This is a genomic window from Streptomyces sp. NPDC058284 (assembly GCF_042881135.1).
In the GTDB taxonomy this organism is placed as follows: Bacteria; Actinomycetota; Actinomycetes; order Streptomycetales; family Streptomycetaceae; genus Streptomyces.
This window is the reverse complement of the sequence record NZ_JBHVYE010000029.1, coordinates 1-55535: the sequence shown is the minus strand read 5'-3', so window position 1 is coordinate 55535 and position 55535 is coordinate 1. Positions and strand designations below refer to the sequence as shown.

General features: G+C 71.7%; 52 protein-coding genes and 2 pseudogenes. 26 read left to right on the top strand and 28 right to left on the bottom strand.

The window, feature by feature from the left end; genetic code table 11:
* Positions 1-108 precede the first annotated feature (108 nt).
* A complete protein-coding gene (locus tag ACFVYR_RS31005; protein WP_384259006.1) occupies positions 109-906 on the bottom strand; it encodes an SDR family oxidoreductase in 798 nt (265 codons plus the stop codon).
* 415 nt (positions 907-1321) lie between these two features.
* Between ACFVYR_RS31005 and ACFVYR_RS31000 the strand changes: the two genes are divergently transcribed.
* Positions 1322-2056, top strand: a complete 735-nt coding sequence (locus ACFVYR_RS31000; protein ID WP_384259009.1) for a S1 family peptidase — start codon at positions 1322-1324, stop codon at positions 2054-2056.
* A gap of 82 nt (positions 2057-2138) precedes the next feature.
* Here the strand turns inward: ACFVYR_RS31000 and ACFVYR_RS30995 are convergent, their stop codons facing one another.
* Positions 2139-2537, bottom strand: a complete 399-nt coding sequence (locus tag ACFVYR_RS30995; RefSeq protein WP_384259011.1) for a winged helix-turn-helix transcriptional regulator — start codon at positions 2535-2537, stop codon at positions 2139-2141.
* A 90-nt stretch (positions 2538-2627) separates the two neighbouring features.
* On the opposite strand from ACFVYR_RS30995, the gene ACFVYR_RS30990 reads away from it, so the two are divergent.
* From ACFVYR_RS30990 to ACFVYR_RS30970, 5 genes are all read left to right on the top strand, one after another.
* On the top strand, positions 2628-3557 hold the full coding sequence (locus ACFVYR_RS30990) for an NADP-dependent oxidoreductase (protein ID WP_384259014.1): 930 nt from the start codon (positions 2628-2630) through the stop codon (positions 3555-3557).
* Between the two features lie 83 nt (positions 3558-3640).
* The gene (locus ACFVYR_RS30985) at positions 3641-4603 is read left to right on the top strand and encodes a phosphotransferase family protein (protein WP_384259016.1); all 963 of its coding nucleotides are present in this window, start codon (positions 3641-3643) and stop codon (positions 4601-4603) included.
* A 246-nt stretch (positions 4604-4849) separates the two neighbouring features.
* Positions 4850-5275: a DUF6643 family protein gene (locus tag ACFVYR_RS30980; protein ID WP_384259018.1), complete on the top strand. Its 426-nt coding sequence runs from the start codon at positions 4850-4852 to the stop codon at positions 5273-5275.
* 357 nt (positions 5276-5632) lie between these two features.
* Positions 5633-6238 (top strand): hypothetical protein, encoded by a 606-nt coding sequence (locus tag ACFVYR_RS30975; RefSeq protein WP_384259020.1) that lies wholly within the window; start codon positions 5633-5635, stop codon positions 6236-6238.
* 181 nt (positions 6239-6419) lie between these two features.
* A complete protein-coding gene (locus tag ACFVYR_RS30970; RefSeq protein ID WP_384259022.1) occupies positions 6420-8828 on the top strand; it encodes a right-handed parallel beta-helix repeat-containing protein in 2409 nt (802 codons plus the stop codon).
* On the opposite strand, the gene ACFVYR_RS30965 is transcribed toward ACFVYR_RS30970, so the two are convergent.
* The gene (locus ACFVYR_RS30965) at positions 8788-11052 is read right to left on the bottom strand and encodes a hypothetical protein (RefSeq protein WP_384259059.1); all 2265 of its coding nucleotides are present in this window, start codon (positions 11050-11052) and stop codon (positions 8788-8790) included. The genes ACFVYR_RS30970 and ACFVYR_RS30965 overlap by 41 nt on opposite strands.
* A gap of 289 nt (positions 11053-11341) precedes the next feature.
* On the opposite strand from ACFVYR_RS30965, the gene ACFVYR_RS30960 reads away from it, so the two are divergent.
* Positions 11342-12262, top strand: coding sequence for a DeoR/GlpR family DNA-binding transcription regulator (locus ACFVYR_RS30960; RefSeq protein WP_384259025.1), 921 nt, complete (start codon positions 11342-11344; stop codon positions 12260-12262).
* 63 nt (positions 12263-12325) lie between these two features.
* Entirely contained in the window at positions 12326-12805 is a 480-nt protein-coding gene (locus tag ACFVYR_RS30955; protein WP_384259027.1) for an SRPBCC family protein, read from the top strand.
* A 30-nt stretch (positions 12806-12835) separates the two neighbouring features.
* Here the strand turns inward: ACFVYR_RS30955 and ACFVYR_RS30950 are convergent, their stop codons facing one another.
* Positions 12836-13933 carry a PLP-dependent cysteine synthase family protein gene (locus ACFVYR_RS30950; protein WP_384259061.1) on the bottom strand — a complete coding sequence of 366 codons (1098 nt, stop codon included), beginning with the start codon at positions 13931-13933 and terminating at the stop codon, positions 12836-12838.
* A 329-nt stretch (positions 13934-14262) separates the two neighbouring features.
* On the opposite strand from ACFVYR_RS30950, the gene ACFVYR_RS30945 reads away from it, so the two are divergent.
* A complete protein-coding gene (locus ACFVYR_RS30945; protein ID WP_384259029.1) occupies positions 14263-14595 on the top strand; it encodes a hypothetical protein in 333 nt (110 codons plus the stop codon).
* 192 nt (positions 14596-14787) lie between these two features.
* Positions 14788-15255, top strand: a complete 468-nt coding sequence (locus tag ACFVYR_RS30940; RefSeq protein ID WP_384259032.1) for an ATP-binding protein — start codon at positions 14788-14790, stop codon at positions 15253-15255.
* Between the two features lie 77 nt (positions 15256-15332).
* On the opposite strand, the gene ACFVYR_RS30935 is transcribed toward ACFVYR_RS30940, so the two are convergent.
* The 3 genes and pseudogenes from ACFVYR_RS30935 to ACFVYR_RS30925 form a co-directional block, all read right to left on the bottom strand.
* A complete protein-coding gene (locus tag ACFVYR_RS30935) occupies positions 15333-17894 on the bottom strand; it encodes an ABC transporter permease (protein ID WP_384259063.1) in 2562 nt (853 codons plus the stop codon).
* Between the two features lie 155 nt (positions 17895-18049).
* A pseudogene (locus ACFVYR_RS30930) lies at positions 18050-18805 on the bottom strand (ABC transporter ATP-binding protein); the annotation flags it as partial.
* Entirely contained in the window at positions 18802-19104 is a 303-nt protein-coding gene (locus tag ACFVYR_RS30925; RefSeq protein ID WP_384259035.1) for an SHOCT domain-containing protein, read from the bottom strand. The gene ACFVYR_RS30925 and the pseudogene ACFVYR_RS30930, both read right to left, overlap by 4 nt.
* 216 nt (positions 19105-19320) lie before the next feature.
* Here ACFVYR_RS30925 and ACFVYR_RS30920 point away from each other — a divergent pair, with 216 nt between their 5' ends.
* From ACFVYR_RS30920 to ACFVYR_RS30910, 3 genes are read left to right on the top strand one after another with little or no spacing between them, the layout of a single operon-like run.
* Entirely contained in the window at positions 19321-19908 is a 588-nt protein-coding gene (locus tag ACFVYR_RS30920; protein WP_384259037.1) for a TetR/AcrR family transcriptional regulator, read from the top strand.
* A 45-nt stretch (positions 19909-19953) separates the two neighbouring features.
* Positions 19954-20538: a DUF4865 family protein gene (locus ACFVYR_RS30915; RefSeq protein ID WP_384259039.1), complete on the top strand. Its 585-nt coding sequence runs from the start codon at positions 19954-19956 to the stop codon at positions 20536-20538.
* Positions 20535-21485: a phosphotriesterase gene (locus ACFVYR_RS30910; RefSeq protein WP_384259041.1), complete on the top strand. Its 951-nt coding sequence runs from the start codon at positions 20535-20537 to the stop codon at positions 21483-21485. The genes ACFVYR_RS30915 and ACFVYR_RS30910 overlap by 4 nt, the downstream gene beginning before the upstream one ends.
* A 7-nt stretch (positions 21486-21492) precedes the next feature.
* Here ACFVYR_RS30910 and ACFVYR_RS30905 read toward each other — a convergent pair whose 3' ends face one another.
* Both ACFVYR_RS30905 and ACFVYR_RS30900 read right to left on the bottom strand, forming a co-directional pair.
* Entirely contained in the window at positions 21493-23886 is a 2394-nt protein-coding gene (locus tag ACFVYR_RS30905) for a GMC oxidoreductase (protein ID WP_384259043.1), read from the bottom strand.
* Positions 23887-23888: 2 nt separating this feature from the next.
* Complete coding sequence (locus ACFVYR_RS30900; RefSeq protein WP_384259045.1) at positions 23889-24947, bottom strand: alpha/beta fold hydrolase; 1059 nt, start codon at positions 24945-24947, stop codon at positions 23889-23891.
* Between the two features lie 386 nt (positions 24948-25333).
* On the opposite strand from ACFVYR_RS30900, the gene ACFVYR_RS30895 reads away from it, so the two are divergent.
* Positions 25334-29023 carry a hypothetical protein gene (locus ACFVYR_RS30895; protein ID WP_384259048.1) on the top strand — a complete coding sequence of 1230 codons (3690 nt, stop codon included), beginning with the start codon at positions 25334-25336 and terminating at the stop codon, positions 29021-29023.
* A gap of 84 nt (positions 29024-29107) precedes the next feature.
* On the opposite strand, the gene ACFVYR_RS30890 is transcribed toward ACFVYR_RS30895, so the two are convergent.
* The gene (locus ACFVYR_RS30890) at positions 29108-29656 is read right to left on the bottom strand and encodes a DinB family protein (protein WP_384259050.1); all 549 of its coding nucleotides are present in this window, start codon (positions 29654-29656) and stop codon (positions 29108-29110) included.
* A gap of 113 nt (positions 29657-29769) precedes the next feature.
* Here ACFVYR_RS30890 and ACFVYR_RS30885 point away from each other — a divergent pair, with 113 nt between their 5' ends.
* Both ACFVYR_RS30885 and ACFVYR_RS30880 read left to right on the top strand, forming a co-directional pair.
* On the top strand, positions 29770-30369 hold the full coding sequence (locus tag ACFVYR_RS30885; protein WP_384259052.1) for a TetR/AcrR family transcriptional regulator: 600 nt from the start codon (positions 29770-29772) through the stop codon (positions 30367-30369).
* Positions 30370-30520: 151 nt separating this feature from the next.
* The gene (locus ACFVYR_RS30880; RefSeq protein WP_384259054.1) at positions 30521-31747 is read left to right on the top strand and encodes an MFS transporter; all 1227 of its coding nucleotides are present in this window, start codon (positions 30521-30523) and stop codon (positions 31745-31747) included.
* 48 nt (positions 31748-31795) lie between these two features.
* On the opposite strand, the gene ACFVYR_RS30875 is transcribed toward ACFVYR_RS30880, so the two are convergent.
* The gene (locus tag ACFVYR_RS30875) at positions 31796-33028 is read right to left on the bottom strand and encodes an ROK family protein (RefSeq protein WP_384263101.1); all 1233 of its coding nucleotides are present in this window, start codon (positions 33026-33028) and stop codon (positions 31796-31798) included.
* A gap of 156 nt (positions 33029-33184) precedes the next feature.
* On the opposite strand from ACFVYR_RS30875, the gene ACFVYR_RS30870 reads away from it, so the two are divergent.
* Both ACFVYR_RS30870 and ACFVYR_RS30865 read left to right on the top strand, forming a co-directional pair.
* Positions 33185-34513: an MFS transporter gene (locus tag ACFVYR_RS30870; protein ID WP_384263103.1), complete on the top strand. Its 1329-nt coding sequence runs from the start codon at positions 33185-33187 to the stop codon at positions 34511-34513.
* A gap of 52 nt (positions 34514-34565) precedes the next feature.
* Positions 34566-35309: a maleylpyruvate isomerase family mycothiol-dependent enzyme gene (locus ACFVYR_RS30865; RefSeq protein WP_384263105.1), complete on the top strand. Its 744-nt coding sequence runs from the start codon at positions 34566-34568 to the stop codon at positions 35307-35309.
* A 40-nt stretch (positions 35310-35349) separates the two neighbouring features.
* Here the strand turns inward: ACFVYR_RS30865 and ACFVYR_RS30860 are convergent, their stop codons facing one another.
* The 11 genes and pseudogenes from ACFVYR_RS30860 to ACFVYR_RS30810 all read right to left on the bottom strand — a co-directional run bounded on the left by ACFVYR_RS30860 (position 35350) and on the right by ACFVYR_RS30810 (position 42433).
* The gene (locus ACFVYR_RS30860) at positions 35350-35751 is read right to left on the bottom strand and encodes a MarR family winged helix-turn-helix transcriptional regulator (RefSeq protein WP_384263108.1); all 402 of its coding nucleotides are present in this window, start codon (positions 35749-35751) and stop codon (positions 35350-35352) included.
* A gap of 96 nt (positions 35752-35847) precedes the next feature.
* A pseudogene (locus ACFVYR_RS30855) lies at positions 35848-35967 on the bottom strand (DNA-binding response regulator); the annotation flags it as partial.
* 119 nt (positions 35968-36086) lie between these two features.
* A complete protein-coding gene (locus tag ACFVYR_RS30850; protein WP_384263112.1) occupies positions 36087-36287 on the bottom strand; it encodes a hypothetical protein in 201 nt (66 codons plus the stop codon).
* Positions 36288-36291: 4 nt separating this feature from the next.
* The gene (locus ACFVYR_RS30845; protein ID WP_384263114.1) at positions 36292-36603 is read right to left on the bottom strand and encodes a hypothetical protein; all 312 of its coding nucleotides are present in this window, start codon (positions 36601-36603) and stop codon (positions 36292-36294) included.
* Positions 36600-36839 (bottom strand): hypothetical protein, encoded by a 240-nt coding sequence (locus ACFVYR_RS30840; RefSeq protein WP_384263117.1) that lies wholly within the window; start codon positions 36837-36839, stop codon positions 36600-36602. Before ACFVYR_RS30840 ends, ACFVYR_RS30845 begins: the two co-directional genes overlap by 4 nt.
* 157 nt (positions 36840-36996) lie before the next feature.
* Complete coding sequence (locus ACFVYR_RS30835; RefSeq protein ID WP_384263120.1) at positions 36997-37350, bottom strand: hypothetical protein; 354 nt, start codon at positions 37348-37350, stop codon at positions 36997-36999.
* A 196-nt stretch (positions 37351-37546) separates the two neighbouring features.
* Positions 37547-38785, bottom strand: a complete 1239-nt coding sequence (locus ACFVYR_RS30830; RefSeq protein ID WP_384263122.1) for a multiprotein-bridging factor 1 family protein — start codon at positions 38783-38785, stop codon at positions 37547-37549.
* A gap of 220 nt (positions 38786-39005) precedes the next feature.
* Positions 39006-39443, bottom strand: a complete 438-nt coding sequence (locus tag ACFVYR_RS30825) for a recombinase family protein (protein WP_384263125.1) — start codon at positions 39441-39443, stop codon at positions 39006-39008.
* Positions 39444-39551: 108 nt separating this feature from the next.
* Complete coding sequence (locus ACFVYR_RS30820; RefSeq protein WP_384263127.1) at positions 39552-40217, bottom strand: response regulator; 666 nt, start codon at positions 40215-40217, stop codon at positions 39552-39554.
* Entirely contained in the window at positions 40214-41515 is a 1302-nt protein-coding gene (locus ACFVYR_RS30815) for a sensor histidine kinase (RefSeq protein ID WP_384263130.1), read from the bottom strand. The genes ACFVYR_RS30820 and ACFVYR_RS30815 overlap by 4 nt, the downstream gene beginning before the upstream one ends.
* Positions 41516-41725: 210 nt before the next feature.
* Entirely contained in the window at positions 41726-42433 is a 708-nt protein-coding gene (locus ACFVYR_RS30810; RefSeq protein WP_384263133.1) for a TetR/AcrR family transcriptional regulator, read from the bottom strand.
* 197 nt (positions 42434-42630) lie between these two features.
* On the opposite strand from ACFVYR_RS30810, the gene ACFVYR_RS30805 reads away from it, so the two are divergent.
* Positions 42631-43128, top strand: coding sequence for a nitroreductase family deazaflavin-dependent oxidoreductase (locus ACFVYR_RS30805; protein ID WP_384263136.1), 498 nt, complete (start codon positions 42631-42633; stop codon positions 43126-43128).
* A gap of 111 nt (positions 43129-43239) precedes the next feature.
* Here ACFVYR_RS30805 and ACFVYR_RS30800 read toward each other — a convergent pair whose 3' ends face one another.
* A complete protein-coding gene (locus ACFVYR_RS30800; protein WP_384263169.1) occupies positions 43240-43800 on the bottom strand; it encodes a TetR/AcrR family transcriptional regulator C-terminal domain-containing protein in 561 nt (186 codons plus the stop codon).
* Positions 43801-43906: 106 nt separating this feature from the next.
* On the opposite strand from ACFVYR_RS30800, the gene ACFVYR_RS30795 reads away from it, so the two are divergent.
* Positions 43907-45127, top strand: coding sequence for an FAD-dependent monooxygenase (locus tag ACFVYR_RS30795; RefSeq protein ID WP_384263139.1), 1221 nt, complete (start codon positions 43907-43909; stop codon positions 45125-45127).
* A 10-nt stretch (positions 45128-45137) separates the two neighbouring features.
* A complete protein-coding gene (locus ACFVYR_RS30790; RefSeq protein ID WP_384263142.1) occupies positions 45138-45686 on the top strand; it encodes a GNAT family N-acetyltransferase in 549 nt (182 codons plus the stop codon).
* 52 nt (positions 45687-45738) lie between these two features.
* On the opposite strand, the gene ACFVYR_RS30785 is transcribed toward ACFVYR_RS30790, so the two are convergent.
* Together ACFVYR_RS30785 and ACFVYR_RS30780 are read right to left on the bottom strand one after the other, a co-directional pair.
* Positions 45739-46266 (bottom strand): hypothetical protein, encoded by a 528-nt coding sequence (locus ACFVYR_RS30785; protein WP_384263145.1) that lies wholly within the window; start codon positions 46264-46266, stop codon positions 45739-45741.
* 76 nt (positions 46267-46342) lie between these two features.
* The gene (locus ACFVYR_RS30780; protein ID WP_384263148.1) at positions 46343-47545 is read right to left on the bottom strand and encodes a geranylgeranyl reductase family protein; all 1203 of its coding nucleotides are present in this window, start codon (positions 47543-47545) and stop codon (positions 46343-46345) included.
* A 135-nt stretch (positions 47546-47680) separates the two neighbouring features.
* Here ACFVYR_RS30780 and ACFVYR_RS30775 point away from each other — a divergent pair, with 135 nt between their 5' ends.
* On the top strand, positions 47681-49036 hold the full coding sequence (locus ACFVYR_RS30775) for a dipeptidase (protein WP_384263151.1): 1356 nt from the start codon (positions 47681-47683) through the stop codon (positions 49034-49036).
* Positions 49037-49138: 102 nt separating this feature from the next.
* Here ACFVYR_RS30775 and ACFVYR_RS30770 read toward each other — a convergent pair whose 3' ends face one another.
* Both ACFVYR_RS30770 and ACFVYR_RS30765 read right to left on the bottom strand, forming a co-directional pair.
* The gene (locus tag ACFVYR_RS30770; RefSeq protein WP_384263154.1) at positions 49139-49519 is read right to left on the bottom strand and encodes a winged helix-turn-helix transcriptional regulator; all 381 of its coding nucleotides are present in this window, start codon (positions 49517-49519) and stop codon (positions 49139-49141) included.
* A 108-nt stretch (positions 49520-49627) separates the two neighbouring features.
* Complete coding sequence (locus tag ACFVYR_RS30765; protein WP_384263157.1) at positions 49628-50671, bottom strand: NUDIX domain-containing protein; 1044 nt, start codon at positions 50669-50671, stop codon at positions 49628-49630.
* 336 nt (positions 50672-51007) lie between these two features.
* Between ACFVYR_RS30765 and ACFVYR_RS30760 the strand changes: the two genes are divergently transcribed.
* The 3 genes from ACFVYR_RS30760 (at position 51008) to ACFVYR_RS30750 (ending at position 53100) form a co-directional block, all read left to right on the top strand.
* Positions 51008-51439, top strand: coding sequence for an anti-sigma factor antagonist (locus tag ACFVYR_RS30760; protein ID WP_384263160.1), 432 nt, complete (start codon positions 51008-51010; stop codon positions 51437-51439).
* A gap of 207 nt (positions 51440-51646) precedes the next feature.
* A complete protein-coding gene (locus ACFVYR_RS30755; RefSeq protein ID WP_384263172.1) occupies positions 51647-52870 on the top strand; it encodes a low temperature requirement protein A in 1224 nt (407 codons plus the stop codon).
* A 146-nt stretch (positions 52871-53016) separates the two neighbouring features.
* Positions 53017-53100: a hypothetical protein gene (locus ACFVYR_RS30750; RefSeq protein WP_384263175.1), complete on the top strand. Its 84-nt coding sequence runs from the start codon at positions 53017-53019 to the stop codon at positions 53098-53100.
* Positions 53101-53191: 91 nt separating this feature from the next.
* Here the strand turns inward: ACFVYR_RS30750 and ACFVYR_RS30745 are convergent, their stop codons facing one another.
* A complete protein-coding gene (locus ACFVYR_RS30745; RefSeq protein ID WP_384263163.1) occupies positions 53192-54160 on the bottom strand; it encodes an ROK family protein in 969 nt (322 codons plus the stop codon).
* 139 nt (positions 54161-54299) lie between these two features.
* Between ACFVYR_RS30745 and ACFVYR_RS30740 the strand changes: the two genes are divergently transcribed.
* Positions 54300-55400: a LacI family DNA-binding transcriptional regulator gene (locus ACFVYR_RS30740; protein WP_384263166.1), complete on the top strand. Its 1101-nt coding sequence runs from the start codon at positions 54300-54302 to the stop codon at positions 55398-55400.
* Positions 55401-55535: the final 135 nt, after the last annotated feature.

The window sequence follows — 55535 nt, the reverse complement described above, 5'->3', positions numbered from 1 at the left end:
CAAGTAGCCGCGTCCGGCGGGGCCGCCGTTTCCGTTCATGACCAACCTATTACCCGGCGGCCTGCGGCCGGGTCCACGACCACCACGGGCCATGTCCCACGCGCCCGACTACCCGAGGCCACCATCGCTCTGGAGCAGTTGGCCGTTGATCCACCCTCCCGCTGCCGAGCACAGGAACGAGACGAGGTTCGCGCAGTCCTGCGGCACGCCGAGGCGCCCCAGAGGCGTGCTGCGGACCATCTCCGCCTTCTGCTCCTCAGTCATCCACCCGGTGTCGGTCGGTCCGGGATTGACCGAGTTGCAGGTCACTCCCAGATGGGCGAGTTCACGGGTGGCGGCCGACGTGATCCGGTCCATCGCTCCCTTGCTCGCCCCATAAGGGAGGTTGCCCGCGGTGTGGTCGCTGGTCAGGCTGACGATGCGGCCGCTGCCGTGCTGCCCGCGAAACCGCAGCCCGTACTCCCGGATCAGCAGCCAGGTCGCCCGCGCGTTGACCGCGAAGTGCCGGTCGAAGCTCTCCACCGTGGTGTCCAGCAGGCCGGAGTTGACCGACTCGCAATGGCAGAGCACCAGCGCGGTGACGTTCCCCAACTCACGCTCGATGCCGTCGAAGAGCCGAGCGGGCACGGCCGGGTCGCTCAGATCTGCCTCGACCGCGAGTGTTCTGGCCCCGTCGGACGCCACCTTCTTCCGCAACGCTTCGGCCGCGCCGGGCTCCGTCCCCCACTGCATGCGCGCGTCGTACGGAGTCCAGTAAGTGAAGGCCACGTCCCACCCGCCCCGAGCGAGATCCAGCACCACCGACGCCCCGATCCCTGCCGAACGCCCCACCCCCGTGACCAAGGCAAGCGGACGCCCCGCCTCTCCCCCGCCCCGCCGACTCCCCACGAGCGCCTCACCAGTCATGAGTCTCATCCTGACGAGCCACCCATCACCTGGCACCCGATTTTCCCGGGCCCCCGCCAGGTTCCGCACCGCCGCGCGCGACGGCGGTTGGTGTGGATCAGCCACTCACTGACGCAACGACTTCGAGGATGAGGTGCCCCAGGCCGCAGGGAGCGAACCGCTCCGGCTCTCGGCGGATCCGGGCTAGATGGCCCAAGTCCACATCACGGGCCCAGTCATGCGTGGTGTTGATCCAGTCAGCTCTTGATCCATCCATTCCGCGAGTATCCGGTCTCTCGTTCCGCTCAGGGCGGCTCCCCTGGGCGGGAGGCCGGAAACCCGGCCCTTCTTCCTGCGGTTCGCGCGGAACGCAATTGCTCGGTCAGGTCTCTCACTAGCCGTACGGCTGTACCCCCTCTGAGAGGAGTTGTTCTGCATGATGCGTCGCGTTCGTGTCCTGCTGCTGACCGCCCTGGCGCTGGTCGCGGCCTCGGTGGTGTCGTCCGCTCCGGCCTCCGCCGTCATCGGCGGGTCCAAGAGCACCTACGGCCCGTGGGCCGTCCGCATGCTCGTCGACGGCAAACCGGCCTGCACCGGGACGGCGGTCGCCCGCCAGTGGATCCTCACCGCCTCGCACTGCTTCTACGAGCAGGCGCAGCCGGTCGCCGACAAGCGGATCTCCTTCCGCGTGGGCAATCTCGACATGCGCAGGGGCACCAAGGTCCGCCCCATCCCCCACAAGCGCGTCGGCAGCGCGCACTCCGACATGATGCTCGTCAAGGTCCCGCCGATGAACGTCCGCACGGCGCGCCTGTCCACGGTCGGCGTCCGCGTCGGCCAGGCCGTGCGTCAGTACGGGTGGGGCGCTACCTGCACGACGGACGAGAGCGCCTGCCAGTCGCCCGTCCTCAAGCAGTCGGACCTGAAGGTCGTACGGCCGGACGACCCCCGCTGCGCGAACCACACCATTCCGGGCGGCCCCGACTTCTGCATGAAGAAGGTGAAGGGGATTCCCGCCGGGGGTGACTCCGGCGGCCCGGTGATGACCGTCGGCCCGCGCGGCACCGAAACCCTCATCGGCGTCTTCAACGGCTCCGACCGCGAGAAGAGCGCCGAGGCCGGAGAGGTCTCCCAGCAGCTCTCCTGGATCCGCTCCGTCATCCGGCGATAGCGCCGACGCGCGGCTGAGGCAGGCACTCCGGTGGACCCTGGGCGAGCGTGGACCTTCCGCCTCAAGTGCCCCGGCGTGAGCCTCAGTCGCCACAGGCGACCGGCTCAGGACCGGCGTCGGTCGCGTCGGTCGCGTCGGTCGCGTCGAGCACAGCGTCACCGTTCGCCCTCGCCCACTCGGTCAACATGTGGATCGGGTCGATCAACGTCGCCCCGAGCGGGGTGAGCTCGTACTCGACACGGGGCGGCGCCTCGGCGTAGGCGTGGCGGCGGACGAGTCCGTGCGCCTGGAGCCGTCGGAGCGTCTGGGTGAGCATCTTGCGGGAGATGCCGCCGATCAACTCGATCAACTCGCCATGGCGCACCGGGCCCTTGCTCAGGCCGTAGAGCACGACCACCGTCCACTTGTCGGCGATCAGCTCGACCGCCAGACGCGCCGGGCAGTCGGCGAGAAAGGGATCACCGGGGCCGAAACCGCTCATGGGGCCCAAGCTACCTGCGCCGAAGGCACTTGCTGGTTCCTGTCGGAAACCTAGCGTTGGTTCTCCTCTTCCCTACCTACCAGGAGAGCCATGCGAGCCATCACCCAGCAGACGTTCGGCGGCCCCGAGGTGCTCACCATCGTGGACGCGCCGGAGCCCCGGCCCCTGCCGACCGAGGTCCTCGTCCGCGTCAGGGCGATCGGGCTCAACCCGCTGGAGGCGCGCCTGCGCGCCGGAGAGTTCCCGCTGATCGGCCGACCGCCGTTCGTCCTCGGCTGGGACATCAGCGGCGTGGTCGTGGGGACGCCGCAGACGTGGCGGTTCAGGCCCGGCGACGAGGTGTTCGGGATGCCGCTGTTCCCACGGGCCGCGAACGCGTACGCCGAGGTCGTGGCGTCTCCCGCCTTGCACCTGGCGCGAAAGCCGGCGGCGCTCTCGCACGTCGAGGCGTCGGCGCTGCCGATCGTCGGGCTGACGGCGTGGCAGGGCCTCGTCGACCTCGCCGGCGTGAAGGAGGGCGACCGCGTCCTGGTCCACGGCGGTGGCGGCGGGGTCGGTCACGTCGCGGTCCAGATCGCGAAAGCGCTCGGCGCGCACGTGATCACGACCGTCGGCCGGAGCAAGCGGGAGTTCGTCGAGGGGCTCGGCGCCGACGAGGTGATCGACTACACGGCGGTCGACTTCACCGAGAAGATCCGCGACATCGACGTCGTGCTCGACACGATCGGCGGCGACACCGTCGAGCGCTCGCTCGACGTGCTCCGCCCGGGCGGCCACCTCGTGACGGCGGTCGCCGAGCAGGACGCGAGGCTCGCCGCCAGGTACGAGGCGGCCGGCGTGCACTTCAGCGGCATAGCGGTCGACCCCGATCCGCTCGCCCTGCGAGCTCTCGTCGAACTCGTCGAACACGGCAGGCTCCGGGTGCATGTACAGCGGACGTTCCCTTTCGAACGCGTCGCCGACGCACACCGACTGCTCGACGAAGGCCACCTCTTGGGCAAGCTCGTCCTCACCGTCTGATGCCGTCTGATGCCGTTCGGCGCGGGCCGGCGCCTCCGACAAAGCCTTTGCGCGGGCCGCCGCCCGAATGATGAGGTGGAGCGGTGACGGACCATGAGGTGGAGGCGACGGTACGACCGCGGACGCTGGCTTGGGTGAAGCGGCATCTGGATGACGGTGAACGGGTCGTCGAGGCCGTGGCGCTGCACGGCGGCATCACGGCCGACATGCGAAGGCTCACCATCCGCACGCGGAGCGGAGGCACCCGGGGCCTGGTTCTGCGAAACTTCGTCGACCCGTACTACGTGCGGCAGGCCGTGGACTTGCTGGGCCGCGAGAGCGACGCCCTGCGACTGCTCACGGCGACCGGTGTCCCGGCACCCGAGCTGGTCGCGGTCGATCCGGCCGCAGCGCACTGCGAGTACCCGTCGCTCCTGATGACCCACCTGGAGGGCCGGCCGGCCCTCCACGACGAGGGGTTGGAGACACGTGTTCCGCTGCTGGCACGTCAGCTCGTGGCGATTCACGCGGTACGCCCCGGCCGGCCGCCCCGGAAGTACGTGGCGCTGACGACCGCCGAGAGCGTCGTAGTGCCGAAGGGCGCCGACGCGACGGTATGGGCCGCGGCGATCGACGTGATCCGCAAGCCTGCGCCGCCCCATGAAGAGCGCTTCCTGCACCGGGACTTCCAGCCCGGGAACGTGCTGTTCGACGAGGCGCCCGCGCAGTCGGCCGGTGCCCTGATCACCGGCGTCGTCGACTGGGCGGCGACCTCCAGCGGCCCGGCGGATCTCGACGTGGCGCACTGCTCGGCCAGTCTCGCGCTGCTGCACGGCCCGGCGTGGGGGCTGCGGTTCACCGAGGCGTACGAGGAGGCCGGCGGGGTGCTGGCCGCCGCCGCGAGCGAGCGGCTGTACTGGCAGGTGCGGGACGCGCTGGCGAGCTCGGAGGAGGTGCGGGAATTGGCCGAGCTGTGGCGGGAGGCAGGAAGGGCGGAGCTGACGACGCGCGTCGTGGAGGAACGGCTGGACGCCTACGTCACCGCCCTGATGGACGCACAGAGCTGAGCGCACCCCCGAAGCGAAGGGGCGGCCCCTTTCCGCCACCGGTCCCCGCGAACTGTGCCGAAGCCCGTGCCGGTGCCACTCCGATGCCGACGCCACTGCGGACTCTCCCGCCTCAGGCGGTGGACGCCGCCGATACCCCCACCGCACCGGTATGTCGACCTGTCAATCGGGCAAAATTGGCGCAAAAAGGATGACCCCAAGATTGGGACTCCCCAACCAGCACATCAAGGGCTTAACTTATGGAGCATGACCTCCCCCCGCTCCACCTATGGCGGCGGTTACTACTCCGCGCCGTCCTTCCCGGACACCCCTATCTACGACTCCCTCGTCGCCGAGCGGGGCACTCCGCAGATCGCCCCGATCCGGGTTCCCTCCGCGTACGACTCGGGCAGTCACCTGCCCGCGCTTCCGGCCGCGCTGCCCGCCCTGCCGGCCGCGCCGTCCCACCCCAACCCCGCGTACGGCTACGCGCAGGCCCAGCAGCCCGCACCGCTGCAGCAGGCGCCGTCGCAGTACATCCCACAACAGGCCGGTGGCCCGCGCGGCTACCCGGGCGCCCAGCCCCAGCGTCCCGCCCAGGGCACGGGGTACGAGGCGATGCGCCCCGCGGCCCCTCGTCCCGCCCCGGCGACGTACGAGGATCCGTACAACCGCCCCTACCGCGGGTACTGACCGCGCGCGGCCATCCCTGTCAGTGACCGCCGACAGGATGGCCGCATGCCGCGTCCGGGCCTCGTCTTCGACACGGGCCCCGGCTCCCTCATCACTTCGGGCGGAACCTGCGGCTCGAATCCACCGGAATCATCCGCATCGGTGACCCTCTGCCGGTCCTCGAATGATCCGGGCCCGGACGGGGAACGGGATGATGACGGGGAACTGGGTGACGGGTCACGGTCGTTGGGCATCGTGGATGTGAAGGGTTACGCGAAGGGGGCGTCCTCGGAGGGTGATTCCGCTCTCCGCTCCCGCCTCCCGCGCGTAGGCCGTGCCGTTTCTGGTCAAGACGGACGCGGAAGGGGGTGCAGGGCAGTGCGGGCAATCGCCGGCCTCTGGCGGTGGCGGCACAATCCACTGCGCCGCGGCACCGACCTCGTGGAGGCCTGGGTGGCTCTGGTCGCCCTGGTGTTGATCGTCGTCGCGGTCCCTGTCGTCGGTGTGCTCACGGCGAGCCAGTCGCGGGACGCGCTCCTCGGCTCGGTGCGCCAGCAGCAAGAGCACCGCCACCGGATCACCGGCACCGTCCTGCGCAAGGTCGACTCTCCCCCGCTCGACCCCGACCCCGAGACGTCTTCCGCCCGTGACGCGCACAGCCGCGTACTCGCGCGCTGGACGGCTCCGGACGACACCGACCGCTTCGGCGTGGTCCTCTCCGACCTCAAGTCCCCGCACACCGGCGACCACTTCAGGATGTGGACCGACGAGCGCGGCCGGGTCGTGGGCCGCCCGCTGGACGACGCGACCGCGACCACGCACGCCGTCCTCGCCGGCCTCGGCGCGGCCACGGTGGCCGCCGGACTCGTGGAGGGCGCCCGCAGGCTGATCCTCTGGCGCATCGTGCGAGGACGCCATGCCCGCCTCGACCAGGCGTGGGCCAAGGCGGGACCGGACTGGGGCCGGACCGGCACCGGTTCCTGACCCCGCCCGGCACCCTCGAACACGCCTGCCCGAGGCCGCGCAGGTGAGAGCCTGGCCATCGGGTCAACTCCGCATGCTCGCGCGCGCTACGGTGGACCGGCCGAACTCTTCGGCTCCCTGCGCAGTGACGGCACGACGACGCAGGGTCCCGCGTACGACGAGGTGGGGGCAGAGCAACTCCATGGCACAAGGCACGGTCCAGGTGACGCACACCGGCACGTCGCGGTGGCGGCGCCGCGCCGGCGAGTACGCCTCGCTCGCCGCTGCCTTGGAGGCCGCGAGCGACGGGGACATACTGACCGTCGCCGCCGGTACGTACCGCGAGAACCTCGTCGTCCAGCGCGCGGTGACGCTGCGCGGCCCCGAGAGCTCTCCCGGCTCGGTGCGCATCGCGCCGTCCGACGGTGTACCGCTGACCATCCGCTCCTCCGCGGTCGTACAGGATCTGCACATCGAGGGCCAGGACTCGGCCGCGCCCGCGCTGCTCGTCGAGGACGGCGCCCCGGAGCTCATCGGCATCCGAGTGGTGACGCGTTCGGCGGCCGGGATCGAGGTGCGCGGCGGGGCGCGGCCGACCGTGCGCCGCTGCACCGTCGACAATCCCGGCGGCGTCGGCATCGCCGTGCTCGACGGAGGTGGTGGTGTCTTCGAGGAGTGCGAGATCGTCGCGGCGGGCCAGTCCGGCGTCGCGGTACGCGGCGGTGCCCATCCCCGCCTGGAGCGCTGCCGGGTGCACCACGCCTCGGGCGCGGGCCTCTCGGTGACCGGGGAGCACAGCGGGCTCGAGGCCATCGGCTGCGAGGTGTACGAGGTCAAGGGGTCCGGTGTGCAGGTCACCGGGCGGGCCGCGGCGCACCTGACCGACTGCGACGTGCACCGCACCACGTCCGACGGCATCACGCTCGACACGGACGCCGTGCTCACGCTCGCCGACTGCCGTATCCACGACATCCCGGAGAACGCGGTCGACCTGCGCTCGCGATCCGTGCTCACGCTGACCCGGTCCACGGTGAGCCGGTTCGGGCGCAACGGCCTCTCGGTCTGGGACCCGGGCACGCGCGTGGACGCCAATCAGTGCGAGATCCATGACAGTACGGGCGACTACCCGGCGGTCTGGGTCAGCGACGGCGCCACCGCCGTCCTGGAGTCGTGCCGCGTGCACGACGTGCCGGACGCACTGTTCGTGCTCGACCGCGGTTCGCGCGCCGACGTCGTCGACAGCGACCTCTCCCAGGTGCGCAACACCGCCGTGTCGGTGAGCGACGGTGCGACCGCGCAGCTCGACGACTGCCGCATCCGCGAGGCCGCCACGGGCGCGTGGTTCCGCGACCACGGCAGTGGCGGCACCCTCGCCAACTGCACGGTCGACGCCGTCCAGACGGGCGTGATCGTCACCAAGGGCGCCGACCCCACCATCGAGCGCTGCACCGTCACCTCGCCCGCCGAGGCCGGTTTCTACGTCTCCGCGGGAGGCCGCGGCAGCTTTCACGGCTGCCGGGTGAGCGGCAGCGGCGGCTACGGCTTCCACGTCATAGACGGCTGCCGTACGACGCTGAAGAAGTGCCGTACGGAGCGGTGTGCCCGCGGTGGCTTCGAGTTCGCCGAGGAGGGGCCGACCGTCGAGGAGTGCGCGAGCGACGAGAGCGGCGGCCTGCGTACTCCCTCGGCGGCGTCGGCGGCGCCCGCCGTCCAGACGGCCACGCAGACCGTCGGCCTGCTCGGCTCCCTGCCCGCCCAGCAGGCCCCGCAGGCCGCGGCCCCCGCCGCCGAGACGTCCTCCCGCGCCTCCAAGGAGGTGCTCGGTGAACTCGACGCGCTGGTCGGCCTGGACAGCGTCAAGCGGGAGGTGCGCGCCCTGACCGACATGATCGAGGTGGGCCGCCGCAGGCAACAGGCGGGTCTCAAGGCCGCGTCCGTCCGCCGCCATCTGGTCTTCACCGGCTCCCCCGGCACGGGCAAGACGACCGTCGCCCGGCTGTACGGCGAGATCCTCGCCTCGCTCGGCGTCCTGGAGAGCGGCCACCTCGTCGAGGTCTCCCGCGTCGACCTGGTCGGCGAGCACATCGGCTCGACGGCGATCCGCACCCAGGAGGCGTTCGACCGGGCGCGCGGCGGCGTGCTGTTCATCGACGAGGCGTACGCGCTGTCGCCGGAGGACTCCGGTCGCGACTTCGGCCGTGAGGCCATCGACACGCTGGTGAAGCTGATGGAGGACCACCGCGAGGCCGTCGTGGTGATCGTCGCGGGGTACACCGCGGAGATGAAGCGGTTCCTGTCCGTCAACCCCGGTGTGGCGTCCCGCTTCTCACGGACCATCACCTTCAGCGACTACGCCCCCGAGGAGCTGCTGCGCATCGTGGAGCAGCAGGCCGACGAGCACGAGTACCGCCTCGGCGCGGGTGCGTCCGAGGCACTCCTGAAGTACTTCACCGTGCTCCCCAAGGGCCCCGCGTTCGGCAATGGCCGCACCGCGCGGCAGACCTTCGAGGCGATGGTGGAGCGGCACGCGGGCCGGGTCGCCCAGCTCGCCGAGGTGAGCACGGACGATCTCACCCTGCTGTATCCGGAGGATCTGCCGGAGCTGATGTGACTCCGTCCGCCGCCGGGGGCCTGGGTGCGGGGACGCCCGGCTTGAGGCGGGCCAGGAGCCGCGCGCGTTCCTCGGCGAACGCGGGATCGGCCTGGTAGTCGCCGTGCCCGAGGATCGGCGCCGGGAGCGGGTGCTCCTGGGTGCGGCCGTACGCGAGGGGGTCCTTGAGGGCGGGGCGGTCGACCTGCGGGCCGCAGTCGCCGTGGAGCTGGATGGGGCCGCCGATCGGGTCGGTGGGGCGGTGGAGGTTGCGCCAGCAGTCGACCTCGCGGTGCAGCGAGGAGAGGGCCGCCGGGCCGAAGTGGGCGGGGAACCAGCGGCCGTAGAGGCGCTCCAGGGGCGAGCCGTAGGTGAGCAGGGCGACGCGCCTGCGGACCGAGGGGCGCAGTTGCCAGGCCGCGGCCGCCGCGAGGACGCTGCCCTGGGAGTGGCCGGAGAGGACGAGGCGGCCGCCCGTGGCGCTGGTCGCCCGCGTCCAGGCCGCCATCCGCCAGGTGAGGTCGGGCACCGCGCGCTCGGCGTAGCAGGGCGGCGCGAAGGGGTGGGCGGCGCGCGGCCAGAAGGTGCCGACGTCCCAGAGGATGCCGATGGTGCGGCGGGCCGAGGGGTCCTTGTAGGCGCGGCGGCCCCAGGTGACGAAGAGTATGAAGCCGAGTCCGACCAGCCAGGAGCCGAGCGCCTGCGACGTCTGCGCCGCTCCCTCGAGAACGTCGGGCAGGCCCTGTGCGGCCTGCCCCGGGACCTCGTCCGTGACCCAGGCACCCGTGAGCGCCCCGGCTCCGAGCAGCAGGGTGACGGCGGAGATGATGCCGACGAGCAGGGGCGCGCGGTCGGTGAGGGCGGCACGCGCGCGGGTGCCCGCGATGCGGCGGGTGCGGGTGGAGTCCTTCGGCTCGCCGGGGTAGTCCAGCGGTACGTGCGCCATCTCGCGGCGCTGGTACTGGACGGTGCGCACGCCGAACCAGCCGCACAGCACCGCGACAACCACCAGGAGCAGCGGGATCGCGGACGCCTGCCAGGTGAGCAGTGCGGGCGGCCCGTCGATGGACCCATGGGTGCCGTCCAGCCAGTCGGAGACGCGCTGCGCCCCGCCACCGGTCATGACCCCGCCGAGGGCGCACGACAGCATGGCCACGGCGGGGCCGCCGAAGCCGCGGATGGCGGTGCGGGAGTCGGGCGAGGAGCGGTACAGGAAGTGGGCGGCGGCCGCGAGGCAGAGGACCAGGGCGCCCTGGACGAGCGCGATGCCGCCGAACGTGGCGTTGCCCGGCAGTCTGCCCTCGGAGCGCCAGCCGGGACGCGACCAGCCCGCGTACAGCAGGGCGAGGACGAACAGGGTGAGCGCGCCCAGCGGGAGGCAGCGCACCAGGGTCCTGTCCAGCTTGCGGTCGAGCCTGTGCTCGCTGCGTCCTCTGCGGCAGACCACCCAGACGACGACCGCGCCGCCGAGTGCGAGCGCCGAGTCGAGCGCCCAGCCGAGGGCGTCGAGCGGCGCGGGCCCCCCGGGGCGCCGGTCGTGCCGCGCGGCCGAGGTGCCGACCGCCCCGGCGACGGTGAGCAGTCCCGCCGCCGTGTGGGCGGCGCGGAGCCGGGCCACCAGGCGCCGGCCGTACCAGAAGCCGGGCCTGCCGAGCGCGGTGCGGCTGGTCTCCTCCTCCGGGTCGGGCTGGTGGGGCAGGGGCTGCTGGGACTCGTACGCGCTCCAGGTGCGGTGGGAGAGGTACCAGAGCAGGCCGGTGAGCGCGGCGGGCAGGAGGGCGGCGAGGGCGAGGCGGCGGCCGGGCTGCGACCACCAGCCGCCGTGCCCGGAGGCGTCGGTGGCGAGGAAGCCGAGCCAGCCGTGGTCGTCACCGCAGCGGGGTGTGCCGGCGCACTGCCAGGCCGTGAGGTCGAGCGCGATCTCGCAGGCGGCGGCGACGAGCAGCACGGTGAGGGTGAGGCCGATGAGCCGCACCAGGAGGCCGTAGGTGCGCACGAGGCGTCTGCGGTGGCGGGAGGTGGGGCGCATCCAGTGGGCGATGTTGACGACCATGAAGGGCAGCAGCAGGAGCCACAGGGCGCGGGAGCCGTTGCCGGAGGTCAGGTTGCACCAGACGTACGCCTCGGGCACCGGTTTGCCGCGGTAGTCGTCGGGGCGCTGTTCGGCGTCGGCGTCCTCGGTGCGGCGGAAGACGGCCGCCGTGCCGTCGCCGGAGATCCGCACGGTGCGCGGATCGCCCAGCATCTCTTCCGGTGTGGTTCCCCCGACTCCATGGACCAGGAGTTCCAGGGCGGTCTCGTCCTGCGTCGCACGCTCCACTGTTCCGCTTCCCCGAGATACGCGTGGTGAGGGAACCAGAATCTCGGCTCGTGGCCCTCCGCGCACCCCTCCTCACGCAATCTCCTCCTTCCGCGCCGTGCCGCGGCCGTGTGGGGCCCCGGGCGGTGGTACGGGCGCCGGGGGCCCGTGCGAGGATGAGGCGGGGCGCCGGAGGGGCGTGACGGGTGTGACGAGGCAGAAGGGCCGGACCGGCGTGAGCGACCATCAGAACCTTCTCGCCGAGCAGCGCCGGGCTCTGATCCTCGACGAGGTGCGCCGCCGCGGCGGTGTCCGCGTCAATGAGCTCACCCGCAAGCTGGGCGTGTCCGACATGACGGTCCGCCGGGACCTGGACGCGCTGGCCCGCCAGGGGGTCCTGGAGAAGGTCCACGGCGGCGCGGTCCCGGTGGTCGAGGCGAGCACGCACGAGCCGGGGTTCGAGGCCAAGTCGGGCCTTGAGCTGACCGCCAAGGAGGACATCGCGCGGACCGCGGCGGCCCTGGTGGCGCCCGGCACGGCGATCGCCCTGTCGGGCGGCACGACGACGTACGCGCTGGCGCACCACCTCCTGGACGTGCCGGACCTGACGGTGGTGACGAACTCGGTGCGGGTGGCGGACGTCTTCCATTCCGCGCAGCGCACCTCGGGGCAGCGGCAGGGCGCGGCGACGGTGGTGCTGACCGGTGGCGTGCGCACGCCGTCGGATTCGCTGGTCGGTCCTGTCGCGGACCAGGCGATCGGGTCGCTCCACTTCGACGTGCTCTTCCTGGGCGTGCACGGCATATCGCCCAAGGCCGGTCTCTCGACACCGAATCTGGCCGAGGCGGAGACGAACCGGCGCCTCGTGCGGTCGGCGCGCCGTGTGGTGGTGGTCGCGGACCACACCAAGTGGGGGACGGTGGGCCTGAGTTCGTTCGCCACGCTCTCGCAGGTGGACACGCTGGTCACCGACGCGGGACTGCCCGCGGAGGCGCGCGTGGAGATCTCCGAGCATCTGAACCGCCTGGTGGTCACGGGTGAGCGCGGGGCGGCCGGGAGCGCCGAGGACGCCGCCGGGGCCGGGACGGCCGCCGAGTCCGCCGGTGCGGGATCCGTCGGCGCCGAGTTCGACTCCGGGGTCCGGGCAGACATCTGACGGGCCGCCAGCTATCGTGACGGCTCCGGTCAACCGTCCCGTTCCGCTGGGGGGCAGAGTTCGATGGCACGCCGTCTTGGGCCCGTGGGTCTCGACTTCGTCGAAACCGCTCCCGTACGTCTGGTCTTCGTACGTGAGGTGAGCGCGCCGCCCGAGGCGGTCTACCGCGCCCTTGCCGACGACGTGACGGGCTGGCCCCAGTGGTTCACCGCGGTCGCCCTGTGCCGGCCCACCGGCGGCGGCACGGGCCGCGAGGTCCGGCTCAAGGGCGGCACCCGCTTCCGTGAGACGGTCCTCGCCGCCGACGAGCCGACGCGGTACGCCTACCGCGTCGACGAGACCAACGCGCCGGGCATGCGCGCCCTCGTGGAGGAGTGGCGGCTCTCCCCCGCCGGTACCGGAACGCGGGTGCGGTGGACGTTCGCCATGGACGGGGCCGCCCCGTTGCGCGGCGCCGTCAGGCTCGGCCGCTCGGGCCTCGGCCGGGCGTTCCGCGACGCCGTGACCGCGCTGGACCGGCGGCTCACCACGACCAAGCCGTAGCGAGCGGGGCCTTCTCCCCTGCGCCGGGCGCTACTCGGGCCACGCGCCCGTGCCGAGGAGCGTGTCGATCGCCTGCGCGTACGGCGTGATGTCCAGGCCCTGTTCGTCCAGCCACGCGTCCGAGTAGTACTTGTCCAGGTAGCGGTCGCCGGGGTCGCAGATCAGCGTGACGACGCTGCCCGTGCGGCCCGCGGCCACCATCTCGGCGACGATCCTCAGGGCGCTCCACAGGCCCGTACCGGTCGAGCCGCCCGCTTTGCGGCCGATGGCCCGCTCCAGGGCTCGTACGGCGGCGACGGACGCCGCGTCCGGGACCTTCATCATGCGGTCGATCGCGCCGGGCACGAAGCTGGGCTCCATGCGGGGCCTGCCGATGCCTTCGATGCGGGACCCGCAGTCGCTCGTCGCCTCCGGGTCGCTCTTCGTCCAGCCGTCGAAGAAGCAGGAGTTCTCCGGGTCCGCGACGCAGACGCGGGTGTCGTACAGCATGTAGTGGACGTAGCGCGCGATGGTCGCCGAGGTGCCGCCGGTGCCCGCCGTGGCGACGATCCACGCGGGCTCGGGGTAGCGCTCCAGCCGCAGCTGCTGGTAGATCGACTCGGCGATGTTGTTGTTGCCCCGCCAGTCGGTGGCCCGCTCCGCGTAGGTGAACTGGTCCATGTAGTGGCCGCCCGTCTCGACGGCGAGGGCCGCCGACTCCGCGTACATCGTGCGTGAGTCGTCCACGAAGTGGCACCGGCCGCCATGGAATTCGATGAGGCGGATCTTCTCGGCGCTGGTCGTGCGGGGCATCACCGCGATGAACGGCACCCCGATCAGGCTTGCGAAGTACGCCTCGGAGACGGCCGTCGAGCCGCTGGACGCCTCGATGACCGGACGGCCCGGCCGGATCCAGCCGTTGCACAGGCCGTAGAGGAACAGCGAGCGGGCGAGGCGGTGCTTGAGGCTGCCCGTCGGATGGGTCGACTCGTCCTTCAGGTACAGGTCGATGCCCCAGTGCTCGGGCAGCGGGAAGCGCAGCAGATGGGTGTCGGCCGAACGGTTGGCGTCGGCCTGGACCTTGCGGACGGCTTCTTTGAGCCAGGACCGGTAGGCGTCGTCGCTGTGGTCGACGTCGAGCGTCGGCATCGGGCCATCGGCTCGATCCTGCTGTGCGGTGCTCACGGCGGGGCTCCTTCGCGTCGTGCCGGACGCGATTCGACGCGGCCGTACACCTCGATCTTAAACACCCGCCACACCCTTCTCACCTGCATAAACACACCTTTGAGCAGCTCAAAGGCGGACGTGTCACAGCCGCCGGGCGCGGCCGGCGACAACGTTCGGCCGGGGGCGCGCGAAGCCGTCGGCCGACGTCTCCATGCACACTGGTGCTCTACGCCCGGGACGTGCAGACTTCACGGCACGGGGCATTCGTCCCGTCGGACGTGACGCGACAAGAAGCACAAGGGGGCGGTGCCATGGCGGAGCCGGAATTCACGGCGCGGGGCGTGCAGATCGAGCGGCGTTTGCGCTCTCTGACGCGCGCCGGACAGGTACGCATCCACGACGGCCGGCTGGAGTTGCTCACCAGTTACGGCACGGAGATCGACAGCGCGCCGCTGCAGTCGGTGCGCACGGGCAAGCCCTGGTTCGCCGCGGACGACCGGGCGCTGGCCGAGGTGAACGGCACCCGTTACCGGCTCACCCTCGGCGAGCACGAGCCACGGCCCGGCGAGGCGGGGCCGCCGACGGTGCGCAGCTTCATCGAGGCGGTGCGCGACGCCACGGAGCACCACCGTCCGCGAGGCTGAACGGAGCCGCGATCACCCGTGCGAGTTGCAGGCCCGCACACCCTGGGTCACTCTGGTCTCACATCACTCTGGGTTCACCGGCGGTGACACTGCGAACCAGCCCGCCGGCCATACAGCGGGCGGCAGACCGAGCGGCCGCCGCTGAATCCGAAGGTCGTCTTCTTCCGGACCTCAATTCGGGGAGTCGCAGCCGTGATCAGCCAGCCAAGCAGGCATTGCACGGTAGAGCTCCAAGCCCTGCCGTCGCGGATCCGCCAGGTCCGCAGAATCGTATCTGCGCAGTTGCGCTACTGGCATCTGGATCCCTTGATCGACCTAGCCGCCATCGGAGTGACGGAGCTGCTCACCAACGTCCACCGGCATGCCGAGCCGGACAAGGTGTGCACCGTGGAGATCGAGCTGCTGCTCGACCGGCTCACGGTCTCCGTCCACGACCACGATCCCCGGCTCCCGCTGATCGGCGACCCCGACCTCTTCGCCACCTGTGGGCGGGGACTGGCTATGGTCGCCGCGGTGAGCGAGGCCTGGGGTGTCAGCCCGCAGGGCGACGCGGGGAAGACCGTGTGGTTCACGCTTCCCACCCCCGTGCCCGCCGGCGCCTCGTATCCCGTCTACGGGGCGGGCGAAAAGACTCCCGCCCGGTCGGCCGTTGCCGGCTGACCGGGCGGTGATCCGCCTACCGAGGCGCCCTCCCGCCGCTGCGATACGCCCCCGTGCGTACGCGGGCGGCCGGGGCGTCACTCGGCGGCGATGGCCCGCAGTACATCGAGACGTGCCGCCCGCCGAGCGGGGCGCAGGCCCGCCAAGGCTCCCGCCGCAAGGCCCACCAGGGCGACCACCAAGAGTCGCACCGGCGGCACGGCGAACGCGAAGGTGCTCTCGGTCGTGGCGTCGAACGCCCTGACGAGGACCCAGCCGAGGAAGGCGCCGAGCGCGAGGCCGCCGACCGTCCCGAAGGCGGCCACGAGCACCGACTCCCAGCGGACCATGGCCCGCAGCTGGGCCCTGGTCTGCCCCACCGCGCGCAACAGGCCCAGCTCACGGGTGCGTTCGTGGATCGCGAGCGTCAGCGTGTTGGCGATGCCGAGCAGCGCGATGAGCACCGCGAGAGCGAGCAGCGCGTAGACGAGGGTGAGCATCATGTCGATGCCGCTCGCCGAGGTCTGCGCGTACTCCGCGCGGGTCTGCACGTCCGGGTTGCCGTACTTCCGCGCCGTCCCGGCGACCGCCGCCTTGCCCTCGGCCGTGCTCACGCCTTCCTTGAAGGTGACGGAGACGACGCTGTCGGCGTCCTGCATACGGTGCGGGGACCAGGCCTGCCGGGAGATCACGTAGTCCCCGGCCAGCTCGGAGCGGCCGTAGACGGCGCGGACCGTGAAGGTCGCCTTCTTGCCGTCGGCGAAGGCCAACTCGGCCCGCGATCCGACCTTCAGGTCCTGCTTGTCCGCCTCCGAGCGGGTGATCGCGATGCCGTGGCCGCCGAGCGCTCGAAACGATCCTTCGATCCTGCCGAGGTCGAAGGACCTGGTGAACGGCACCGGGTCGGTGACGGTCAGGGCGCGGCCCTCGCCGTTGACCTCCGCGGCGCCCTTGCCGAGGCCGACGGCCGTCTCCACCTCCGGTTGCTTCGCGAGGGCGGGGGCCAATTGCGGGCTGAGGCCGCTGCCGCCCGCGCCGAAGCCGGGGGTGCTCACCGCGACGTCACCGGCGAAGGAACGGTTCACGGTCTGGTCCATCGTGGCCTTCAGCGAGGCGCCGAAGACCGTGAAGAGCGAGACGACGGCCACGCCGATCATCAGCGCGCTCGCCGTGGCGGCGGTCCGCTTGGGGCTGCGCAGGGCGTTGCGCCGGGCGAGGCCTCCGGTGACTCCGCGCAGCCGGTCCAGGGGGCCGCCGAGGATGCGTACCGCCCGCGAGGAGGCGACCGGGCCGAGGACCACGAAGGCGACGAGGGCGAGGACCGCGCCGGCGCCGGCCAGCCAGACGGAAGGGGTGACCAGGACGCCGGTCAGGGTGAGGCCGACGGCGGACAGCGCGAGGGCCGTTCCGGTGAGGGCGCGGCCACGTGAGGCCGCCGCGTGGTCGATCGCGGTCTCGCGCAGCGCGGCGAGCGGCGCGGTGCGGCCGGCCCGTACGGAAGGTGCCAGCGCGGAGCCCAGGCAGACCACGACGCCGACCGCGAGCGGCAGCAGCATGGACAGCGCGCTGATCACCAAGTCGCCCTCGGGGAACGGGAATCCGATGGCGGGGAAGAGTGCCCGCAACCCGGCCGCGACGCCGATGCCGCCCGCGAGTCCGGCGGCCGACGCGACGACGGCGACGGCGCTCGCCTCGACGAGGGTCGACACGGTGACCTGACGGCGCGAGGCGCCGAGCGCCCGCAGGAGCGCGTTCTCGCGGGTGCGCTGGGCGACGACGATGGCGAAGGTGTTGTGGATGCTGAAGGTGGCGACCAGCAGGGCCACTCCGGAGAACACCAGGAGCAGCGTGGTGAAGACGGAGAGGAACTGGCCGGAGATGTTGTCGGTGTTCTCCGCCGCCGACGCCTCGCCGGTGATCGCCTCAACTCCCTTGGGCAGCACGGGTGCCAGCGCCTTCACGAGTTCCCGCTCGCTCACGCCGGGCCCGGCCCGCACCTTGATGGTCGAGGCCTCGCCGGGCCTTGGGGTGAGGTACTTCTCGGCGTCGGCCCGCGTCATCCCCGTGAAGGTGGTCTGCGCCATGCCGTCCTCGCCGCCGAAGGTCACGATGCCCACGATCCGCACCCGCACGGGGTCGGGGGTGCGCAGCGTCGCCGTATCGCCGACCTTCAGGCCGCCGGTCTTCGCGGCGCCGCGGTTGATCACGGCCTCGCCGGGCTTCGACGGGGCGCGCCCTTCGGCGAGTTGGTACGGGTTCAGCTGTGCGTCGGCGATCCAGTTGCCGGCCAGGGTGGGCGGGCCCTGGCCGCCGACGGGTTCACCGTCCTTGCCGAGCAGCTGGCCCGCGCCCTCGATGCCGGGCTCGGCCGCCGCCACCGCGTCGGACTTCTCGATCTCCTCGGCGAGGCCGGTCGGGACGGGCTTGCGCGTGCCCTGGCTGTCGTCGGGGGTGGTGATGGTGTCGGCGCTGCGGACGACGGCGTCGGTGCCGCGGGTGGCGTTGCCGAACATCGTGTCGAAGCCGTGGCGCAGGGTGTCGCCCATGATGAGCGTGCCCGCCAGGAAGGCGACGCCGAGCAGGACGGCGACGAAGGTGCCGGCGAACCGCCGCTTGTGACCCCGCAGCGACGCCAGGCTGATGCGTGCGGAGGCGGCCAGGGAGCTCATGACGTCGGCTTCTTCCCGCGGGGGCCGAGGTCGGGGCCGTCGGCGGCGGACGCGGCGAAGGCATGCGCGGCAGGGGTGTCGGGTGCGGTGAACGCGGAGGGCGTAGGAGGTGTGCCGGGTGGGGCGGGTGTGCCGGACGGCCTGGTGTCGAAGGCCTTCAGCCGGTCGAGGACCCGGTCGGCCGTCGGGGACTCCATGCGGTCCACGAGGCGCCCGTCGGCGAGGAAGACGACCTCGTCGGCGTGGGCCGCGGCCACCGGGTCATGGGTGACCATGACGACGGTGCGGCCCATCCGGCGCACCGCTCGGCCGAGCAGGTTCAGCACCTCCTCGCCGGAGCGCGAGTCGAGGTTGCCGGTCGGCTCGTCGGCGAAGACGACGTCGGGCCGCCCGGCGAACGCCCGCGCCACCGCGACGCGTTGCTGCTGGCCGCCGGAGAGCTCGGCGGGCCGGTGGTGCAGCCGGTCGCGGAGCCCGACGGCATCGACGAGGGCATCCGTCCACTCGCGGTCGCCGCGGATGCCCGCGAGGTCCATGGGAAGGGTGATGTTCTCGGCGACGGTCAGCGTCGGCACCAGGTTGAAGGCCTGGAAGACGAAGCCGACGCGGTCGCGGCGCAGCAGCGTGAGCCGCCGGTCGTCCAGCGCGGCGAGCTCCGTGTCGCCGATGTGGGCGGCGCCCGAGGTGAGCGTGTCCAGGCCTGCCGCGCAGTGCATCAGAGTGGACTTGCCCGACCCGGACGGGCCCATGATCGCGGTGAAGCGTCCGGCCGGGAAGCCGACGCTCACCCCGTCGAGGGCCCGTACGGCGGTGTCTCCGCTGCCGTAGACCTTCACGGCGTCGGTGACACGGGCGGCGCAGGCCCCCACCGGCCGGGCCGCCCGTCCGGTGGCGGTGCTCATGCGGCACCGCCCTTGGCCGAACGGCCGAACTCCTCGTTCAGGACGGTCAGCCGACGCCAGTACTCGTCCTCGTCGATCTCGCCGGAGGCGAAGCGGTGGCCGAGCACGGCGATGGGCGAGTTCTGGTCGACGCCGGTGTGTGCGGCGGGACCGGCCGCGCCCCGGAACGGACCGCGTCGCCCACGCCACACGGTGCGGCGGAGCAGGGTGAGGACGCCGATGACGACGGCCGCCCAGATCAGCGGGAAGAAGAGGATCCACGGGCCGGGCCCGCCGTTCCATTGCGCCAGGGTCTGCATCGGACTCATCTCCTCGGGAGCGGATGTGCGTGATGCCTCCACACTCGTCCCGGCAGCCCTTCACGTCGTCGTACGGCCGGCGGCACCGGGCGTACCACTGCGGGCGTACGTGCGGCGGCCCCGCCTGCTCCCGCCGCCAGGCAGTTTTCACCACCGCGCCCACCACCGCGCCTCCGGCACTGGATCTCTGTACCTACTAGTATGTACAGTGGCTTCATGAGCACTCCGGAGCGTCTGATCGAGTCCACGCGCGAGCTGCTGTGGGAGCGGGGGTACGTCGGCACGAGCCCTAAGGCCATCCAGCAGCACGCGGGCGCGGGGCAGGGCAGCATGTACCACCACTTCACAGGCAAGCCCGACCTCGCGCTCGCCGCGATCCGGCGCACCGCCGAGGAGATGCGCGCTGCCGCGGAGGCCGTCCTGGGCGGCGCCGGGTCCGCGTACGCGCGGATCGAGGCCTATCTGCTGCGCGAGCGCGACGTGTTGCGGGGCTGCCCGGTCGGACGGCTCACGATGGACCCGGACATCATCGCGAGCGAGAAGCTGCGCGCACCCGTCACCGAGACCCTCGACTGGCTTCGCGAGCGGATCGCCGGGATCTTCGAGGAGGGGCGCGCCGCGGGCGAGTTCACGGAGGCGCTCGATCCGCGGGACGCGGCGTCGGCGGTCGTCGCGGTGGTGCAGGGCGGATACGTACTGGCCCGTTCGTCGGGTTCGGCCGGCGCGTTCGACGCGGCGGTGCGCGGTGTGGTCGCGCTGCTGGCATCCGCCCGTACGACGACGGCCGCGCCCGGCGCGAAGTAACCCCCCTGCCCGCTCCAACTGACCCTGATTCCAAGGGAGTACGCGATGCACGCGATGCAGTACGAGATCACTCTGCCCGCCGACCACGACATGGGGACCGTCCGCCACCGTGTCGAGTCCAAGGGACACCTGTTGAACGACTTTCCCGGCCTCGGTTTCAAGGCCTATCTGATGCGCGAACGCGGCAAGAACGGTTCCCCCGTCAATCAGTACGCGCCGTTCTACCTCTGGAACACGGCCCAGGGCATGAACTCCTTCCTCTGGGGCCCCGGCTTCCAGGGACTCGTCGACGATTTCGGGCGCCCTGCGGTGAACCACTGGACGGTCCTCGCGTACGAGGAGGGCGGCGCGGCGGCGAGCGCACCGAGGGCAGCGGTCCGCCGTAGACAGCCGATACCCGAACGCACGCCGCTTCCGGACCTGGCGTCCGAACTCGCCGTACAGGCCGCGCAGTTGGTTCAGACGGACGGCGCCGCGAGCGCCCTGACCGCCGTCGACCCCCGCACCTGGGAGTCCGTGCACTTCTCGCTCTGGGACCATGCGGCGCCCGAGGACCTCGGTGACGTCTTCGAGGTGCTGCATCTCTCCACCCCCGAGCGGGAGCAGCTGCCGCAGGGACGGCACTGGTGAGCGGGGCGGCAGGGTACGCGGTCCGTACCGTTCTCGGGGACATCGATCCGACGGCCCTCGGCGTCTGCGACGCCCACGACCACCTGTTCCTGCGCAGTCCTCAACTGCCGGGCCAGGAACTCGACTCGGCCGCGTCCGCGGCCGACGAGCTGGTCGGGTTCCGTACGGCGGGCGGGCAGAGCGTCGTGCAGTGGACGCCGCACGGAATGGGCCGGCATGCCGGGCGGCTGCCCGGGCTCTCCAGGGCGACCGGCATGCACCTCGTGGCCGCGACCGGGCTGCACCAAGCAGTCCATTACGCACCGGAGTTCATCGACCGGCTCCGTTCGCAGGGCCTCGCGGACCTGTTCGTCCGTGAACTCACCGAGGGCATCGGCGACTCCGGCGTACGGGCCGGGCTGATCAAGGTCGCGGGCGGCTTCCACGGGATCGACGCCCACGCGCGCTGGACGATGACGGCGGCGGCCGAGGCGCACCACGCGACGGGCGCGCCGATCGCCCTGCACCTGGAGCTGGGCACCGGCGCGCCGGACGTACTCGACCTGCTCTGCGGCGAGTTCGACGTGCCGCCGCACCGCGTGATCCTCGGTCACCTCAACCGCTCCCCCGACTTCACCTGCCATCTGCAAGCCGCGGGGGCGGGCGCCTATGTGGCCTTCGACGGCCCCTCGCGGGCCCACCACGCCACGGACTGGCGCATGCCGGACGCGGTGCGCGCCCTCGCGGACGCGGGCTTCGGCGACCGGATCCTTCTGGGAGGTGACACGACGACGGCGGGGGCGCGCTCGGTGAACGGCGGTCCCGGCATGCCCCATCTGCTGCGCAGGGTGCGTCCCCGGCTCCAGATCGCCGTGGGAGAAGAGCTGGTGGAGCAGATCCTGACGGTGAACCCGGGGCGGGCTTTCGGCGTGGCGTGGGCCCAGGCCCCGGCGGTGGCCGGACCCTGATCGCTTCTCACCTCGTCCTGCGACCGGTCCACGGAGCCGTCGGGGCGTAGAGGTGCCAGAGCCGGCCCAGGAAGAACCGGCCGAAGCGGTCGAGTGCCGCCGCGCCGCGTGGCCCTGTCGTGCGGAAGGTCGTCAGCTGGTGGAGGAAGTCGGTGAGAGGGATGCTCAGCCGCCCCGCGCCGAGCACCGCTGCCGACGGTTCCTCGCGGCCCTGGACGTGGCCCTCCAGCAGCCGGAAGGGAAGAACCGTAGTCTCGGGCCACAGACTCAGCGGTGTCCCGCCCTTGAGGTCCTTGCGCCCGGTGAGGGTGCGCGGGCGGTCCTCGGCATCGGTGAAGTGCAGCCGGTACGTCAGCGCCCCGCCCCGGGTCTCGTCCCCCAGGGGGAACATCCGGCAGGATCCGCGCAGTACCGGCCGCCGTCCGCCGAGGGCAGGCGATTCGATCCAGCCGTCGGCCCGGGCCTCGTGGCCGGGCTCGTCCAGGAAGACGTCCAGGTCGTCGACCGTCACCGTCAGGCGCACCGAGAGCCGCTCCCGCACCATGTCACCGCTCTGCTCGGCAGCCCTCGCCGCCCGGGGGTCCGGCGCTCCGGGCGCGAAGAACCCGCGCATCCGTTCCGTGAAGGTGAGGGAGGTGCAATCGCGGTACGCGGGAGCCGTGGGCGGGAGACGCACCGGGCGCCCGGCGGAGCGGTTCTCCAGCAACCGCGTGGACATGCGGTCGGCCAGCGCCGCGATGGTGAGCGACGGATTGGTGCCCACCGGCCCTGGGACGGCCGCGCCGTCCGCCACGTACAGGCCGGGGTGGCCGTACACCTCGCCGTAGGGGTCGCACACGCCGTCGTCGGCGCGGTGGGCCATGGGCGCGCCCCCGACCGGATGGGCGGACACGACGCGCTTGCGCCACCAGAGGGGGGTGTCGACGTACGTGGCCTCCAGTACGTCGGCGACCTGCTTCATGGTCTCGCGCAGCCGCTCGAAGTACGCGGCGCTCGTGGCGGCGCTCCAGTCGGCGTCCAGCCGGCCGTCGCGCAGCCGCAGGACTCCGTCGGGAATGTCCCGGCCCATGCCGAGCAGCGGTACGGAGGTGCTGGAGAGCAGCCCCTCGCCGATCAGCCCGGACAGCGCCGGGGACAGGTGGGGATCAGGGGCGCGCGAGGCGCTCGCGAGGATCCGCCCCAGCGCGAACCGCGTGCCGCGCGAGAGCTGTTGCGGAAGATGGGTGGCTTCCGCGAGCCAGTCGACGAAGCCGGGATATCCGCCGTCCTCGATGTATCCGCCGCGACCGGTCCCGCCGAGGCCGTCGAGTTCGTCGGGCAGCCGCATCGCGGCGGTGATCACCGGTCCCCTGCTGGGCTCCAGCGGACGCGGGTGCCCCTCGCGTCCGGCCCTGATCAGGAGGGCGAGCAGGTCCCCGTTGCTGCTGAACCGGGTGCCGAGGGCCGGGCTCAGACCGGGGAGGTGCTTGCGGGAGCGCAGCAGCAGATGCGAGGTGCCGAAGGTGCCCGCCGCCAGCACCAGCCGGTCGCAGCCGATGGTCCTCGTCGGCGCCTGCCCGCGCGATGTGTGCGGACGGCCCGTACGGCTCGGGTCGTGCCGCACGTAGTCCAGCGCGTAGCCGCCGCGCGGCAGCGGCCGGACGAGCCGCGCCTCGTGGTGGGTGCGCAGGTCGGCGCCGTGGTGCCGGGCAGCGGAGAGGTAGGTGTGGTCGAGGCTGTTCTTCGCACCGTCGTTGCAGCCGAGGTCGCACTCTCCGCACAGCCGGCACGTCTTGCGGCCCGTGCCGTGCAGATTGCCGTACACCGGCTCGGTGACCGGCAGCCCCGGTTCGGGGTCGGCGCCGGGCGCGGGCGCGAAACTGACGGCGAGCGGCGGCAGTTGGAAGTCCAGGCCGAGTACGGTCGCCGCCTCCCGCATCGCGTGGGTCTTGGGTGTGCGCGCGTAGGGGGGCCGGTCCAGGGGGTAGGGCGTGGCGCCGAGCATGCACTCGACCGCGTCGTAGTGCGGGTCCAGGTCGGCGCGGCTCACCGGCCAGGACTCGTACCCGCCGCCGGGCAGCGGCTGCTCGTCGACGAACCAGCGTTCGTCCTTGCGCAGCAGCACGTTGGCGTAGACGAGGGAGCCGCCTCCCAGGCCGCTGGCCACCACGGAGTCGAACCTGCGGAAGCTGCGGACGTCGAAGAGGCCGTACAGGCCGGCTTCCGGGTCCCAGAAGGCGCGCCCCAGCTCGGCGGGGGTACGGGCGAAGGAACCCGGCGGGTAGGGGCGGCCGCGTTCCAGGAGCACCACCGACAGGCCGGCCTCGGCCAGCCGGAAGGCCGTGACGGAGCCGCCGAAGCCGGAGCCGACGACCACGGCGTCGACGTGCTCGTCGGGGATGGGGTGGTCATGATCGGTCATTGTCAGCCCGCCCGTCGTTTCAGAAAGTCGAGCATCACCGGGAACACGTCGCGGTGCGCGTCCTTGCCCAGCAGGGGGTCGATGTAGCCGTAGCCGGGCAGTACGGCCAGTTCGTACAGGTCGGGGGCGTGCCGCGAGAGGACTCGGTGGCAGGCGACGTTGGCGTCCCCGAAGACCTTGTTGTGCGCGCCGGTCAGGAACAGCACCGGTGTGCTCTGCCGCGCGGCGTTCACCAGGTAGTCGTCCGGCAGTCCGGCGTGGCGCCGGTCGCCGGCGTCGTACTTCACGGCGCGCCCGGCCCGGGCCATCTTCCGGATGTGCCGGTAGTAGTGCATCCCGACGGGGCCCAGGAGGTCGGCGATGCGGTCGTGGGTGGCCGGTGCCAGATTGCCGTGGCTGTAGAGGGCGGGCCAGCCGGTGCCCCACATGAAACTCACCAGGTGACAGGCCGGGTTGTCGCACTCCTGGTGGGCCAGCGACACCAGGCGGGACAGCATCCATCCCCGGCTGAATCGCGCGGCCTCGGCCATCCGCGGGTCGATGGCGGCAAGCCCCAGTCCTTGCTCGAGCACGCGCGGGGCGTACTCGAGCTTCCAGCGCGACCACTTCGGCACCCGCATGATCAGCCCCACGCTCTGGGAGATCAGGCTGGTGACACCGGAAACGGCACCGCCGAACAGGCTCATCATGAACGAGGTCGAGCCCATGCAGTGCGCGATGACATGGACCCGCCGCCGCCCCACATGCCGGCGCAGTTCCGCGAGCGCGGCCGGGTGGTCGTAGTGGGCGACGTCGTCAAGGGTGTACTGGGTGGACTCGGTGTTGTACGGGAAGCGGTTGCTCATCCGCAGGTCGAGGGTCCATACGTCCCCGAACCCGTGGTCGAGGAGGTAGCGGGTCAGGTTGTAGTGCTCGGGCATGATGAACATGTCGCTCGACCCGGTCAGCCCGTGCACCAGCAGGACCACGTCATCGCACTCCTGCCGCCTGAACCGGGCCAGCTCCAGCCTCAGGCCGTCCTCTGTCGTGACCGGGTACGACGTAACCTCGGCGTCCGCCACGCCCTGGTGTGTGTATCGCGGAATGCTGCGTTCCATCCGAACTCCGATGGGTCGGCCTCCACGCGGGAGGCGGGACACGGGTGAGCCGACGCGGGGCGGTTGCGGCCGGTGGCTTGTGAGGACGAGTTCACCGGCGTACGCGTTGTTCAGCACCCCGCCGACGTGCCGCTGAACAAAAGCGTGTCGCGTTCGCGGCGGGCGCGGATTGGCTTGTCGGCGGCTTCCGTCCACCGGCCGTGCCATGTTGGGTGAACGCGTTGATCAACGGGGAGGTCGTCGTGGGGCGTCGTGAGAAACCGGTGGATCCGGGTGAGGGTCCGGTGGCGCGATTCGCCTACGCGTTGCGGAAGTTGCGTCAGGAGGCGGGGGCACCGACCTACCGGGCAATGGCGCGGCAGGCAGGCTACTCCCTGACCACACTGGCCACGGCTGCTTCAGGAGAGAAGCTGCCGTCCCTGCCGGTCGTGTTGGCGTATGTGGAGGCCTGTGGCGGGGACGCGACGGAATGGGAAGGGCGGTGGCGAGAGACCAAGCGGGAGGAGGACGCGCAGGAGTCCGGTCCGCCAAAGGAGTCGGCGACCGCGCCCTACCGCGGGATGCTGCGCTTCGAGGCCGCCGACAGCGACGTGTTCTTCGGCCGTGCCCGGCTGACCGACGACCTGGTCCAGCTGGTCGGGGCCCACCGTGTGACGGCCGTGTTCGGGCCCTCGGGCAGCGGCAAGTCCTCGCTGCTGCGTGCCGGGCTGATTCCCCGCCTGCGGGACGGCCGTGACGGGCTGCCGCGCCCGGCGGCGATACGCATCCTCACTCCCGGCGCCCGCCCGTTGCGGGACAAGCCGCGGGAGAATCTGTTCGTACCGGCCGAGGGCTCCGGGGAGACCTGGCTGATCGTGGACCAGTTCGAGGAGCTGTTCACCCTCCATCCCGATCCGCAGGAGCAGAAGGCCTTCATCACCTCGCTGTTGTCCGCCCGCGACGCCGACAGCCGGCTCCGGGTCGTGCTGGGGGTGCGGGCCGATTTCTACGGCCGCTGCCTGGAACACGAGGGTCTGGCCGCCGTCGTCCGGCAGGCGAGCCTGCCCGTCGGACCCATGACGGACGGCGAGTTGCGCGAGGTGATCGTCAAACCCGCCGCCGCGGCGGGGCTGATCGTCGAGCGGGTCCTGACCGACCGTCTCATCGCCGAGGTGCGCGAGGAACCGGGCGGCCTGCCGCTCCTCTCCCACGCCCTGCTGGAGACGTGGCGGCGCCGCCGCGGACGCACCCTGACCCTGGACGCCTACGAGGCCGTCGGCGGAATTCACGGCTCCATCTCCCGGACGGCCGAGGACCTGTACACCCGGCTCACCGAACCCCAGACTGATGCGGCCCGCCGTATCCTGCTGCGCCTGATCACCCCGGGCGACGGCGTCCCCGACACCCGCCGCCCCGTCGACCGGGCCGAGCTGGACACCACGGGGCCCGCCCACCGCGACACAGAAGCCGCGTTGGCCGCGCTGGCCCGCGCCCGGCTGATCACCCTGGACGAGACCTCCATCGACCTCGCCCACGAGGCACTGATCACCGCATGGCCCCGGCTGCACCACTGGATAGAGGACTCCCGCGCGCGACTGCGCCGCCACCGCCGCCTCACCCAGGCGGCACGCCACTGGCACGACCGCGGACGTGACAGCGGATCCCTGCTGAGAGGCACCGAGCTCGCCGAAGCCGAGGAGGCCTTCCGCGCCTCCGAGCATCAGGGCGACCTGACGGCATTGGAACGCGAATTCCTCCGGGCGGGGGCCGTGGCCAGGACCCGCGGACGGCGTCGTCGGCACAGCGTGATCGCCGCCGTCTCCCTCCTCGTGGTCCTCGCCCTGGTGGCGGGTGCCGTCGCCTGGCAGCAAAGCCGGACCAGCGATCAACGGCGTCGCGAGGCGGTGTCCAGGCGGCTGGCCGCCGTGGCCGAGAGCATGCGCTTTTCCGACCCGGTCACGGCGATGCGGCTGAGCACGGCGGCCTGGTCGCTGAGCGAGACGACCGAGACCCGCGCGGCACTGCTGGGCGCCCTGTCCCAACGGGAGCAGGAGGCCTACAAGGTTCCTGATGCGGGGCCGATGGCCGTGGCACATTTGAGCGCCGATGGCCGCACTGTCGTCACGGCGGGCGAGAACACCGCACGAGCATGGGATGCCGTCGGCCACCGGCCGGTCGGCCCGGCCCTTCGACTTCGCAGCGAGTCCACGGACGCCGTCAGTCCCGATGGACGCACCCTGGTGCAGGGTTCAGGCAACCGGATGCGGCTGTGGGACCTGCAAACGGGGAAACCGCTCGGCGCCCCCTTCGGAGAGTTCGGCGCTGGCCACACGTACACGTTCGGGCCTAGCGGCCGCACTGTGCTCGGGGAGGACGATGCAGGTGGGGACATCACACTCTGGGATGTGAAACGCCGACGGCTGCTCTTTGAGCAGCACGGCGTATCTCAGTGGGCCGTGAGCCCTGACGACCGTCTCCTGGCACTGTGCACGGGTGGAAAGGATCCCATTCAGGTCTGGAACATATCCGAACACCGCCAGTTGTCCCGGCCCTGGGCCGGCTCCCCCGGGCCGGGCCGGTGCGGTGAGAAGGCCCTTGAGTTCACCCCGGACAGCCGCGGACTGATGGCCGAATCCCCGGATGAGCTGCGACTGTGGGACCTGGACACACGCCAGGAGCGGACCCGTATCCGGTACAAGGGGCTGGAGGAGACGGTGTTCAGCCCGGACGGGGAGTTCATCGCTGCCAGTGACGGCCACGAGATTCTGCTGTGGCGAACGGCGGGGCCCAAGACTCCGGTCTTCCGTACGCCGCTGAACAACGAGGTCGCCAGCGAGCTGAGATTCGATGTCAAGTCCGGAGCGATCCGCTACCTCAGCGAAGTGGGCAGCACCGATGTCTTCGTGCGCACCCTGTCCTACGGCGCCGCGTTGACCGACAGCTGGAACAAACAACCTGCGACCCAAGGGGGATTCAGCCGGAGCGGCCGGGTGGTGGCACTGGAGCGACGCATCGGGGACACGTCACGGTTCGAGGTGCGCCGCACCGCGGACGGAAAGCGGATTTCCCTCGCCCCCGGCCTGCGCTGCAACACAGAGTCTCGCCTCACCGACGACATGTGCTACACCGCGCTCGCGCTCAGCCCGGACGGCCAGACCCTCGCCTATGGCAAGACCGTGATCAACACCGATGGCAGACCCAAGCACGGCCCCATCACACTGTGGAAGGTACGCGAGAACGCGAAAGCCCGCTCGCTCACCAGGCCCACTTCCTCCGGTCTTGAGGGCGCTGCGATGGCCGGCCTCGCTTTCACCCCGGACGGCCGGTCCCTGCTGGTCCCCCGATGGGATGTAAGCCCCATGGAGATCTGGGACATATCACGTGGCGCACGGAGGAAACAGGGCCTCGCCCACCCGCTACCCCCCAAATCCAAGAACCCAGGGGGCGGTGGCTGGAGTGCAGGGACATGGGCAGGATTTTCAGGCCGGTCCCCCCTCGCCGTGCGCCCCGATGGGCGGCGAGTTGCCATCCTGGGCCAGACCATCGCCCTTCCCTCCGGCCAGGCCACCACCAATAGGCTCCCAGCAAGCACTGCCCTGGCGTTCAGCCCGGACGGCAAGCACCTCGCGGCCGGTGCGGAGAACGGATGGGTCGCGTTCTGGGACGGCAAGGGCGAGCAGGCCCTTGGGACGCTTGCCGGGACGTACAACTCTGCCCGCCCCGGCACCGCGGGCATCGAAGCGGTGACCGCGCTGGCCTACTCACCTGACGGCAAGACCCTGGCCGTCGCGGGCGATCACGGCTCGCTGCAGTTGTGGGACGCCGCCTCCCGTCGGCCCCTGGGCGCCCCGCTGCCGACACCGGGTGATGCTGTCATCGCGCTGAACTTCTCCACGGACGGCCGCACGCTGCACTACGCAGGCGAGCACAGCGCGCCGGGCTCCCTTCCCGTGGATCCCAAACGCCTCACCGCGTCCATCTGCCGACGAGCGAATGGCGGGCTGTCCCGCGCGGAGTGGCGCAGGTACATCCCCGAAGTGCCCTACCGGAAGGTGTGCTGACCGACTCCTTCGCGCTGCCTCGCCGCACGATGCTCGTGCCCGCCGCCCCGGGGGCCGCGCCGGACCCGGGACGGCGCGACAAGCTCAGCCGCAGCCCGCGATCTCCGGGTGGTCTCCCGTGGCTCCGTCGATCAGCTCCCGCACGATGTCCATGTGCCCCGCGTGCCTGGCCGTCTCCTCCAGCATGTGAATGAGCACCCACCGCATCGTCACCCGGCGTCCGTCCCACGCCGTGCCGACGTCGTCGAGCCCGGTCCCGGCGATCGCACGGTCGGCCGCGGCGCGCGCACGGCCGTAGAACGCGGTGATCCGCTCGGCCGTCTCGTCGTCGGCCGCCGCCATGTCCTCCGTTTCCGGGTCGAACCACAGCGGCTCGGTCCCGAGCCCGAACGTCTCGCAGAACCAGCCGTACTCCACGGCCGCCAGATGCTTCACCAGACCCAGCAGACTCGTCCCCGAGGGCGTCATCGGCCGCCGCATCTGCTCCTCGGTCAGCCCTTCCAGCTTCCACAGGACCACGTCCCGGTGCCGGTCGAGGGCGACGTGCAGGCTCTCCTTCTCGCCTCCTCGGTGAGGGACGTGCCGGGTCGTCGTGCCCGTCGTGTTCGCCGTGCTGGTCTCCGCGTCGTCCATTTCCGCGCCTTCCCGTCGCCGTCACGCCCGTGTCCCGCGGAACGTAGCAGCCGTCATCGACAGCACCGGGTCAACATATTGCACTGATCGTTCCAGAACGCTACGGTACCGATATGGCCCGGCCGCGGAGTTTCGACGAGGAGCGGGCCCTGGACGCGGCGATGCGCGCCTTCTGGGTGAACGGCTACGAGGCCACTTCGACCCAGGACCTGTGTGAAGCCACCGGCCTGGGCCGCAGCAGCATCTACAACACGTTCACCAGCAAGCACGACCTTTTCCGACGCGCCCTCGCGCGGTACATGGACACGATGAACGCGGCCCAGCTCGACATCCTGGAGGACGTCGAGCGGCCGGCCACGGACCGCGTGCGCGGGCTGCTCGACCGGATCATCGACGGGGAGTTCGAGCAGCGCGAGAACGGCCACAGCGTCGGCTGTCTCACCGTCAATACGACCGTCGAGCTCGCCGGGCGCGACCCCGAGGCCGCCGGCATGCTGGAGCGCGACCTCGCCACGCGGCTCGCCGCCCTGCGCGCCACGATCCGCTCCGGTCAGCGCGCCGGCGACATCACGACCGAGCGGGACGCGGACACGCTCGCCCGTTACGTCAACGCCGTCATCGGCGGCATGCGGGTCTCCGCGCAGGCCGGCGCCGACCGGACCGCGCTGGAGGGCATCGCCGAGACCGCCCTTGATGCTTTGACGGCTCGATAGCGGACCCGGCCGACCCGGCTGACCCGACCAGCCCGGCCGCCCCGGGGCACCTCACCCACCCGCCAAGCGCTCTCCGCCCCTCCCCCGGCGCCCCTTCGCGCCCTTTTTCTGTACTGATCTATCCAAAACCTGCCGACAGGAGTACTCCGCCATGCCCCGCGCCGTATACGTACTGGCCCTCGGCATCTTCGCCATGGTGACCAGTGAATTCGTGGTCGCAGGACTGATGCCGCAGATGGCCGACGGGCTCGACGCCACGATCCCGGAGATCGGGTACCTCATCACCGCCTTCGCCGCGGCGATGGCACTCGGCGGCCCCTTCCTCACCGTCGCCGTACTGAGGATGCGTCAGAAGTCCGCGCTCATGCTGCTTTTCGGGATCTTCCTCACCGGCAACGTCCTCGCCGCCCTCGCACCCGACTACCGCACCATGCTGGTGGCCCGCGTGCTCACCGGCATCGCGTCGCAGGCCTTCTTCGGCGTCTCCATCTCCCTCGCCTCCCGCATCACCCGGCCCGAAGTGCGCGGCCGTGCCGTCGCGGTGGCCCTGAACGGACTGATGCTCGGCACGTTGCTCGGGCTCCCGTTCGCCACGGTCGTCGGTGAACACCTGGGTTGGCGCGCCGCGTTCTGGGCGATCACCGTACTGACCGCGCTGGCCGCCGCCGCCACGTTCGTCGGCGTACCGAGCGCCGAGGGTGAGAGCGAGGAGAGCGGTGGCCTGCGGCAGGAGCTCGGCGCCTTCCGCAACCCCCGACTGTGGCTCACCCTCACCACCAGCACCTTCGTGATCGGCGCGACCTTCTCCGCCTTCAGCTACCTCAACCCGATCCTCACCGAGCTCACCGGCTTCTCCACCGGGACGGTGCCGCTGCTCCTCGTCGCGTACGGCGCCGCCACCGTCATCGGCAACACCGTCGTCGGCCGCTTCGCCGACCGTCGTACCGTTCCCGTCCTGGTGATCGGTCTCGCGCTCAACCTGACCTTCCTCACCGGTTTCGCGCTCTTCGCCGAACTGACCGCCCCCGCACTCGTGTTCATGCTCGGCATCGGCCTGGTCGGCGTCACCATGAACCCGGCCCTGGTGACCCGCGTCCAGCGCGTCGGCAACGCGCGGCCGCTGGTGAACACCGTCCACTCGTCCTTCATCACCCTCGGCATCATCATCGCCACGTCCGTCGGCGGCCCCGCCATCGACGCCTTCGGGCTGCGGGCACCGCTGTGGATCGGCGCCGGTCTGGCCGCGCTCGGCCTCGTCTCCCTGATACCCGACCTGCTGCGCCGCCGGGCCGCGGCCACGGCGGCCGGACAGGCCGTACCCACCGTGACCACCGAGACCACGCGCAAGAGTGCGGACGACGTGCGTCAGCCCGCGTAGAACCTGAGGTGCGCCACAGGCCGGGCCGCCGAGCCGGCGTGGCCGCCCCTAGCCCAACGCCCCCAGGGGGTCGTCGAGCACCGGCTGCCACGCCAGCTCGGCGGCCCCCACCAGGCTGTTGTGGTCCAGCGTGCACGCCAGGATCGGCACGCCACCGCTGCGCCCCCACAAACTCCGGTCGGCGACGACGGCCCGCAGCCGCTCCGGGTCCGCCTCCAGGAGCGCGCGGTGCAGTCCGCCCAGGATGATCCGGTCGGGGTTGAGGATGTTCACGAGCCCCGCGAGTCCCAGGCCGAGCCGGTCGATCAGGGCCTCGGCCGCGGAACGTACGGACGGGTCGCCGTACGCGTCGCGGAGCAGCTCGCGGGCCTGCACCAGCAACCCCTCCGGGCCCGGCTCGCGGCCCGCCTCCGTGAGGAAGGCGAGGGGGTCCGTCTCGACGTCCAGACAGCCCCGGCTGCCGCAGTAGCAGGGGCGGCCCTCGGAGTTGACGGTGAGGTGGCCCACCTCCAGGGCGAGGCCCGAACTCCCGGTGTGCAGGCGGCCGTCGAGGACGAGGGCGCCGCCGACGCCCCGGTGGCCGGTCGCCACGCACAGCAGATCCCGCGCGCCGCGACCCGCGCCGTGCCGGTGCTCGGCCAGCGCCGCGAGGTTCACGTCGTTGCCCGCGAAGGCCGGTCCCGCGATGCCCGCGTCACGTACGCAGTCGGCGAAGATCTGGCGGACCTGCGCCCCCGCGGCCCACGCCACATGCAGCGGGTTGAGGGCGGTGCCCTCCGGTTCGGCCACGGCGGACGGGACGGCGAGCCCCGCGCCCACGCACCGCCTGCCGGTCTCCCGCAGAAGCTGCGCGCCCGCCTCGACGACCGCCCCGATGACCTGCGCGGGGTCGGCGCCGACGGTCTCGCAGCCCGGCGTGGTGGCCACGATGCGGCCACCGAGCCCGACCAGTGCCGCCCGGAAACCGTCGGCGTGCACCTGCGCGGCCAGCGCCACCGGCCCCTCCGCCGCGACCGAGAGCCGGTGCGAGGGCCTGCCCTGCGAGCCCGCGGCGGCGCTGGGCCTCGCGTCGATCCGGATCAGGCCGAGCGCCTCCAGCTCGGCGGCGACGGCGCCCGCCGTGGCACGGGTGACGCCAAGCTCGGCGGTGAGCACGGCACGGGTGGGAGCGCGCCCGGTGTGGACCAGTTCGAGCGCGGGACCGAGCGCGCCGCGCCCTCGCTCCAGGCGGGTGCGCGTGGTCACTTCCCCCTCGGCACGGGGATCAGCCTTGCCGTTCATGAGGGCGAGTCTCCCATGATCCGTACACGGCCCGGCCGTTCCGCCGTCATCCGCCCGTTCCTCTCCGTAACCGTTCGGTGTCGTCCTTCGGAATCGCCCTGTGCGCCGTCCTTAATCGCCTTGAACGCCACCCGCACCCGCCCCTACCCTGACTTTGTGCCGCTACTAAACAAACTAGGGACCGCAGCGTCGCGGCCCATCGACCATGACCTCCGCCGCCTGCGCATCGCACTGACCGTCTTCTTCGCCCTCGACGGCTTCGTCTTCGCCGGCTGGGTCGTCCGCATCCCCGCCATCAAGCAGCAGACCGGGGCGTCGGCGGGCGAACTGGGGCTCGCGCTGCTCGCCGTCTCCGCCGGGGCCGTGGTCACCATGACACTCACCGGGCACCTCTGCCGGCGCTACGGCAGCATCCCGATGACCGTGGCCTGCGGGGTGGCGCTGCCGCTCAGCGTCGCACTGCCGCCGCTGACGGGCTCGGTCCTCGTGCTCGGCCTCGTGCTGCTGTTCTTCGGGGCCGCGTACGGCGGGATCAGCGTCGCGATGAACAGCGCGGCCGTGGATCTCGTACGCGCGTTGCAGCGCCCGGTGATGCCCAGTTTCCACGCCGCGTTCAGCCTCGGCGGCATGCTCGGCTCCGGCCTCGGCGGCCTCGTCGCGGGACACCTCTCCCCCACCCGCCACCTGCTCGGCATCACCGTCGTCGGCCTGGCGATCACCGCGGCGGCGGCGCCCGCCCTGCTGCGGTACGGGACGCCGGACCGCCTACGGAAGGCCGACGATGCCCCTGCCCGTGACCAGGCCGCCGCCCCGGTGGAACCGGCCGGTGGTGCACGACGGATGGACCGCCGCACGCGCGGGCTCGTGATGGTCTTCGGGTTCATCGCACTGTGCACGGCGTACGGCGAGGGCGCCATCGCGGACTGGGGCCCCCTCCACCTGGAGGACGACCTGCACGCGCACCCGGGCGTCGCCGCCGCGGGCTACGCCTGCTTCGCCTTCGCCATGACCATCGGCAGACTCTCCGGCACCGCGCTCCTCGAACGGCTCGGCAGGACCCGCACGGTGGTCGCCGGCGGCGCGACGGCGTGCGCCGGAATGCTGCTCGGCGCGCTCGCCCCTTCGACCGGACTCGCCCTCGCGGGGTTCGCCGTCACCGGGCTCGGGCTGGCCAACATCTTCCCGGTGGCGGTCGAACGGGCGGGCGCCCTCGCCGGTCCCGGCGGGGTCGCCGCCGCGTCGACGCTGGGCTACGGCGGCATGCTGATCGGGCCGCCGCTGATCGGCTTCATGGCGGACTGGTACTCGCTGCCCACGGCGCTCACGAGCGTCGCACTGCTCGCCGCCGTCGCGTCGGTCATCGGCTTCGCGACACGTCATACGGAGCGTACGGAACGGACCGAACGGATGGAACGGGCGAAGGCCCCGGAAACCGCGCGGGCCGCGGAACGCGGGGAACGTACGACGCCTACGGAAACGGTCTGACATCAACCGGAGGCTCCGGTTCGAGCCCGCTCCATCCGACACACTTCGCCCTATGGATATTTCCGAGCACATCCAAGTGGTGGACAGGGAAGGCCAGTTGCTGGCCAAGGCCGCCGCCGAGGCGGGGCCCGACACCAAGGTTCCCACCTGCCCCGACTGGCAGGTGCGGGACCTGCTGCAGCACACGGGGATGGTCCACCGCTGGGCCGCGGCCTTCGTCGCCGAACGGCGCACGTCGTACCGGCTCGGCGGTGAACTCCCCGACCTCGACGGCGAGGCGCTCGTCGAGTGGTTCCGCGAGGGGCACGCCGCGCTCGTCGCGACGCTCACCGCTGCGCCGCCCGACGTCGAGTGCTGGGCGTTCCTGCCCGCCGCTTCCCCCCTGGCCTTCTGGGCCCGGCGGCAGGCGAACGAGACGACCATCCACCGGGTGGACGCCGAGTCCGCGCGCGGCGGCACACCGTCACCGATCGGCGCCGAGTTCGCCGTGAACGGCATCGAGGAGTTGCTGCTCGGCTTCCACGCGCGGCAGAAGAGCCGGGTCCGCAGCGCGGAACCGCGCGTACTGCGGGTGCGGGCCACGGACGCGCCGGACGAGCGGACATGGACCGTACGCCTCTCCGAGGGACCACCGGTCACCGAGCGCGGCGCGACGGCGCCCGCGGACTGCGAGGTGTCGGGGCCGGCGGCCCGCCTCTATCTGGCGCTGTGGAACCGGCTGCCGTTCCCGGAGGTCACGGGCGACCGCTCGCTGGCGGCGCTGTGGCGGGAGAGGTCCGCGATCGTCATGGGCTGATGGCACCGGCCCGCGGATCGGTCGCGGGGCGCGCCGCCGCTCAGCTCATGGAGCCGTCGAGCATCCGCTTCAGGACCGCCCGCTGCAGGGGCCGCACCTCGGCGTGGAGGGCGCGTCCCTTGCCGGTGAGGGAGACGCGCACGCCGCGACGGTCCTCGCTGCACATTCCGCGCTCGACGAGGCCGTCCTTCTCCAGACGCCCGATGAGGCGGGAGAGCGCGCTCTGGCTCAGGTGGACCTGCGCGGAGATCTCCTGCACCCGGAACGAACAGCCGCCGTCGTCCGACGACCCTTCGGCCAGTACGTCGAGGACCTCGAAGTCACTCGCCCCGAGGCCGTGCGGGTGGAGCTCACGGTCGAGTTCGCACAGTGTGCGCGCATGCACCGCGAGAATGTCGCGCCATTGGTCCACGAGCCCCTGCTCGGCTGTTTTCGCCGCCATGGCATCGCACGGTAGCAGAATCGCGCGGGTTTGTTGCACCGGCATTAAATGCACATGCAATTACATGCGTCCCAGCTCCTGCGCGCACCTGCGCAGTCAGCCCAGCCAGCCCGGCCGGACCAGGCCCGACTCATAGGCAAGGACGACGAGTTGGGCGCGGTCGCGGGCGCCCAGCTTCACCATGGCCCTGCTCACGTGCGTCTTGACGCACCCAGGCTTGGACTGACGAGGATACCGGGCCTTCGGCCAGCTCAGCGCGGGTACTACTCGTGGCGTAGTACGGCGGCACGGGGACGCCCACGGGGGCGGGCTACAGGCCACGCCGCCGCGCCGTGTCAGCGCTTGCGGACGAGCCGCCGCGTGATCTCGTCAGGGTCCGCGTTCGGCCCCCAGGTCTGGAACGTCCGGCCGTTCGCGAGGTTCACGACCCACCACCCGTCAGGCTCCGCGTAGAACGTCCCCAGGGGCCGACCGTTGCCCTTCGCGTAGACGAGAAAGATCCCGTCCGGCTCGCGCCACAGCAGTACGTCAGCCACAGCCCTACGCGCTCCGTCGCTCGCGGACGGGCGGCCCCTCGGGCAGCTCGGCCACCTCCGAGCGGTGCTCGCGAAGCGGCTCGCGGAAGTCCACGAACTCATCCATCCCCACCGTCAGCAGTTCGGCCGCATGGACCGTCAGCGGCAGGTGTCCGGGCTCCTCCCACGAGATCCGCACGCGGGGCGTCCCGGTGACGCCGTGAGTGTCGGTCGTGTGGGCCACGGTCAGCCACTCGCCCTCGTGCTGGACGCGGTGTCCGGGCAGCAGCCGAAGCGCTCGAAGACTGTTCACGAACTTCCCTGCCTTCTCGGTCACTTCGCGTCCTTCTCGTCCTCACGGACCACGAACGCATCCGACCCCCGGAGCCGCCGGAACGCGCGGTGACCGGACCGGCCCGCGTGCTCCAGACACGCCACGTCCACGGGGGCCGCGTCGGGCTCCGGGCCCGTGCTCCAGCCGCACGCCTTGCACGTCGCGGAGTAGGCGGCGGGTACGTCCGGGTGCTCGGTGATTCGGTGGGTCACGAACCGCAGCACGCCCCGCACGCTCACCGCGTCCCCTCCTCGCGGCGGCGGTGTTGCGGGCACGTGCACTTTGGCCAGCGGGCCGACACGTCGGGTAGCCCGTCGGCCGGGTCCGGCTTCACCTCCACCACGTCGTGCGGCTCGGTGCGCGTCCCGTCAGGCTTGATCTCGTACACCGCGATTCTCAGCACGGCCCGCCCCCGTCCGTCGTCCGGACGTGATCGGCGTCGCGGGTGGACACGGTCCGGAGACTTTCGGGCGGCGCGTCCCACGGCTCGCCGCCGTCCTCGGGGACGACGTGGACGAGCCCCTTCGCGATGTGCTCGACCTTGCCGATGCTGGACGTACGCAGGTCCACCACCCGGGAGCCGGTAGGCGGGTACAGGTCGGGGTTGTCGTCAGTCTCCTCGTCGGGGACCGTGGGCTTCGGCAGGCCCGCGAGGATCGCAGCCGTCAGCGCCTCGGCCGTCTCGATGTTGCAGCGCGCGAGATCCACCAGGATCGGCCCGCTCTCGAAACTCGTCGTATCAAGTCGCAACGAGGGGAGCTTGATTCCCGCGCGAGCGAGCGCGGCTTGAAGTCCGCCTAGCGCGGCCTCGCCCCGCTTGAGTCGCTGCGCGGGACTCTCCTTCGCCCGCCCGGTCGTCCTAGTCGCTCGCGTCGTCATTCGACGACCGTAAGCGGGAGGTGACCCTACGTTAGGGCCGAACTGTCCCCGTGCCTCGCCTGTCCCCCTACGCGGCGGCCAGTACCCCTACCTCGTCGGCGAGTTGCTGCGCGTCGGAGCGGAGCGGCCCCCGACTGTCCTTCGCGAGGTCGTACGCGAGCCCGCGCGCCGAAGGGGTGTAGCGGACCGTCTCCGGCGACGCCTCTTGCGCCCGCTTCAGCCAGTGCACCGCGCCCGCGAGGTCCTTCCGTTGGCGCTGCGCGCGGGCCAGCTCCACGAGCACGCGGGAGCGGCGTTCCACGCTCGGCATGGCGGCCAGGTCGATGGACTCGGCGCGCGTCATCGCGAGCCCCGGAGTCCGGAGGTCCACGCCGACACTCACGCCGTGGAAGTCGGTGTTCGCCCGCCCGAACACGGTCCACGAGTGGACGTACCCGTTGGGCAGCCGGTCGGCGGTGCGGTCGGCCTCGTCCCAGTGCCGCCACGCGTCGCCCTCGCGGCCCTCACGGGCGCACGTCACGGCCGCGTGAAGGTGCAGAGCCCCGAACATGCCCCGGAGGTCGTCGGAGCCGTCTTCGAGCCTCGGCCGGAGCGCGTCGGCGGCCTCGGCCACGACCTGTACGGCCTCCTCGGCGTACCCGTTCTCGCGGAGCCCGTTCCCGAACGTCCAGGCGGCTCCGGCGAGGCTCAGCGGGTTGTCTGCGTCCTGCGCGGCGGTACGACCCCGGTCCGCGATGATCCAGTACAGCTCGGCCTCGACGCTGTACGCGGTCACCTGCTGCGCCAGGTGGTAGACCTCGGCGAGAGCCGCGTACGCCTCGCGCCTTGCCGGGCCTTCTAGTTGGTGGGGGAGAACCTGGGCGTCGCGGATGAGCGCGGGCAGCAGCGCGCTTACCTCGGTGCGCTGGAAGCGGGACGCGTGCCACAGGGTCCACGCCTCAGCGACGCGGCCCTTCAGCACGTCCACAGACGTACCGAGCACCTGCGGCCCGGACTGGAACAACGAGCCCCGCACGGCGTCACGTACGCCGCTCGCGGCCGTAAGCATCAGCTTCCCGCCAGGAGCCACAGGGCGGGGCGACGGGTCGCCCGTCAGAACCGACAGGTCCGAGAGCTTGAGCGCGCTCGCGAGACGGACGAGTAGCCCATGGTTGTGGAGTTGCCGCTTCCCGGTCTCAATCTTCTTCAGCCAGTCCGGCCCACGGCCACAGAGCCCCGCGAGTACAGGGCGGCTCATACCTGCCCGCTCGCGGTGGTACTTGATCCGCTCGCCGGTCGTTGCGTCCTCGGGAAGTGCGTCCGTCATGGGGTAGCTCCCTGGTGTCAAGCCCTTGTGGCCAGCGTACGGCGCGAAGCCGTCCAGCGGCAGGGGATCACGGGCCAGGCCCCGGAAAACAGAACAAGGCCCCGGAGCCAACCACGTCCAACGTGGTCCGACTCCGGGGCCTTGCTCCCGAGAGGGTCACATGACGACGTCACCCCCAGTGCATCGCCACGCGCTGCGTTCTGCGCCCGCTCGTTCGCGGTCAGCCGTGCCGTGCTCGTGCGGCTCGCAGAGCCTTCGTGTGCGGGTCCAGGTGTCCGCGCTCGGCCGTCGTCACCTTGGCCAACTCCTTGGCCTCGGTGGGAAGTTTGAGGGCCCGCGTCAGCGCTCCGTAGGTCGTCCCGTGTGCGCGGATCTCGGCGAACAGCGGGTTCGCGACCGGTTGTCCCTTCGAGCCCGGCACGGTCGCGGGAGCGTCGGCCGCCGCGTCCTCCAGGGCGGCCAGCTCGTCCAGCGTGTCCGCTGCGCGGCGGAGCGTCGCCCACTCGCCAGCCCCGGACACGTTCTTGTCCACGAAGGTTCCGACCACGCGCCACCCGTTGCGGTCGCAGTGGTCTTGGCACTCTCGTACCTGCGCCTCGGCCGACACAGAAGCCTGGTCGGCATGGCTTACGCGGACGTAGATGATGACGGACTTCACGGGTGGTGCTCCTAGGTCTGTTGCCTAGGCGCGTTGTGCGCCCCGTGAGCCGGGTTGTTCGCGCGACCTAGGCAGCGGTCTACCTAGGTGCGCCGGGGGCGGGCCCTGTCAGCCCAACCAGCCGGGGCGCACAAGGCCCGACTCGTACGCGATCACGACCATCTGAGCGCGGTCGCGTACCCCCAGCTTCGTCATCGCACGTGAGACGTGCGTTTTCGCGGTGAGCGGGCTGACCACGAGGCGGCGGGCGATCTCCTCGTTGGAGAGACCGATGCCGACCAGGGCCATCACCTCGCGTTCCCGCTCTGTCAGTTCACCGAGGGCACCGACGGCCGCAGGTTCCTTGGAGCGCGCCGCGAACTCGGCGATGAGGCGGCGCGTCACGCCCGGCGAGAGCAGCGCGTCCCCGTCGACCACCGCCCGCACCGCCCGCAGGAGTTCGTCCGGCTCGGTGTCCTTGACCAGGAAGCCGGAGGCCCCGGAACGGATCGCCTCGAAGACGTACTCGTCCAGTTCGAAGGTGGTGAGCATGACCACCTTCACGTCGTCGAGGCCGGGCTCGCCGGTGATCCGGCGGGTGGCGGCGAGACCGTCGAGCAACGGCATGCGGATGTCCATCAGAACGACGTCGGGACGCAGTTCGCGCACCATCCGCACGGCCTGTTCGCCGTCGGCGGCCTCACCCGTGACCTCGATGTCCGGCTGCGCGCCGAGTAGCGCCTTGAAGCCTGCCCTGACCAGGGACTGGTCGTCGGCGAGCAGTACGCGGATCACTGGTCCTCCCGAGGTGCGGTGCGGGCCCTTGGTTCACGGCCCGCCGCCAAGGGAAGCACGGCGGTCACGCGGAAGCCGCCGTCGGGCCGCGGGCCCGCCTCGATCGTGCCGTCGAGGGCGGCGGCACGCTCCCGCATCCCGGCGAGTCCGTTGCCGCTGCCGCCCGCGTCGGCGCCGGTGGACGGTCCTTCGTCGTCGATGCGCAGGGTGAGCGAGGCCGCCTCCTGGTGCACCAGCACGCGCGCGTGGCGTGAACCGGAGTGGCGTACGACGTTCGTCAGCGCCTCCTGGACGATGCGGAACGCGGCGAGGTCCGCACCGGGCGGCAGCTTCCCGGTGGCGCCTTCGGTGGTGACGTCGACGGTGAGGCCCGCGCTTGCCGCCTGCTCGACGAGTTCGGGCAGCCGGTCCAGACCGGGCGCCGGGGCGCGGGGCGCGTCCCCCGGCGCGCGCAGGGTGTCGAGGACCTGGCGCACCTCGCCCAGCGCCTCCTTGCTCGCGGCCTTGATGGTGGTCAGTGCGGTGCGGGCCGCTTCCGGGTCGGAGTCGAGCAGGGCCAGGCCGACGCCCGCCTGGACGTTGATGACGGAGATGCTGTGCGCGAGGACGTCGTGCAGCTCCCGCGCCATCCGCAGCCGCTCCTCGTCCGCGCGCCGCCCGGCGGCCCGAGCACGCTCGGCGCGCTCCTTGACCCACTGCTCACGGCGTACGCGGCCGAGCTCGGACACGGCGATGATCGCGACGACCCAGACGGCGCCCGCGATCTCCTCGGCCCACGGGCGGGCACCGTCGTCGCCGGGCGGCAGCCAGCGGTACAGCCAGTGCGCGATCAGCAGATGCCCGGCCCAGAGCCCGCCGACGGCCCCCCAGCCCGCGCGCCGGTGCCCCGCGACGAGCGCGGTGAAGCAAGCCACCGCGACCGCCAGGAGGACGGGGCCGTACGGCAACCCGGCGCCGACGTAGACCAGCGTGAGCCCGGCGGTGGCGAACACGACGGGCACGGGGTGGCGGTGGCGCAGCAGGAGGACCGCCGTGGCCAGGAAGAGCAGCACCCTCGCGTAGGGGTTGAGCGGTTCGCGGCCGGGCTGGCCGTGCTCGGCGAAGCCGGAACCGATCTGCACGAACGCGGTGAGCAGGAAGGTCGTCAGCCAGGGCAGCCGCCGCCGCTCTGTCCGCTCCCCGGTCGCGGAATCCCATGGGTTCCGTGGGTTCCACCAAGGCGGGCCTTGTCGCCACATCGGTGGCCCGCCCCACGCCGGGGCCGGGCCGCCGGTCCTGCGTTCGCGCTGGTCGTCCATGACGGCAACGCTAGACCGCGAGGGCTCGGACGGGCGTCCGACGGGCGTGGTGATCACGCGTACTCCCGCGGGAGTAGCTGTGGGCGTACGGCGCCGTCGGGATGTCACGGCCGGCGGGCGACCCCGGCCGACAAGTGGACGCGGACATCCGTCGTCGCCACGCGGGCACTCCTGGCTCGTCCATGACCTCGGCCAGTCCCGAGCCGCGCCTCAACTCTGCGGCAACAGGCCCACACCATGGCCGAGTTGCGTCACCGCGTGCGCGAAGAACGGCGAGCGGTCCTCAACTAGGCGGTTGTACTGCCCGAACACCTCGAAGCTCACCAGCCCGAACAGCTGCGCCCACGCCGCGACCAGCGCCGTGATCGCAGCCGGTGGCAGATCGGGCGCGACATCCGCCGCGATCCGCTCCCCCTCGGTGCGCAGCGCGCCCCGCACCGGCTGAACGGCGAGTCCCCGGCCTTGATGGGCGTCGCGCACGACGCCGATGAGCAACTGCCCCACGCGCGCGGCAGCCCGAACGGTCGAGTCGGGCGCGCTGTATCCGGGGACGGGCGAGCCGTAGACGAGCGCGTACTCATGCGGATGCTCCAGCGCCCAGGCCCGCACCGCCTCACAGATCACGGTCCACCGGCGAAGGGGTTCTTGCCCGGAGGCGTCCGCGTGCGCGGCCTCGGCGGCGGCGCCGAGGGAGTCGTACGCGTCGATGATGAGTGCGGTCAGGAGGTCGTCGCGGCTCGGGAAGTAGCGGTAGAGCGCGGACGACGCCATGCCGAGCTCTCGGGCTACGGCGCGCAGGGAGAGCTTGGCCGCGCCGTCGGCGGCCAGCTGTCTGCGTGCCTCGTCCTTGATCGCGGCGGTCACTTCTTCGCGGGCACGGGCCCGGGCGCCCTTGGTGGCGCCGACGCTGCTGGTCATGCGGGTCAGTGTGTCATGGGGTGGAAGCGGTGCACGCGGTTGCGTGCGGCGCACACGATAGAGAGCACTGCTCTTGCTTTGGAGTGGCGAACTGGTGCACACTGCTCTCAGGCGAGAGCAGTGCTCTCGACAAGTAGCACTGATCCGAGAGCACTGCTCCGAGAGCCGCCCGCCCCACCAAGCCACGGGAGAGCACCATGTCGTCGACAGCCACCACCTCCTCCGCTTCGACCCGGCCCACGCGCCCCCCGTACTACCTGGCAGGCAGCCGCCTCAACGTCCGGCTCAACGGCGTGATCGGCTGGCTGGCACGGCACGGCGTCAGCCTGGCGGGCAGCGCCGAGCTCTCCGTGCGGGGCCGCAAGAGCGGCCAGATGCAGCGCGTGCCGGTCAACCCGTACACGCACGACGGCGACCGGTGCCAGTACCTCGTATCGGCGCGCGGGCACTCGCAGTGGGTGCGCAATATGCGTGCGGCCGGCGGCGGAGAGTTGCGGGTGGGGCGCAAAATGCGGGTGTTCAGCGCCGCGGAGGTGCCCGACGCGGAGAAGCTGCCGGTTCTGCGCGGCTATCTGGAGCGCTGGGGCTGGCAGGTCAACGAGTACTTCCAGGGCGTGACCTCCGACTCCTCCGACGAGGAGATCCTGGCGGTCGCACCGGACCACCCCGTCTTCCGGATCACCGTGCGCAAGTAGCGCCAGAGCGAGGCCGGGGCCGACGGCCCGGCCCAGACCCTGCCGGCCGCCCGCCAGAGACCATGCCCGCTCAGCACACGATCCGACGTGGCGGACGCCCCGGCCCGGCCCCTACGCCATGACGCGCGGGGCCAAGCCGTCCACGATGAGGCGGAGTCCCGCCTCGAACGCCGATTCGGGATCGACGCGTGGCATGTCGTCCGGCAGGTCCGGGCCGGCGCCGGGACCGGAGTCCGCCTGTTCTTCCAGGACGCTGCCGACCGTGAAGCGGCCGGCCGCCAGCATCGTCATCTGCGCGTCGCGCTCGGGCACGCCGGAGTCGACCAGGAAAGCCAGCTTGTGGCGGATCCGGTCGAGGTCCGCGGTGGGCGTGGAGCCGGCGTGGAGGCGCGCGCCGTCGCGACGCATCAGCAGGGTGCGCCGGAAACTGCGGGTGTTCGCCAGGAACCATTCGCGCCAGTCGTCCCCGGGCATCGGCAGCGGCGCGTTCGCATGGGGCGCCATCGCGGCCTGCGCCATGGCGGCCAGGAGGTCCTTCTTGGTGCGGAAGTACCAGTACAGCGAGGGCTGTTCGACGCCCAGACGCTTCGCCAGTCGCCGCGTACTGACGGCATCCAGGCCCACCTCGTCGAGCAGGTCGAGCGCCTCGGAGACCACGGTCTCACGGTTCATCTTCGTCACGTTGACAATCTATCGCCGATAGAGAACTCTGAGCGGAATCATTCACTGATAGATTTTGGGGTGAGCGCACATGAGACAGGGTTCAAGGACGCGGCCCTTGCGCATCCTCATCGCCGGCGGCGGAGTCGCGGGGCAGGCGCTGGCCTTCTGGCTGACGAGGGGCGGCCACCGCGTGACCGTCGTCGAACGCTTCCCCGCACTGCGGGCCACCGGCGCCCAGGTCGACCTGCGGGGCCAGGGCATCGAGGCCGTCCGCCGCATGGGGCTTCTCGACGACGTCCGGGACAGACTCGTGGACGAGAAGGGCGTCGCCTTCGTCCACGCCCGCGGCAGGGCCCGGGCGACGATCATGGCCAACACCTCCGGGCGGGGCCGCCAGACACTGACGTCCGAGTACGAGATCATGCGTGGCGACCTGGTACGCATCCTCCACGACGCGACCAAGCACGACGTCGAGTACGTCTTCGGCAACAGCGTGAGCGGTTTCGAGCAGGACGAGCACCACGTCGTCGCGCACTTCTCCGACGGGTCGTCCGGCGCGTTCGACCTCCTGGTCGGCGCGGACGGACAGGGATCACGCATCCGTCAAGGAATGCTCCCGGAGGGCTTCGACCCGTATTGGCGGGTCGGCATCCACATGGCGTACTGGTTCGTCCCGCGCATCGATTCCGACAGCGACATCCGGGACACCTATATGGCCCCGGGTGGCCGTCAGATCATGCGCCGCAGCCACAACCCGACCGAGACGCAGGCCTACTTCGTGCTGCGAGAGGCATCGGAGGAAGCCTCGGCGATCCATCGGGCGTCCGTCGAACGTCAGCGGGAGTTCTGGGCGAACAGGTTCCGCGACGCCGGGTGGCAGACCGGGCGCTTCATCGAGGGCATGGGGACCAGTCCCTTCTTCTACTCCCAGGAGATCGCACAGGTGCGCACCGACACCTGGTCCAAGGGCCGCGTGGTCCTGGCCGGGGACGCCGCGCACTGCGCTTCCCCCTATAGCGGCATGGGAGTCTCCGGCGGCCTGGTCGGCGCGTGCGTCCTGGCCGACGAGATCAACCGGCACCCGGACGATCTGCCTACGGCACTGGCGAACTACGACACCGTGCTGCGGCCCTTCGTCAACGAGATCCAGGCCGAGGTCAATCCGCGGCTCCTGCGCCTGGGCATGCCGATGACCCGGGGCGCCATAGAGGCCTTCCAGACGATCACCGCGCTGGCCTGCTTCCTGCACATCCCCGACCTCGCCGCGCGCTGGTCGAAGGAGGACCGCGGCGGCGACTGGCAGCTTCCCCCGAGCCGGGCGCAGGCGGGCTGCTAGGTTCACCGGCATGGCTGAACTCGGACCCGTCACCTGGCCACCCGCCCCGATACGGACCGAACGGCTCATGCTCCGCGAGTCCGAGGGCGGGGATCGGGCGGCGTTCGTCGAGTTGCTCGCGTCGCCGGAGGTGGGCACCTACATCGGTGGCCCTCGGCCGCGCGAGGAGCTCGAGCGCGCGATGCCCGCGGTCCCCGGGCGGCGCCCCGGCCTCTTCGTGATCGAACGCGACGGAGCGATGATCGGCACTGTCGAGTTCAAACGGCGCGACGCGGAGCCCCGGACCCCTGCACGTCCGGAAGCCGGAGAGGCCGAACTTGGCTATCTGCTCCTGCCGCGCGCGTGGGGACACGGATACGCCGCGGAGGCGTGCGCCGCCGCGCTCGACTGGTGCGCCCGCGCGCTGCCCGGCGAACCGGTGGTCCTCTGCACCCAGACCGCCAACGACCGCTCGATGCGTCTCGCGGCGAAGCTGGGCTTCACCGAGGTGCAACGGTACGAGGCGTGGGGCGCCGAACAGTGGATGGGCATCCGGTTCCCCGTCCCGCAGCCCGCTTGAGCCACCGCTTCTCCTGCCCTGCGCGCAAGAAGCCGCTCACCGAATCGGCCGGCTAGCTCGCCCACTCCCGCAGCAGCCTCTCCCGCTCCGCGCCGCGAGGCGTTCCGCCCTCCCGCGCGCGGCCCCACTCCGACATGGCCGCCAGCGTCGTCTCCATCGTCGCGGCGCCCTCCGTGAGGCGGGACAGGAGGGCGCGGGAGAGGTCGACCTCGGTCTGGGGGTAGCCGATGGCCGCGGCTACGTAGGCGCTCAGCTCGTACTCGCCGCGCGCCGATGCCACGCGTACCGTCATCATCGCCGCGGCCTCGTCCACCCGGCCGGGGCTCATGGGCAGGGCAAGCTCCTTGACCGTTCCCAGAGCCACGGACGTGACCGCGCCGACCCGCCGCATCAGGGACTTCACCGGGACGTCCGCCACCGTCAGGGCGTGCACGTCCTCCCACGGGTGGAGACCGGACTGACCGTCGCCGAGGGCCACCACCCCCTGCGGGGTCAGGCGTACCCCGGGAGCCAGACCGGACGGCTTCGCGCCCACGTACACGTCGCCCTCGGCGATCCAGAACAGGCCGATCATGGCCATGTGTTGCTCACTTCTCCCGATATCCCGACGACAGCTGCGCCGCCGTCATCACCTCGTGCGCGGGGGCCCGCGTCGTCTAGCGTTCCCGTGCCTGCAAGACACGGCCCACCATGGGGTGGGTGCGGACCAGCTCGGCCAGCGTCGTCGAGCCGCGCGTGATCCTCGCGAACGCGTTCCACGCGGGGCGGAAGGTCGTGATCGCCGTGTGCACCATGCCGGGGCGGCGCTCGAAGGCCTTGAGCAGGCGGCGCCCGACGCTCATCTCCACGCCGAGGCCCGCCTTGACGGCGAAGGCGTAGTTCAACGCCTGGCGGCGGGCGTCCACCGCGTCGTGCGCCTCCGCGATCCGCACGGCCCACTCCCCCGCGAGCCGGCCGGAGCGCAGCGCGAAGGAGATGCCCTCGCGGGTCCACGGCTCCAGGAGTCCCGCGGCGTCACCGCAGACCAGGACCCGGCCGCGCGAGAGCGGCGAGTCGTCACTGCGGCAGCGCGTCAGGTGCCCCGAGGAGATGCTCGGCTCGAAGCCCGCGAGGCCGAGCCGGGCGATGAAGTCCTCCAAGTACCTCTTGGTGGCCGCGCCTTCGCCGCGCGCGGAGATCACGCCGACGGTGAGGGTGTCGCCCTTGGGGAAGACCCAGCCGTAACTGCCCGGCATCGGCCCCCAGTCGATGAGCGCCCGTCCGGCCCAGTCCTCCGCGACGGTCTCCGGCACCGGGATCTCGGCCTCCAGGCCGAGGTCGACCTGGTCGACCTTCACGCCGACATGTGCCCCTATGCGGCTGGCGCTGCCGTCGGCACCGACGACGGCGCGCGCGAGGACCCTCTCGCCGCCCTGCAGCACGACGGCCACGGTGCGCCGGTCGGGCACCTCGGGGCCGTGCTGCTCCACGCGCGCGACGGTGGCACCGGTGCGCAGCTCGGCGCCCGCCTTCTGGGCGTGCTCGACGAGCTGCTGGTCGAACTCGGGGCGGTTGACGAGCCCGAAGAGCATCTGGCGGGAGCGGCGGGTGCGCGTGTACTTGCCGTCGAGGGAGAACGTCACCGCGTGCACGCGGTCCCGCAGAGGCAGTTCGAAGCCGGGCGGCAGCGAGTCGCGCGAAGGGCCGATGATGCCGCCGCCGCACGTCTTGTAGCGCGGGATGTCGGCTTTCTCCAGAAGGAGCACCGTGCGTCCCGCGACGGCTGCCGCATAGGCCGCGGAGGCCCCGGCGGGGCCGGCTCCGACCACGACGACGTCCCACACGTGCCGGGTGTCGTCCGCTGAGTTCTCGCTGCTCACGTTGGTCTACCGCTCCTGATCCCGCTGTTGGCCGCGCTTTCCTCAGGCATCCTACGGCGGAGGCCCGCGGGCCCCTCCTGTGGGAGGATCACATCTACCCACATGTACAACGTCGCACCTATGAGGAGCGTGCCCATGTCGCCGGATCCGATCGCCGAGACCGTCGCCTCACTGATGCCGAGGGCGAAGGCGGAGCTCACCGAACTGGTGGCCTTCAAGTCGGTGGCGGACTTCGACCAGTTCCCGAAGAGCGAGAGCGAGGCCGCGGCCGGGTGGGTCGCGGACGCGCTGCGCGCCGAGGGCTTCCAGGACGTCGCGCTGCTCGACACCCCGGACGGCACGCAGTCGGTGTACGGCTTCCTGCCGGGCCCCGAGGGCGCGCCGACGGTCCTCCTCTACGCGCACTACGACGTGCAGCCGCCGCTCGACGAGGCCGCGTGGGCCACGCCGCCCTTCGAGCTGACCGAGCGCGACGGCCGCTGGTACGGCCGGGGCAGCGCCGACTGCAAGGGCGGCGTCATCATGCACCTGCTCGCGCTGCGCGCCCTGAAGGCGAACGGCGGCGTCCCCGTGCACGTGAAGGTGATCGCGGAGGGGTCGGAGGAGCAGGGCACGGGCGGCCTCGAGCGGTACGCGGAGGAACACCCCGAGCTGCTCGCCGCCGACACGATCATCATCGGTGACGCGGGCAACTTCCGGGTCGGTCTGCCGACGGTGACGTCGACGCTCCGCGGCATGACGCTCGTCCGCGTCAGCGTCGACACCCTCGAAGGGAACCTGCACTCCGGGCAGTTCGGCGGCGCCGCCCCGGACGCGCTCGGCGCACTGGTGCGCACGCTGGACTCGCTGCGCGCCGAGGACGGTTCGACGACGGTCGACGGTCTGACGAGCGACGCCGCCTGGGACGGACTGCAGTACGAGGAGGCCTCGTTCCGCAAGGACGCGAAGGTCCTCGACGGCGTCGAACTCATCGGTGAGGGCACCGTCGCCGACCGCATCTGGGCCCGCCCCGCCGTCACGGTCCTCGGCATCGACTGCCCGCCGGTGGTCGGTGCGACGCCGTCGGTGCAAGCGGCGGCGCGGGCGCTGATCAGTCTGCGGGTGCCGCCGGGCGTGGACGCCGCCGAGGCGACGAAGCTGCTGCGGGCGCACCTGGAGGCGCACACTCCGTGGGGCGCGCGGGTACGCACGGAGCAGATCGGTCAGGGCCAGCCGTTCCGCGCGGACACGACGAGCCCGGCGTACGCGGCGATGGCCGAGGCGATGAGCGAGGCGTACCCGGGCGAGGAGATGCAGTACGCGGGCCAGGGCGGCTCGATCCCGCTCTGCAACACCCTCTCGGCGCTCTACCCGCGGGCCGAGATCCTGCTGATCGGCCTGAGCGAGCCGGAGGCGCAGATCCACGCGGTGAACGAGAGCGTGTCGCCGCAGGAGCTCGAGCGGCTCTCGGTGGCCGAGGCGCTGTTCCTGCGGAAGTACGCGGCGAGCTGACCGGCTCCGACCGGGGCGGGCGCATGGCCGGCAGCCGAGCGCCCGCCCCGGCCCCGCCCGGCGTGCCGGGTACTGAATCCGCGTACCGCGCGGCAAGGAACGTCAGGTGTCGAAGCGGCGGCGGGCGGCCTCGATGTGACCGAGGTACTGGTGCGTCCAGCCGCACATTCCGTCGACCGTGGCGCGCAGGGCCCGGCCCGGCTCGGTGAGGGTGTACTCGACCCGGGGCGGCACCGTGGGGTGGACGGTCCGCTCGACCAGGCCGTAGCGCTCCAGCATGCGCAGGTTCTGGGTGAGCATCTTGTGGCTGACGCCCTCGACCTCGTTCCGCAACTCGCTGAAGCGCAGCGTCCGTTCGCCGAGGGCCTCGATGATCAGGAACGCCCACTTGTTGGCGACGTCCGAGAAGATCTCCCGCGCCAGGGAGTCCGCGCGCCTCAGGTCCGCGTCTTCGGGCGAGCCCGTGTACCGCTTGGTCACCATGGGGTTCCTCGGTCGCTTGAACGTGCGTTCTGCCGGATACGCGCCCACTCTCCTATGGTTCCCGGGTAACCACAAGAGAGTATGCGGGCGTCGCTCCGGAGCGCATGGCTACCCGCTGACGGGGACGCCCGCCTCCAGGTAGAGCGCGGCGCCGCGTTCGCGTGCGCGCAGCGCCCAGCGCAGTCGTTCGTAGCGCACGGCGGGCAGGAGTTCGGCGGCCTCCTGCTCGGTGACGAAGCGCCAGCCGCGCAGTTCCGGGCCGGGAAGCAGCATGCGGCGGGCATCCTCGCCCTGGAGCCTGCCGCCGTCGAAGAGGAGGCGCATGCCTCCGTAGCCGGGCGGCTGCGGCGGTTCCCAGTCGGCCACCAGCAGGCGCGGGGTGCGGTCGAGCCGGATGCCGGTCTCCTCCGCCACTTCGCGTACGCCCGCGCGCGCGGGAGCCTCGCCGGGCTCGACGACTCCGCCCGGGAACTCCCAGCCCGCCTTGTACGTCGGGTCGACGAGCAGCACGCGGTCCTGCTCGTCGAAGAGCAGTACGCCCGCGGCGAGGGTCTCCGAGGTGGGCTCCGGGGTCTGCACGATGTCGCACACGGAGGCGCTCTCGGTGCGGACGGCTTCGGCGACGCGTTCGGCGGTCTCGTACGGGGTGAGGGAGCTGGTGTCGATGCGGTGGGCGTCGGCGTCCAGCCAGGCGGCGCGGGCGGCGAGGTACGGCTCGATGTGGTCGAAGGACCACTGGCGCACGCGCAGGTCCCCGTCGGGCTGGTCCGGGGGCACGTCGCGGCCCGATATTCGCTCGCGCAGGATCGTTTCGTCCGGGGCGAGCAGTACGTGGCGCACGGGGATCCTGCGCGCGGCGAGACCGCCGAAGATCTCGTCGCGGTACTCCTGGCGCAGCAGCGTCATCGGCACCACGAGGGTGCCGCCCACCTCGGCGTGCAGGGCGGCGGCGGTGTCGATGACGAGGCGGCGCCAGATCGGCAGGTCCTGACAGTCGCTCACCTCGTCGAGGCGCTTGGGCGGCAGCAGGTACGGCAGTGCGCCGCCGATGACCTCGGGGTCGAAGAGTGTGCTGTTCGGGATCAGCTCGATCAGTTCCCGCGCGGCGCTGGTCTTGCCCGCACCGAACGTGCCGTTGATCCAGACGATCACGGTTCCCCCTCTTCTGTTGGCCCCCTGTGGCTTGCCCGTAACACCCTGCCATGGAAACCCGGCACTGATGGGAGCGGAGTGGTCCGCGGCATACGGGTGTCAGGCCACCCCCACACTTCCCCCCTGACTCAACAGCAGGCATTCCGTCAAGGCGCTTCCGTAATCTTCACCCCAACGCGTGGCGAACTCCTTGCATGAAACGTTCCGGCACTCCGAACCGCTCCGGACCCCGCTAGCGTTTCACCACAGGCACCCCGGCCCCCGGTGACTCGCACAGCGGACACTTCGGCTTGGCCGCGCTTTTCGGAGCACTTCGGCCCGGCGCTGGGGGGGTACATGCGACAGGACACACTGAGCGAATTCACCTGCGAGGACTCGGATCGACCGCCTCGGGTGTACGGCCTCGACCACGCGGTCGTGGTCGAACTGCACGGCGAGATCGACGTCGTCACCTTTCACGGATCGGCGCCGCTCCTCGACGCCGTGGCGGCGGGGCCGGAGCCGCTCGTCATCATCGACCTCACACAGGTCGACTTCCTCGACTGCTCCGGCCTCGCCCTGCTGATGCGGGTCCGCCGTCGGGTGACCGACAGAGGCGGCCGCCTTCGCCTCGTCTGCACCCATCCGCTGACGCTGCGCGTCATGCGGGTCACGGGCCTCACGTCACTCCTGGCCCCGGCACCGACGCTCGGCGCGGCGCTGCTCGAACCGCCGGAGTCTCCGGAGTCCGCGGAGTCCCCGGAGTCCGCGGAGGACGGGGAGAGCTGACGCACCGACGGGATCCGGCGTGGGATCCGGCGGACGCCGCGTACGCCATCGGCCGGTCCCCGGCAGGGCGCACCGGATTGCGAGGGGGCTGCGAACATAATGCTGCCCATGAGCGACTCCGCACCGCCCGGCGGCACCGGTAAGGACACGGGCAGGGGCAGTACCAGGACCAGCGGCAGAGGCCGGCTCGCGCACAGTCTGGTGCCCATGACCGGGCGTGATCCTGAAGAGCACGAGCGGGCCTCCTCGCCGTTGGAGCTCCTGTTCGACCTGACCTTCGTGGTCGCGGTCGGCACGGCCGCCTCGCACTTCGCCGAGATGGCCGCCGAGGGGCATCCGGGGCAGGCGGTCACCGCGTTCGTCCTGGCGATGTTCGCGATCAGTGTCGCCTGGATCAGCTTCAGCTGGTTCGCCTCCGCCTTCGGCACCGACGACTGGCTGTACCGGGCCCTGACGATGGTGCAGATGGTCGGCGTCGTCGTGTTCTCCCTGGGACTGCCGGCGATGTTCCACTCCGTCGAGGAAGGGGGCCATCTCGAACTGCGCGTCATGGTGATCGGCTACATCGTCATGCGTGTCGCGATGGTCCTGCAGTGGTGGCGCGCCGCCCGCGAGTCCGCAGCGTTCCACGACGTCGGCAGGGCGAACATCCGCTGGACCGTGATCGCCCAGCTCGGCTGGGTCGTGGTCGCCTTCACCCCGCTGCCGCTCGCGGCCGTCTTCATCGCCTTCGTCCTGCTCGGCGCGCTGGAACTGGGCCTGCCGGTGCTCACGCAGGGCAGCGCGGGCGGGACGCCGTGGCACCCCCACCATGTCGCCGAGCGCTACGGCCTGTTCGCCATCATCGTGCTCGGCGAGGGCGTCGTCGGCACCGTCGCCTCCTCCGGCGACCTCCTCGGCGGCGCGGACGGGATGGACTGGAGCGGGAACGCCATCGCCGTCGTCATCGCCGGCGTCGGACTGACCTTCGGCATGTGGTGGGTGTACTTCGCCACGCCCTTCGGTGACATCCTCGTGCACCGCCGCGGGCGCGGGTACCTCTTCGGCTACGGTCACATTCCGCTGTTCATCGGGATCGCCGGCGCGGGCGCCGGACTGCACGTGGCGGGCCTGAAGCTGGAGCACCACTCCGAACTCGGCCATGTCGCGGTCGTCCTGTCCCTGGCGCTCCCGGTCGGCCTCTTCCTGCTCATGGTCTACCTGCTGCACACCTTGCTGATGTCCACCGCGGACCGCTTCCACCTGCTCCTGATCTCCCTGACCCTCGCCGTCCTGGTCCTGGCCGTCGTACTGGCCGCGGCGGGAGTCGCGATCGCCGTGTGCCTGCTGATCGTCATGGTCGCCCCCTTCCTCACCGTCGTCGGCTACGAAACGGTCGGCCACCGCCACCAGCAGCGGATGCTGGAAGAGCTCCGTACGCGGGACAGTTGACTGGGGCTCGGCGTCCACACCAGCGCAGGCACCAAGACCGGCAACCCCGCCGTCGACCAGAACTCGTTGGGCAGACAGGGCGAGGTCGTCACGTCGGACGGCGGGGACGACGGGGGTTCAAAGACAGGCTCTAAGCGGGCGCCCGGATCGTACGCCTCTTCGCCACGGACGCCGCGGACGGTATCGACTCGGACCACGGCGACTGGGCGGAGCCCACGCTCAGTTGCTGAGGGGCAGAAGAGAACCCTCAGCAAAGGCCGTAGGGGCTGGGTGAGTCGGCTGAGGCGGGAGGGGCGGGGCAGAGGCGTCGCCCCCCTCACCTCACCCGCCCACCGCGGACCGCAGGTCCACCGCCGCGCTCGGCTCGATGTCGAGCGCGGCCGCCGCCGCTCCCACCAGACCCGCGTCCGTGCCCATCAGCGCGGGCGCCACGGTCAGCCGTTGCACGAAGGAGAGCGCGGCGTAGTCCCGCAGGGCCCTGCGCAGCGGCGCGAAGAGGACCTCGCCCGCCTTCGCCACTCCCCCGCCGATCACCGCGATGTCGATCTCGACGAGCGTGGCCGTGGCGGCGATGCCCGCGGCCAGGGCCTGTGCCGCCCGCTCGAAGGAAGCGACGGCGACCGGGTCCCCGGCGCGCGCGGCGGTCGCCACCGCGGCCGCCGATGTGTCGCCGTCGGGGCCAGGAAGCCAGCCGTTCCGCACGGCGCGGCCTGCGATGTTCGGGCCACTGGCGATCCGCTCGACACAGCCGCGCGCACCGCACGGGCAGGGGTCACCGTCGAGGTCCACGCTGATGTGGCCGATGTGACCCGCGTTGCCGGTGGGGCCCGGGTGCAGCTTGCCGCCGAGGACGAGGCCACCGCCGACGCCCGTGGACACGACCATGCACAGCGCGTTGTCGTGGCCGCGGGCCGCGCCCTGCCAGTGCTCGGCCGCGGTCATCGCCACGCCGTCGCCGACCAGGGCGACGGGGAGGCCGCCGGTGACCGCGCGGACCCGGTCGACCAGCGGGTAGCCGCGCCAGCCGGGGACGTTGACGGGGCTGACCGTGCCGGCCGACGCGTCGACGGGTCCCGCGCTGCCGATGCCCACGGCCGACGCCCTGCCCCACAGCTCGCCGGAGGTCAGCTCGCCGAGGACCCCCTCGACCGCCCGCATCACCGTGTCGCCGTCCTCACGCGCGGGTGTCGGCCGCTGCGCGCGCTGGAGGATCCGGCCGCGGCCGTCCACCAGGGCTCCGGCGATCTTGGTGCCGCCGATGTCGAGGGCGGCGACGAGGTCCATGTGCATCTGTGTCGGGTCTCCTGGTGTATCGGCAGGCCGGAGAGTGCGAAGGTCAGTCTCCCCCGCATCTGACAACGTTGTCCAGGCCCTATGCTCGACGCCACATGCTCATGGACAGCCCCCGTGGAAGAAGCGTGGATGTCCCATGGGGAGCTCGTGGACGACTCCGTGGACGACTTCGTACGACAGGACAGGACAGCGCACCGTGGCCGAGACCGCCGCCCGACGACCCGAGAACCGTTACGGCAACCGGCCGACCATGAAGGACGTCGCCGCGCGCGCGGGAGTCGGCCTGAAGACCGTCTCCCGCGTGGTCAACGGCGAGCCGGGCGTCACGCCCGACACCGAACGCCGCGTCCAGGAGGCCATCGAAGCCCTGGGCTTTCGCCGCAACGACAGCGCGCGCGTGCTGCGCAAGGGCCGCACCGCGAGCATCGGCCTCGTCCTCGAGGACCTCGCCGACCCCTTCTACGGCCCGCTGAGCCGCGCCGTGGAAGAGGTCGCCCGGGCGCACGGCGCGCTGCTCATCAACGGATCGAGCGCCGAGGACCCCGAGCGCGAGCAGGAACTGGTGCTCGCGCTGTGCGCCCGGCGCGTGGACGGGCTCGTGGTGATTCCGGCCGGTGACGACCACCGCTATCTGGAGCCGGAGATCGCCGCCGGCGTCGCCACCGTCTTCGTCGACCGGCCCGCCGGCCGCATCGACGCCGATGTGGTGCTCTCCGACAGCTTCGGCGGCGCGCGGGACGGTGTCGCGCACCTCATCGCCCACGGCCACCGCCGCATCGGCTTCATCGGCGATCAGCCGCGCATCCACACCGCCATAGAACGGCTGCGCGGTTACCGTGCGGCGATGGAGGACGCGGGCATCCCGGTGGACGAGGAGTGGGTCTCGCTCGGCGTCACCGATCCGGAGCGGGTGCGTACGGCGGCCGAGACGATGCTGAGCGGCCCCGGCGCGGTCACGGCGATCTTCGCGGGCAACAACCGTGTGACGGTGACGGTCGTACGCGTCCTGGCCGCGCTCGACCGCCCGGTGGCGCTGGTCGGCTTCGACGACATCGAGCTCGCGGATCTGCTGAGTCCGGGCGTGACCGTCGTCGCGCAGGACGCGGCGCAGCTGGGCAGGACGGCGGCGGAGCGGCTGTTCCGGCAGCTCGACGGTGTCGCGGAGGCGCCGGAGCGGGTCGAGCTGCCGACGCGGCTCATCACTCGCGGCTCGGGCGAGCTGCCACCGGCCGGCTGAAGGACGGGCTCTGAGCGTTCGACCGCTCCAAGGCACGCGTCTCAGAGCCTGTGTCATATCCCCGGTCGGATCAGTGGGCGTCGTCTGGTGCGTGCGATCGCAAGGCGCCGGGAAGTCCTCGGTGGGGGTCCCCCC

What these genes read in the sequence shown, in the direction of transcription:
- ACFVYR_RS30790 (WP_384263142.1), top strand. Translation starts at nt 45,138, where the DNA reads ATGGCTGAACTCGGACCCGTCACCTGGCCACCCGCCCCGATACGGACC.
- ACFVYR_RS30905 (WP_384259043.1), bottom strand. Translation starts at nt 23,886, where the DNA reads ATGACCGATCATGACCACCCCATCCCCGACGAGCACGTCGACGCCGTG.
- ACFVYR_RS30810 (WP_384263133.1), bottom strand. Translation starts at nt 42,433, where the DNA reads ATGACCAGCAGCGTCGGCGCCACCAAGGGCGCCCGGGCCCGTGCCCGC.
- ACFVYR_RS30920 (WP_384259037.1), top strand. Translation starts at nt 19,321, where the DNA reads ATGAGCACTCCGGAGCGTCTGATCGAGTCCACGCGCGAGCTGCTGTGG.
- ACFVYR_RS30980 (WP_384259018.1), top strand. Translation starts at nt 4,850, where the DNA reads ATGACCTCCCCCCGCTCCACCTATGGCGGCGGTTACTACTCCGCGCCG.
- ACFVYR_RS30830 (WP_384263122.1), bottom strand. Translation starts at nt 38,785, where the DNA reads ATGACGGACGCACTTCCCGAGGACGCAACGACCGGCGAGCGGATCAAG.
- ACFVYR_RS30800 (WP_384263169.1), bottom strand. Translation starts at nt 43,800, where the DNA reads ATGAACCGTGAGACCGTGGTCTCCGAGGCGCTCGACCTGCTCGACGAG.
- ACFVYR_RS30745 (WP_384263163.1), bottom strand. Translation starts at nt 54,160, where the DNA reads ATGCACATGGACCTCGTCGCCGCCCTCGACATCGGCGGCACCAAGATC.
- ACFVYR_RS30915 (WP_384259039.1), top strand. Translation starts at nt 19,954, where the DNA reads ATGCACGCGATGCAGTACGAGATCACTCTGCCCGCCGACCACGACATG.
- ACFVYR_RS30885 (WP_384259052.1), top strand. Translation starts at nt 29,770, where the DNA reads ATGGCCCGGCCGCGGAGTTTCGACGAGGAGCGGGCCCTGGACGCGGCG.
- ACFVYR_RS30775 (WP_384263151.1), top strand. Translation starts at nt 47,681, where the DNA reads ATGTCGCCGGATCCGATCGCCGAGACCGTCGCCTCACTGATGCCGAGG.
- ACFVYR_RS30945 (WP_384259029.1), top strand. Translation starts at nt 14,263, where the DNA reads ATGGCGGAGCCGGAATTCACGGCGCGGGGCGTGCAGATCGAGCGGCGT.
- ACFVYR_RS30990 (WP_384259014.1), top strand. Translation starts at nt 2,628, where the DNA reads ATGCGAGCCATCACCCAGCAGACGTTCGGCGGCCCCGAGGTGCTCACC.
- ACFVYR_RS30925 (WP_384259035.1), bottom strand. Translation starts at nt 19,104, where the DNA reads ATGCAGACCCTGGCGCAATGGAACGGCGGGCCCGGCCCGTGGATCCTC.
- ACFVYR_RS30995 (WP_384259011.1), bottom strand. Translation starts at nt 2,537, where the DNA reads ATGAGCGGTTTCGGCCCCGGTGATCCCTTTCTCGCCGACTGCCCGGCG.
- ACFVYR_RS30805 (WP_384263136.1), top strand. Translation starts at nt 42,631, where the DNA reads ATGTCGTCGACAGCCACCACCTCCTCCGCTTCGACCCGGCCCACGCGC.
- ACFVYR_RS30875 (WP_384263101.1), bottom strand. Translation starts at nt 33,028, where the DNA reads ATGAACGGCAAGGCTGATCCCCGTGCCGAGGGGGAAGTGACCACGCGC.
- ACFVYR_RS30965 (WP_384259059.1), bottom strand. Translation starts at nt 11,052, where the DNA reads ATGCTGGGCGATCCGCGCACCGTGCGGATCTCCGGCGACGGCACGGCG.
- ACFVYR_RS30955 (WP_384259027.1), top strand. Translation starts at nt 12,326, where the DNA reads ATGGCACGCCGTCTTGGGCCCGTGGGTCTCGACTTCGTCGAAACCGCT.
- ACFVYR_RS30760 (WP_384263160.1), top strand. Translation starts at nt 51,008, where the DNA reads ATGCGACAGGACACACTGAGCGAATTCACCTGCGAGGACTCGGATCGA.
- ACFVYR_RS30865 (WP_384263105.1), top strand. Translation starts at nt 34,566, where the DNA reads ATGGATATTTCCGAGCACATCCAAGTGGTGGACAGGGAAGGCCAGTTG.
- ACFVYR_RS30740 (WP_384263166.1), top strand. Translation starts at nt 54,300, where the DNA reads ATGGGGAGCTCGTGGACGACTCCGTGGACGACTTCGTACGACAGGACA.
- ACFVYR_RS30970 (WP_384259022.1), top strand. Translation starts at nt 6,420, where the DNA reads ATGGCACAAGGCACGGTCCAGGTGACGCACACCGGCACGTCGCGGTGG.
- ACFVYR_RS30815 (WP_384263130.1), bottom strand. Translation starts at nt 41,515, where the DNA reads ATGGACGACCAGCGCGAACGCAGGACCGGCGGCCCGGCCCCGGCGTGG.
- ACFVYR_RS30860 (WP_384263108.1), bottom strand. Translation starts at nt 35,751, where the DNA reads ATGGCGGCGAAAACAGCCGAGCAGGGGCTCGTGGACCAATGGCGCGAC.
- ACFVYR_RS30895 (WP_384259048.1), top strand. Translation starts at nt 25,334, where the DNA reads ATGGCGCGGCAGGCAGGCTACTCCCTGACCACACTGGCCACGGCTGCT.
- ACFVYR_RS30880 (WP_384259054.1), top strand. Translation starts at nt 30,521, where the DNA reads ATGCCCCGCGCCGTATACGTACTGGCCCTCGGCATCTTCGCCATGGTG.
- ACFVYR_RS30890 (WP_384259050.1), bottom strand. Translation starts at nt 29,656, where the DNA reads ATGGACGACGCGGAGACCAGCACGGCGAACACGACGGGCACGACGACC.
- ACFVYR_RS31005 (WP_384259006.1), bottom strand. Translation starts at nt 906, where the DNA reads ATGACTGGTGAGGCGCTCGTGGGGAGTCGGCGGGGCGGGGGAGAGGCG.
- ACFVYR_RS30950 (WP_384259061.1), bottom strand. Translation starts at nt 13,933, where the DNA reads ATGCCGACGCTCGACGTCGACCACAGCGACGACGCCTACCGGTCCTGG.
- ACFVYR_RS31000 (WP_384259009.1), top strand. Translation starts at nt 1,322, where the DNA reads ATGATGCGTCGCGTTCGTGTCCTGCTGCTGACCGCCCTGGCGCTGGTC.
- ACFVYR_RS30770 (WP_384263154.1), bottom strand. Translation starts at nt 49,519, where the DNA reads ATGGTGACCAAGCGGTACACGGGCTCGCCCGAAGACGCGGACCTGAGG.
- ACFVYR_RS30785 (WP_384263145.1), bottom strand. Translation starts at nt 46,266, where the DNA reads ATGGCCATGATCGGCCTGTTCTGGATCGCCGAGGGCGACGTGTACGTG.
- ACFVYR_RS30755 (WP_384263172.1), top strand. Translation starts at nt 51,647, where the DNA reads ATGACCGGGCGTGATCCTGAAGAGCACGAGCGGGCCTCCTCGCCGTTG.